Source organism: Clostridium sp. FS41, from assembly GCF_000954015.1.
Lineage (GTDB): Bacteria > Bacillota > Clostridia > Lachnospirales > Lachnospiraceae > Enterocloster > Enterocloster citroniae.
In genome coordinates this window covers 1-57,671 of sequence record NZ_JYHN01000006.1, presented here as the reverse complement: position 1 = coordinate 57,671, position 57,671 = coordinate 1, and the positions used below count along the sequence as shown (strand labels likewise).

General features: G+C 50.2%; 55 protein-coding genes, 8 tRNA genes and 1 pseudogene (1 of these 64 running past the window's edge). 20 read left to right on the top strand and 44 right to left on the bottom strand.

Features of this window, described 5'->3' with window-relative positions; translation table 11 throughout:
* Positions 1-1,749 carry the 3' portion of a 1,4-alpha-glucan branching protein GlgB gene (gene glgB / locus CLFS41_RS00600; protein WP_045091126.1) on the top strand. 216 nt of this gene lie to the left of the window's left edge, so only the last 1,749 of its 1,965 coding nucleotides appear in the window; the start codon falls outside the window, past its left edge; the stop codon is at positions 1,747-1,749.
* A 158-nt stretch (positions 1,750-1,907) separates the two neighbouring features.
* A complete protein-coding gene (locus CLFS41_RS00595; RefSeq protein WP_007871187.1) occupies positions 1,908-2,657 on the top strand; it encodes an aminoglycoside phosphotransferase family protein in 750 nt (249 codons plus the stop codon).
* A 143-nt stretch (positions 2,658-2,800) separates the two neighbouring features.
* Here the strand turns inward: CLFS41_RS00595 and CLFS41_RS00590 are convergent, their stop codons facing one another.
* From CLFS41_RS00590 to CLFS41_RS00560, 7 genes are all read right to left on the bottom strand, one after another.
* Positions 2,801-5,260 carry a HAMP domain-containing sensor histidine kinase gene (locus CLFS41_RS00590; protein WP_045091125.1) on the bottom strand — a complete coding sequence of 820 codons (2,460 nt, stop codon included), beginning with the start codon at positions 5,258-5,260 and terminating at the stop codon, positions 2,801-2,803.
* A gap of 8 nt (positions 5,261-5,268) precedes the next feature.
* The gene (locus CLFS41_RS00585) at positions 5,269-5,964 is read right to left on the bottom strand and encodes a response regulator transcription factor (RefSeq protein ID WP_007871169.1); all 696 of its coding nucleotides are present in this window, start codon (positions 5,962-5,964) and stop codon (positions 5,269-5,271) included.
* A gap of 27 nt (positions 5,965-5,991) precedes the next feature.
* Complete coding sequence (locus CLFS41_RS00580; protein ID WP_007871168.1) at positions 5,992-7,605, bottom strand: peptidoglycan-binding protein; 1,614 nt, start codon at positions 7,603-7,605, stop codon at positions 5,992-5,994.
* A gap of 264 nt (positions 7,606-7,869) precedes the next feature.
* Positions 7,870-8,538 (bottom strand): MerR family transcriptional regulator, encoded by a 669-nt coding sequence (locus CLFS41_RS00575; RefSeq protein WP_007871165.1) that lies wholly within the window; start codon positions 8,536-8,538, stop codon positions 7,870-7,872.
* 96 nt (positions 8,539-8,634) lie between these two features.
* Positions 8,635-9,993 carry a replicative DNA helicase gene (dnaB, locus tag CLFS41_RS00570; protein WP_007871163.1) on the bottom strand — a complete coding sequence of 453 codons (1,359 nt, stop codon included), beginning with the start codon at positions 9,991-9,993 and terminating at the stop codon, positions 8,635-8,637.
* A gap of 110 nt (positions 9,994-10,103) precedes the next feature.
* Positions 10,104-10,550: a 50S ribosomal protein L9 gene (gene rplI / locus CLFS41_RS00565; RefSeq protein WP_007871160.1), complete on the bottom strand. Its 447-nt coding sequence runs from the start codon at positions 10,548-10,550 to the stop codon at positions 10,104-10,106.
* A 34-nt stretch (positions 10,551-10,584) separates the two neighbouring features.
* Positions 10,585-12,633 (bottom strand): DHH family phosphoesterase, encoded by a 2,049-nt coding sequence (locus tag CLFS41_RS00560; RefSeq protein WP_045091124.1) that lies wholly within the window; start codon positions 12,631-12,633, stop codon positions 10,585-10,587.
* 220 nt (positions 12,634-12,853) lie between these two features.
* Between CLFS41_RS00560 and CLFS41_RS00555 the strand changes: the two genes are divergently transcribed.
* The 3 genes from CLFS41_RS00555 (at position 12,854) to CLFS41_RS00545 (ending at position 14,844) form a co-directional block, all read left to right on the top strand.
* The gene (locus tag CLFS41_RS00555; protein WP_007871146.1) at positions 12,854-13,198 is read left to right on the top strand and encodes a DUF4234 domain-containing protein; all 345 of its coding nucleotides are present in this window, start codon (positions 12,854-12,856) and stop codon (positions 13,196-13,198) included.
* 4 nt (positions 13,199-13,202) lie between these two features.
* Complete coding sequence (locus CLFS41_RS00550) at positions 13,203-13,586, top strand: DUF2752 domain-containing protein (RefSeq protein ID WP_242856751.1); 384 nt, start codon at positions 13,203-13,205, stop codon at positions 13,584-13,586.
* A gap of 106 nt (positions 13,587-13,692) precedes the next feature.
* Positions 13,693-14,844, top strand: a complete 1,152-nt coding sequence (locus CLFS41_RS00545) for an ROK family transcriptional regulator (RefSeq protein ID WP_007871140.1) — start codon at positions 13,693-13,695, stop codon at positions 14,842-14,844.
* A gap of 110 nt (positions 14,845-14,954) precedes the next feature.
* Here CLFS41_RS00545 and CLFS41_RS00540 read toward each other — a convergent pair whose 3' ends face one another.
* From CLFS41_RS00540 to CLFS41_RS00510, 7 genes are read right to left on the bottom strand one after another with little or no spacing between them, the layout of a single operon-like run.
* The gene (locus CLFS41_RS00540; RefSeq protein WP_007871138.1) at positions 14,955-15,302 is read right to left on the bottom strand and encodes a phenylpyruvate tautomerase MIF-related protein; all 348 of its coding nucleotides are present in this window, start codon (positions 15,300-15,302) and stop codon (positions 14,955-14,957) included.
* A gap of 17 nt (positions 15,303-15,319) precedes the next feature.
* On the bottom strand, positions 15,320-16,273 hold the full coding sequence (locus tag CLFS41_RS00535) for a dihydrofolate reductase family protein (RefSeq protein WP_045091122.1): 954 nt from the start codon (positions 16,271-16,273) through the stop codon (positions 15,320-15,322).
* Positions 16,274-16,284: 11 nt separating this feature from the next.
* Positions 16,285-17,016: an SDR family oxidoreductase gene (locus tag CLFS41_RS00530; protein ID WP_007871135.1), complete on the bottom strand. Its 732-nt coding sequence runs from the start codon at positions 17,014-17,016 to the stop codon at positions 16,285-16,287.
* A gap of 21 nt (positions 17,017-17,037) precedes the next feature.
* A complete protein-coding gene (locus tag CLFS41_RS00525; RefSeq protein WP_007871133.1) occupies positions 17,038-17,418 on the bottom strand; it encodes a TIGR03792 family protein in 381 nt (126 codons plus the stop codon).
* Between the two features lie 48 nt (positions 17,419-17,466).
* On the bottom strand, positions 17,467-18,027 hold the full coding sequence (locus CLFS41_RS00520) for a flavodoxin family protein (RefSeq protein WP_007871131.1): 561 nt from the start codon (positions 18,025-18,027) through the stop codon (positions 17,467-17,469).
* Positions 18,028-18,044: 17 nt separating this feature from the next.
* Positions 18,045-19,508 carry a hypothetical protein gene (locus CLFS41_RS00515; protein WP_045091121.1) on the bottom strand — a complete coding sequence of 488 codons (1,464 nt, stop codon included), beginning with the start codon at positions 19,506-19,508 and terminating at the stop codon, positions 18,045-18,047.
* A gap of 24 nt (positions 19,509-19,532) precedes the next feature.
* Positions 19,533-21,098, bottom strand: a complete 1,566-nt coding sequence (locus CLFS41_RS00510; protein WP_007871127.1) for a hypothetical protein — start codon at positions 21,096-21,098, stop codon at positions 19,533-19,535.
* Positions 21,099-21,477: 379 nt separating this feature from the next.
* Between CLFS41_RS00510 and CLFS41_RS00505 the strand changes: the two genes are divergently transcribed.
* Together CLFS41_RS00505 and CLFS41_RS00500 are read left to right on the top strand one after the other, a co-directional pair.
* Positions 21,478-21,559 (top strand) — tRNA-Tyr (locus tag CLFS41_RS00505).
* A 96-nt stretch (positions 21,560-21,655) separates the two neighbouring features.
* Positions 21,656-21,739, top strand: a tRNA-Leu gene (locus CLFS41_RS00500).
* A gap of 191 nt (positions 21,740-21,930) precedes the next feature.
* On the opposite strand, the gene CLFS41_RS00495 is transcribed toward CLFS41_RS00500, so the two are convergent.
* The 21 genes from CLFS41_RS00495 to CLFS41_RS00395 all read right to left on the bottom strand — a co-directional run bounded on the left by CLFS41_RS00495 (position 21,931) and on the right by CLFS41_RS00395 (position 41,982).
* Positions 21,931-24,051 carry a glycoside hydrolase family 13 protein gene (locus CLFS41_RS00495; RefSeq protein ID WP_045091120.1) on the bottom strand — a complete coding sequence of 707 codons (2,121 nt, stop codon included), beginning with the start codon at positions 24,049-24,051 and terminating at the stop codon, positions 21,931-21,933.
* Between the two features lie 575 nt (positions 24,052-24,626).
* On the bottom strand, positions 24,627-26,396 hold the full coding sequence (gene ftsH, locus CLFS41_RS00490) for an ATP-dependent zinc metalloprotease FtsH (RefSeq protein WP_330412856.1): 1,770 nt from the start codon (positions 26,394-26,396) through the stop codon (positions 24,627-24,629).
* A 100-nt stretch (positions 26,397-26,496) separates the two neighbouring features.
* The gene (hpt, locus tag CLFS41_RS00485) at positions 26,497-27,024 is read right to left on the bottom strand and encodes a hypoxanthine phosphoribosyltransferase (RefSeq protein WP_007871119.1); all 528 of its coding nucleotides are present in this window, start codon (positions 27,022-27,024) and stop codon (positions 26,497-26,499) included.
* 54 nt (positions 27,025-27,078) lie between these two features.
* Complete coding sequence (tilS, locus tag CLFS41_RS00480; RefSeq protein WP_045091119.1) at positions 27,079-28,449, bottom strand: tRNA lysidine(34) synthetase TilS; 1,371 nt, start codon at positions 28,447-28,449, stop codon at positions 27,079-27,081.
* A gap of 174 nt (positions 28,450-28,623) precedes the next feature.
* Positions 28,624-30,045 (bottom strand): SpoIIE family protein phosphatase, encoded by a 1,422-nt coding sequence (locus CLFS41_RS00475; RefSeq protein ID WP_007871097.1) that lies wholly within the window; start codon positions 30,043-30,045, stop codon positions 28,624-28,626.
* Between the two features lie 104 nt (positions 30,046-30,149).
* Complete coding sequence (locus CLFS41_RS00470; RefSeq protein WP_007871095.1) at positions 30,150-30,467, bottom strand: hypothetical protein; 318 nt, start codon at positions 30,465-30,467, stop codon at positions 30,150-30,152.
* Positions 30,468-30,470: 3 nt separating this feature from the next.
* Entirely contained in the window at positions 30,471-30,851 is a 381-nt protein-coding gene (gene yabQ, locus CLFS41_RS00465) for a spore cortex biosynthesis protein YabQ (RefSeq protein WP_007871094.1), read from the bottom strand.
* A gap of 12 nt (positions 30,852-30,863) precedes the next feature.
* Positions 30,864-31,151: a sporulation protein YabP gene (yabP, locus tag CLFS41_RS00460; protein ID WP_007871092.1), complete on the bottom strand. Its 288-nt coding sequence runs from the start codon at positions 31,149-31,151 to the stop codon at positions 30,864-30,866.
* A 70-nt stretch (positions 31,152-31,221) separates the two neighbouring features.
* The gene (locus tag CLFS41_RS00455) at positions 31,222-31,461 is read right to left on the bottom strand and encodes an RNA-binding S4 domain-containing protein (RefSeq protein ID WP_007871090.1); all 240 of its coding nucleotides are present in this window, start codon (positions 31,459-31,461) and stop codon (positions 31,222-31,224) included.
* A gap of 3 nt (positions 31,462-31,464) precedes the next feature.
* Positions 31,465-31,740, bottom strand: coding sequence for an HU family DNA-binding protein (locus tag CLFS41_RS00450; RefSeq protein ID WP_007871088.1), 276 nt, complete (start codon positions 31,738-31,740; stop codon positions 31,465-31,467).
* A gap of 100 nt (positions 31,741-31,840) precedes the next feature.
* Positions 31,841-32,221 carry a MazG family protein gene (locus CLFS41_RS00445; protein WP_007871087.1) on the bottom strand — a complete coding sequence of 127 codons (381 nt, stop codon included), beginning with the start codon at positions 32,219-32,221 and terminating at the stop codon, positions 31,841-31,843.
* Positions 32,222-32,271: 50 nt separating this feature from the next.
* Positions 32,272-32,889, bottom strand: a complete 618-nt coding sequence (locus CLFS41_RS00440; RefSeq protein WP_007871086.1) for a V-type ATP synthase subunit D — start codon at positions 32,887-32,889, stop codon at positions 32,272-32,274.
* A gap of 5 nt (positions 32,890-32,894) precedes the next feature.
* Complete coding sequence (locus CLFS41_RS00435) at positions 32,895-34,286, bottom strand: V-type ATP synthase subunit B (protein ID WP_007871085.1); 1,392 nt, start codon at positions 34,284-34,286, stop codon at positions 32,895-32,897.
* Positions 34,287-34,300: 14 nt separating this feature from the next.
* Positions 34,301-36,067, bottom strand: coding sequence for a V-type ATP synthase subunit A (locus CLFS41_RS00430; RefSeq protein WP_045091118.1), 1,767 nt, complete (start codon positions 36,065-36,067; stop codon positions 34,301-34,303).
* A gap of 1 nt (position 36,068) precedes the next feature.
* Positions 36,069-36,650, bottom strand: coding sequence for a V-type ATP synthase subunit E (locus CLFS41_RS00425; protein ID WP_007871083.1), 582 nt, complete (start codon positions 36,648-36,650; stop codon positions 36,069-36,071).
* 31 nt (positions 36,651-36,681) lie between these two features.
* Entirely contained in the window at positions 36,682-36,990 is a 309-nt protein-coding gene (locus CLFS41_RS00420) for a V-type ATP synthase subunit F (protein ID WP_007871082.1), read from the bottom strand.
* Between the two features lie 4 nt (positions 36,991-36,994).
* On the bottom strand, positions 36,995-37,423 hold the full coding sequence (locus tag CLFS41_RS00415; RefSeq protein ID WP_007871081.1) for an ATP synthase subunit C: 429 nt from the start codon (positions 37,421-37,423) through the stop codon (positions 36,995-36,997).
* Between the two features lie 74 nt (positions 37,424-37,497).
* Positions 37,498-39,438 (bottom strand): V-type ATPase 116kDa subunit family protein, encoded by a 1,941-nt coding sequence (locus CLFS41_RS00410; RefSeq protein WP_007871080.1) that lies wholly within the window; start codon positions 39,436-39,438, stop codon positions 37,498-37,500.
* A gap of 17 nt (positions 39,439-39,455) precedes the next feature.
* Positions 39,456-40,475: a V-type ATPase subunit gene (locus tag CLFS41_RS00405; protein ID WP_045091117.1), complete on the bottom strand. Its 1,020-nt coding sequence runs from the start codon at positions 40,473-40,475 to the stop codon at positions 39,456-39,458.
* 4 nt (positions 40,476-40,479) lie between these two features.
* Positions 40,480-40,791, bottom strand: a complete 312-nt coding sequence (locus CLFS41_RS00400; protein WP_007871077.1) for a hypothetical protein — start codon at positions 40,789-40,791, stop codon at positions 40,480-40,482.
* A gap of 204 nt (positions 40,792-40,995) precedes the next feature.
* On the bottom strand, positions 40,996-41,982 hold the full coding sequence (locus tag CLFS41_RS00395; RefSeq protein WP_045091116.1) for an SH3 domain-containing protein: 987 nt from the start codon (positions 41,980-41,982) through the stop codon (positions 40,996-40,998).
* 221 nt (positions 41,983-42,203) lie between these two features.
* Between CLFS41_RS00395 and trmB the strand changes: the two genes are divergently transcribed.
* From trmB to CLFS41_RS00355, 9 genes are all read left to right on the top strand, one after another.
* The gene (gene trmB / locus CLFS41_RS00390; RefSeq protein ID WP_045091115.1) at positions 42,204-42,842 is read left to right on the top strand and encodes a tRNA (guanosine(46)-N7)-methyltransferase TrmB; all 639 of its coding nucleotides are present in this window, start codon (positions 42,204-42,206) and stop codon (positions 42,840-42,842) included.
* A gap of 86 nt (positions 42,843-42,928) precedes the next feature.
* Positions 42,929-43,084 (top strand): hypothetical protein, encoded by a 156-nt coding sequence (locus CLFS41_RS30320; RefSeq protein WP_007871068.1) that lies wholly within the window; start codon positions 42,929-42,931, stop codon positions 43,082-43,084.
* Between the two features lie 103 nt (positions 43,085-43,187).
* A tRNA-Lys gene (locus tag CLFS41_RS00385) sits at positions 43,188-43,260 on the top strand.
* A 204-nt stretch (positions 43,261-43,464) separates the two neighbouring features.
* Positions 43,465-43,537, top strand: a tRNA-Lys gene (locus tag CLFS41_RS00380).
* A 204-nt stretch (positions 43,538-43,741) separates the two neighbouring features.
* Positions 43,742-43,814 (top strand) — tRNA-Lys (locus tag CLFS41_RS00375).
* Between the two features lie 104 nt (positions 43,815-43,918).
* Entirely contained in the window at positions 43,919-44,614 is a 696-nt protein-coding gene (locus tag CLFS41_RS00370; protein WP_045091237.1) for a TIGR01906 family membrane protein, read from the top strand.
* Positions 44,615-44,692: 78 nt separating this feature from the next.
* Positions 44,693-46,333, top strand: coding sequence for a D-alanyl-D-alanine carboxypeptidase family protein (locus tag CLFS41_RS00365; protein WP_045091114.1), 1,641 nt, complete (start codon positions 44,693-44,695; stop codon positions 46,331-46,333).
* A gap of 86 nt (positions 46,334-46,419) precedes the next feature.
* Positions 46,420-47,529: a DUF4118 domain-containing protein gene (locus CLFS41_RS00360; protein WP_045091113.1), complete on the top strand. Its 1,110-nt coding sequence runs from the start codon at positions 46,420-46,422 to the stop codon at positions 47,527-47,529.
* A gap of 3 nt (positions 47,530-47,532) precedes the next feature.
* Positions 47,533-48,222, top strand: coding sequence for a response regulator transcription factor (locus CLFS41_RS00355; protein ID WP_045091112.1), 690 nt, complete (start codon positions 47,533-47,535; stop codon positions 48,220-48,222).
* Between the two features lie 82 nt (positions 48,223-48,304).
* Here the strand turns inward: CLFS41_RS00355 and CLFS41_RS00350 are convergent, their stop codons facing one another.
* Complete coding sequence (locus CLFS41_RS00350; RefSeq protein WP_007871678.1) at positions 48,305-49,276, bottom strand: 3'-5' exonuclease; 972 nt, start codon at positions 49,274-49,276, stop codon at positions 48,305-48,307.
* Positions 49,277-49,511: 235 nt separating this feature from the next.
* Here CLFS41_RS00350 and CLFS41_RS00345 point away from each other — a divergent pair, with 235 nt between their 5' ends.
* The 4 genes from CLFS41_RS00345 (at position 49,512) to CLFS41_RS00330 (ending at position 53,422) form a co-directional block, all read left to right on the top strand.
* Positions 49,512-50,183 carry a hypothetical protein gene (locus CLFS41_RS00345; RefSeq protein ID WP_045091111.1) on the top strand — a complete coding sequence of 224 codons (672 nt, stop codon included), beginning with the start codon at positions 49,512-49,514 and terminating at the stop codon, positions 50,181-50,183.
* 13 nt (positions 50,184-50,196) lie between these two features.
* Positions 50,197-50,754, top strand: coding sequence for a biotin transporter BioY (locus CLFS41_RS00340; RefSeq protein WP_007871676.1), 558 nt, complete (start codon positions 50,197-50,199; stop codon positions 50,752-50,754).
* Between the two features lie 181 nt (positions 50,755-50,935).
* The gene (locus CLFS41_RS00335) at positions 50,936-52,126 is read left to right on the top strand and encodes a thiolase family protein (RefSeq protein ID WP_007871674.1); all 1,191 of its coding nucleotides are present in this window, start codon (positions 50,936-50,938) and stop codon (positions 52,124-52,126) included.
* Positions 52,127-52,195: 69 nt separating this feature from the next.
* Positions 52,196-53,422, top strand: a complete 1,227-nt coding sequence (locus CLFS41_RS00330) for an AMP-binding protein (RefSeq protein WP_045091110.1) — start codon at positions 52,196-52,198, stop codon at positions 53,420-53,422.
* On the opposite strand, the gene CLFS41_RS00325 is transcribed toward CLFS41_RS00330, so the two are convergent.
* The 8 genes and pseudogenes from CLFS41_RS00325 to CLFS41_RS00290 form a co-directional block, all read right to left on the bottom strand.
* Positions 53,416-54,510 carry a C45 family peptidase gene (locus CLFS41_RS00325; RefSeq protein WP_045091109.1) on the bottom strand — a complete coding sequence of 365 codons (1,095 nt, stop codon included), beginning with the start codon at positions 54,508-54,510 and terminating at the stop codon, positions 53,416-53,418. The two genes, CLFS41_RS00330 and CLFS41_RS00325, sit on opposite strands and share 7 nt — an antisense overlap.
* Before the next feature lie 257 nt (positions 54,511-54,767).
* The gene (locus tag CLFS41_RS00320) at positions 54,768-55,640 is read right to left on the bottom strand and encodes a DUF362 domain-containing protein (protein WP_045091236.1); all 873 of its coding nucleotides are present in this window, start codon (positions 55,638-55,640) and stop codon (positions 54,768-54,770) included.
* A gap of 44 nt (positions 55,641-55,684) precedes the next feature.
* Positions 55,685-56,224 carry a flavodoxin family protein gene (locus CLFS41_RS00315; protein WP_045091108.1) on the bottom strand — a complete coding sequence of 180 codons (540 nt, stop codon included), beginning with the start codon at positions 56,222-56,224 and terminating at the stop codon, positions 55,685-55,687.
* Between the two features lie 209 nt (positions 56,225-56,433).
* Positions 56,434-56,904, bottom strand: a pseudogene (locus CLFS41_RS00310) (transposase); the annotation flags it as partial.
* A gap of 81 nt (positions 56,905-56,985) precedes the next feature.
* Positions 56,986-57,204, bottom strand: coding sequence for a hypothetical protein (locus tag CLFS41_RS00305; RefSeq protein ID WP_045091107.1), 219 nt, complete (start codon positions 57,202-57,204; stop codon positions 56,986-56,988).
* 213 nt (positions 57,205-57,417) lie between these two features.
* Positions 57,418-57,488 (bottom strand) — tRNA-Cys (locus tag CLFS41_RS00300).
* A 15-nt stretch (positions 57,489-57,503) separates the two neighbouring features.
* Positions 57,504-57,575 (bottom strand) — tRNA-Glu (locus CLFS41_RS00295).
* Between the two features lie 20 nt (positions 57,576-57,595).
* Positions 57,596-57,668, bottom strand: a tRNA-Asn gene (locus CLFS41_RS00290).
* Between the last annotated feature and the right edge of the window lie 3 nt (positions 57,669-57,671).

The window sequence follows — 57,671 nt, the reverse complement described above, 5'->3', positions numbered from 1 at the left end:
CATGCCAGGGAGGTTCATCTGGTTGGCGATTTTAATGGATGGAACCCCGAAGCCAATCCCATGACAAAGATACCGGACTCCGGCATCTGGGAATATTTTAATCCGGGAATGCAGATGGGAGAACTCTACAAGTTTGCCATCACCACGGAATCCGGCAAGATCCTTTATAAGGCCGATCCCTTTGCCTTCAGCGCGGAATACCGCCCCGGAACCGCCTCCGTCACCACGGATATACAGGGTTTTCACTGGACAGACAAGGACTGGATCGAAAAACGCGCTGCCCAGGATGTGCAGAAGATGCCCATAAGCATCTATGAGGTCCATCTGGGTTCCTGGCGCAAGAAGAACCGTGAGGAAAAGGATGGCTGCTATACATATACGGAAGCTGCCCATGAGCTGGCCGCTTATGTCAAGGAGATGGGCTATACCCATGTGGAGCTGATGGGGATCGCGGAACACCCCTTTGACGGTTCCTGGGGCTACCAGGTCACCGGATATTACGCCCCCACATCCCGGTACGGAATGCCCAAGGACTTTATGTATTTTATAAATTACCTGCACCGCAGCGGGATCGGGGTCATCCTGGACTGGGTGCCTGCCCACTTTCCAAAGGATGCCCATGGACTGGCTGATTTTGACGGTGAGCCCCTCTTTGAATATGCGGACCCGCGCAAGGGGGAACACCCGGACTGGGGCACTAAGGTGTTTGATTACGGAAAGAATGAGGTAAAGGATTTCCTGATCAGCAATGCGCTCTATTGGGTGGAACAATACCATGTGGACGGCCTGCGGGTGGATGCGGTGGCCTCCATGCTGTATCTGGATTATGGCCGCCAGGAGGGCCAGTGGGTTCCCAACAAGTACGGCGGCAACCAGAACCTGGAAGCCATTGAATTTTTTAAACACCTGAACACCGTGGTGCAGGGACGCAACCACGGAGCCCTGGTGATCGCTGAGGAATCCACGGCATGGCCCAAGGTCACCACCCATCCGGAGGAGGACGGGCTTGGTTTTACCTTTAAGTGGAACATGGGATGGATGCATGACTTCCTGGAATACATGAAGCTGGACCCCTATTTCCGCAAATATAACCACCACCGCATGACCTTTGGACTCACCTATTTTACCAGTGAAAATTATATCCTGGTACTATCCCATGACGAGGTGGTGCATTTAAAATGCTCCATGATCAACAAGATGCCCGGTCTGGACCAGGACAAATTCTCCAACTTAAAGGCCGGATATACCTTTATGATGGGACATCCCGGCAAGAAGCTGCTGTTCATGGGCCAGGACTTTGCCCAGGTTCATGAGTGGGATGAGAAGGTGTCCCTGGACTGGTATCTGGCTGACCAGGGTGATCACAAAGAGCTGCAGGATTACGTTAAGGACCTGCTGCATTTATACAAGAAATATCCCGCCCTCTACCGTTTGGACAATGATTGGAACGGGTTCCAGTGGATCAATGCCAATGACGGGGACCGCAGTATCTTCAGCTTCCTGCGCAGGGATGAGACAGGCAAAAAGAACCTGTTGTTTATCATCAGCTTCACACCGGTGGAACGGCCGGATTACAGGGTGGGCGTTCCCAAACGAGGCAAATACACCCTGCTGCTGGACAACATCCACGGCGCCTATAAGGCATCGGAAGCCCCCGGCTTCCAGTCCTCCAAAGGCGAGTGTGATGGGCAGCCATATTCATTTTCCTATCCTCTTCCCCCATACGGAACAGCTATTTTCCGTTTTTAGGAAATCATAAGGAAATATTGTCATATAAGGCCAAAAAGTACGTTAAATATTTATCAAATTGGGTATGTACTTTTTGACCTTGTTGTAGTAGAATAAAGGCAGTGCGATGGGTATTATGTCGCAGCACCGTTTATAATGTGTGGAAGGAGAGTGTAATTATGGCAAAACAATTAATTTCCAGTAGCGAAACAAAATCCGTTTACCGTGACGGAAACACTGCCATCAAGGAATTCTGTGAGGGCTTTCCAAAGGCTGAGGTATTGAATGAAGCACTGTGCAACGCGCGTGTGGAGTCCATCGAAGCCCTGAACATCCCGAAGGTTCTGGGGGTATCTGTTGTGGATGGCAAATGGTCCATTATCAAGGAGTTTGTTGAAGGCAAGACCCTTCAGCAGCTGATGGATGAGAATCCGGATAAGCTTGAGGAGTACATGGATAAGATGGTGGATCTGCACCTGCTGATCCATGCTCAGGCATGCCCACTCCTTAATAAGTTAAAGGAAAAGACCATCCGCGCCTTGAAATCAGAGGAGCAGCTGGATGATAACCTGCGCTACGAACTGATGACCAGACTGGACGGAATGCCAAAGCACACCAAGCTGTGCCACGGCGACTTTAACCCAACCAATATCATTGTGGGCGATGACGGCAAATGGTACGTGATCGACTGGGTACATGCTTCCCAGGGCAATGCAAGTGCCGATGTTGCCAGAACCTACCTCCTTCTCTCCTTAAAGGACAAAAAGAAAGCCGAGATGTACATGGATCTGTTCTGTGAAAAAACAGGCACAGAGAAACGTTATGTACAGGGATGGCTGCCCATCGTGGCCGCCGCCCAGCTGGTTTACAAACGTCCTGAGGAAAAGGAACTGTTAGAGAGTTGGATTAATGTATTTGAATACCAATAAAATCTGCTTACACATTATTTAGGGTTCAAAAAGGCCCCCGGGAAGGAATTTCCGGGGGCTTTTTTCGCTGTAATATTAACTAATTATATTTGTATATTTTTTACATTTTTGTGGTTTGTGTCATTTTCTTCGTGAAATATTTATCAGCTTTCTTCCTCATTTTGTAAATGATTGGAAGAATCTCCTACTTCTATCAGCTCCACATCCACTACCACATTGTCGTGCCTGACCTCTTCCTGCTCTGTCTCCTCAGCTGCGGCTGCTTCAACGGAAGCAGGATCAACACCGATCCTCTCCGTCTTATGCTCTGCGTGCATGATGGGGAAGGACACCATTGCCTTGAACAGATCCCCGTCAATGATAACCTGGAACTGGCCATTCTGCAGTTCAGTCAGGCTCTTTGCAATGGAGAGGCCCAGGCCGCTGCCTTCCGTTGTCCTGGCCACATCTCCCCTGACAAAGCGCTCTGTCAGTTCATCCGGCCTGATGTTCAGCGGATTCTCAGACACATTCTTAATGGTAAACACGGCTTTTCCGTCTTCCTCTGACACATCCACGTACACGCGGCTGTGCTCCATGGCATACTTTACCGCATTGGTGTAAAGGTTTTCCAATACACGCCACAGCCTGCGCCCGTCCGCCTGTATGATAAGCACCTCATCAGGCACATTGCACACCAGCTCCAGGCGGCGCATCACAAAACGCTCCTCAAATTCCCCGTTGGTCTGCTGGACCAGCTCCACCAGGTCGATATCGGATATATCCAGCTTCATATTGCCCGAGCTGGCCTTGGATGCCTCCACCAGATCCTCTGTCAGCGTCTTAAGGCGCTGGGATTTCTGGTCCAGAACTTCCAGATATGCCGCGATCTTGGGATCCTGTATCTTCTCCCTCTTAAGCAGATCCACATAGTTGATAATGGATGTAAGCGGTGTCTTGATATCGTGTGATACATTGGTGATAAGGTCGGCCTTCAGGCGCTCGCTTTTTACCTGCTGCTGAAGGGCTGAGTCAAGTCCGCTGCTGATGTTGTTGAGATGCTCGCCCATATCCCTTTCCTTGCCTGTGAGACTGCCCATCTCGATCTGATACCGCGTGTTGCCCTGGGAAATGCTGCTGATCGCCGCATCCAATATATCCCTCTGCACTGCCTTTTTAAACATCTGGTGGAATATATATCCATCCATTGCCAAAAGGACCACCGCCAACCCATAGAGCAGCACATGGAAGCCGAACCGTTCCCCTTCATAGCCGAAAAGGAACAGGATCCCCCACAGCATAACTGCATTGGCGCCTAAAAACAGGAAATAACAAAGTCCCATTCCAGCGGCAAATGTGATATGGCGCACATATTCCCTGAACGTGTCAATAACCTTCTTTAAAAGGCTGTTGCTCCACAGGGTCCTGGCCTTATACCGGCGCAGCATGTTAAAGAAAAACAGGACCAGACAGCCGTAAATGATCACGGCCTTGATCACCTTATTCCAGTAGGGCCACTGTCCTTCAGCCACAAACAGGCTGAACAGGCGTATGCCCACATATCTTCCTCCCAGCAGGAACAAGGCTGTAAGGGCGGCCCAGACGGCCACGCACAGTTCGGTATAGATCTCATCAATGGGGAACAGCCTTATCTCATCGCTTTCCGGCGTGAGATGGCCTGACATCAGGATCAGGGCTGCCAGTGTGGCAATACAGCCCAGCACTCCGGCAATGATCCCGCCGATCCCCAGGATAAAGTTCTGTCTTCCGCCGCTGTATTCCCATGCAGCCATGGAATACGCATCCGTGCACGGGTAAGTGGTATCCACGGAAATGACCATGTAATAATTATCATTTCCATTGGGGTTCCATATCTCCAGCAGGGTGGCTGCATTTTCCGGGATGGTGGGCATGTTTGTCTCCATCTTAATGCTGTTTCCCGGGATATAGAGATATTTTCCCGCGCCTTTCAGGTCCTCCAGGGACATGTTCTCCACGTTGGTGTACACGCTCTCCTTCCCGCTGTCATCCCTATACACAATGCGGAACCTCAAATTTGTCTCATTCTCTATGTAGTTATTATAAATGGTGTAGTATTCACCCAGATGGTCCAGGATATCCAGAGCCAGGTCCTCTTTGGTCATCCGTTCCCCGCTTGCGTCCGCATCCACGAAGTTGGGATTGGTGCTCTGGAAATCCACGGTGATCTCTTCATCATCCTCGTCATCCATGGAGATAGGGGATCCCTTTAACTCAAAATTCTCATCCAGATAATAGCCCCGCTTTTTGATGTACCTGACGATTTCATCCAGGGTCATCTCAGCTGTCTCACCGGGACCATTGGTATAGTTGACAATGACCTTGTTCATATCCAGCTCACCGTCAGTCTCAAACATATCCTTGTATCCTACGTAAGTAAAGATACGCTCCACATCCGATGCAAGCTGGGTGGTGAAATTAGGGGAGTCCTCATAAGCCTCCTCATAAATCCACTTAATCCCTTTACCGTAATTGGAGTTCAGATACATGGCGCTGATCCCAAACACAGCGATCATCACAAAGAATATGTGGACCAGGGTCAGGATCTGTTTCTTACGCCTGAATTTCAGTCTATCTTCTGTCATAAAGCCACCTACTGCTTTTCAATCTTATATCCTACACCCCATACCACCTTCAGATACTTCGGCTCCCTTGGATTGATCTCAATCTTTTCACGGATATGGCGGATATGCACCGCCACTGTGTTGTCCGCTCCAATGGCCTCCTCGTTCCATATCTGCTCATAGATCTCATCAATGGAAAATACCTTGCCCGCGTTCTTCACCAGAAGCAGAAGGATATTGTACTCAATGGGCGTCAGCTTGATGGGTTCCCCGTCCACTGTCACTTCTTTGTTGTCATCATTGATCTGAAGCCCGCCGCACTTAAAGATCTGGCCTTCTGCCTGCTGGTTCATATTGCCCAGCTGGGTGTAACGGCGCAGCTGGGACTTGACCCTGGCCACCAGCTCCAGTGGATTAAAGGGTTTGGTTATGTAGTCGTCCGCCCCGATATTCAGTCCCAGGATCTTATCCGCATCCTCTGATTTAGCGGAAAGTATAATGATGGGTATACTGCTGGTCTCCCGCACCTTAAGCGTGGTGCGGATCCCGTCCAGGCCGGGCATCATTACATCCACAATCAGCAGATCCACTTCCCCCTTTTCCAGGTATTCCAGTGCTTCATATCCGTCATAAGCCTTGATCACCTGAAATCCTTCTCCTGTCAGATATATGTCTATGGCCTCCACGATCTGCTTATCATCATCACATACCAGTATTGTCTGCATCCTTAGCCCTCCTTGTTATGAACAGTACTAGAAAATCCTCCAAGCACAGATGAAATTGTTTGCCCACCACTGGCTCAGGCTTCTGTGTACCACACGCCCGTTACTGGAGGACGCATCGATCACGGTTCCGCCTCCTGCCGCAATTCCCACATGGCCGTTTACAACCACAATATCACCTGCCTGTATATCATTAAAATTCGTGATCTTTGTATATCTTCCCGCATTTCTCCAACCGGAGGAAGTGAGGTAACTCTGGTTAACTCCCACCTGGTTCAGACACCAGTATACAAAGCCGGAACAGTCAAATGCATTGGGACCCTTTGCCCCCCACACATATGGACTTCCAAGCTTGGAGGAGGCAACTGAGATCAATGCTCCTGCGCCCTGCCCAACGGGCTTGCTCACTGCCGGCGGAGTATTGCCTGACGGCTTGCTTGTGCTGCCGCCCTGGCTGCCTGAACCGCCCTGACCGCCTGAACCGCCCTGGCTGCCTGAGCCGCCCTGGCTTCCTGAACCGCCTGTATTGGCTGCCGGCCGTCTTACATTATCACTGGTCAGCTTAGCCATTGTCTGAACGCCCACCAGGCCGTCAGCCGTAAGTCCGTTGCGGGACTGGAAGTTCTCCACCGCCCGCTCCGTGGCCTCGCCGTAATATCCGGTTATATTGCCTGAAACAAGGTATCCGTGTTTGTTCAGCAGCTGCTGCACCTTGGTCACAGCGTCCCCCCGCTCGCCCAGCATCAGGCCGTTGGCCCTTGCATCCGGACTGTTCAGGGCGATCCTTGTGGACGGCCCCAGATAACCGTCAACGATCTGGTCATTCCTGGCCTGGAACTGCTTAACCGCCACAACCGTGTCCTCACCATAGGCGCCATCGGGCGTGGTGGTGAGGTATCCCAGTTCCTTAAGGCGCTGCTGGCATGCCAGCACCACATCGCTCTTCTCCCCGTAAGCCAGGAAGTTGGGCCTGATCTCATCGCTGTATATCAGGTTGATGGTCTTTTGTCCAACCTTGCCGTCCTGCTCCAGACCATTGACCTCCTGGAGTTTCAGGACTGCCGCTTCCGTGGAATCTCCGAAATTCCCGGTCACCAGATCCGCGGTCGCCAGATATCCCAGCTCGTAGAGACGCTGCTGAATCCGCTCAATATCATCACCCTGGGCTCCCTTGGACACCGCGTAGTACTTGGCATCCGGGGACATGATCGCATCCCAGGTAACATTTCCCACAATGCCGTCCATGGGCAGTTCATTCTGCCTCTGGAAATGCTTCACTGCCATTTGGGTCATCTCACCAAAATAATCCGTTGGCTCATCGTTATCCATAAAGCCCAGGTCCATCAGGCGCTGCTGCAGCTTTTTTACGATCTCATGACGCACACCGATCCGCAGGTACTCCGGAGCCGGCTCCGCATCCGGCAGGTCAATGTCGTTAAGTCCGGGCAGGACCTGTCCCTGAAGCCCCAGCTGTGCAATAGTCTCAGGCACAGCCTGGATCTCAGTGGCCTCCGCCGGCGTGGCATTGCCCTCCGCGGAACCTGACGCGCCTTTTGTACAGCCGTTTAGTGTCATGGACAAAGCCAGGATTCCGGCCGTGCCCGTATATGTAATGTATTTTCTATATCTATTCCTCAAATTCATGTGAAGTGCGTATCCTTCCTGGAGCGTGCTTAAGAATTACTTTCTTCCTTGGTTAAAACGCTAAAATCACATTTATTCTAACACATTTCTTACGGAATAGCGATATCATTTTTGTGGTTGTAAGAAAATTGAAAGGGGATGGAACTACCAAAAAAGGAAGGAATTATAAACCATACAGGACAGAACCCTCACTGCCGCGGCAGCGTATGTCCTGTCCTGTATCATTTTATAATTCCTTCCTTCTCTTCCGGCATGAGATCCGGACTACTTTCCATCCCTCAGCTTCTTTCCGCTGCGGCCGAATTTGCGGCGTTTGAAAAATGGGACTTTGGCAGCCGCCGCCTCAGCTTGTCCGCCCTTCTGGTAAGCCCTCAGGGTTTCATCCAGCTGGCGGAAACGCTCCTCTTCCTTCTCATCTGATGCCTGGAGCAGGAATTCCAATTCCTTTCCCATCTTTTCGTTGACCAGGCAGCTGATGTCCTGGCTCAGCTTTTCATTGTTGACTTCAAGGGCTCGTCCGATTATCAGGTTCATAATCTGCTGGAACTGTTCCATCTTCTCTTCCATGGCTACCACGGATACACCGTCACTCTTCATAGTGCTTAATGATGTGTTCCCATCCTCTTCCTTGAATTCATTCAGGGCCGCGTTCATATCACGCTCTAAAATTTCATCGGACAGCTCTGTCTGAGCTTTTCCGTCTTTCTTAAGTACCTGGTTCAGCGCGTGCTTGATCGCCTTGAGCTGAAACCCTTTTTCTTTCAGGTTCTTGACCTGCTTAAACAGGCGGATATGTAAATCCGTATAGTACCGGTGCCCCATCTCGTTACGGGGAATATCAAGTTCCAGCTCCTCTTCCCAGTACCTTAATACATGGGCCTCCACATCGACCTTTTTGGACGCATCCGATATCAGATAATGTACTTCATCCATAGCCACTCTCTCCTTCACATCTTAACAGGCATGTCCTGCCTTACTATTAGTGTATGCGTTGAGAATGGATATTATGACATTCCCGGAAAATTTTTATTACTCCTGGGGTCCTCCGCCCTGAGGTCTTGCCGCATTGACAAACTTTGTGTACTCGGGCTTCCAGATCAATGTCACCGTACCAATGGGGCCGTTTCGCTGTTTGGCTATGATCACCTCAGCCTCATTGGGATGTTCCGTATCCTTATTATAGTAATCATCACGGTAAAGGAACATAACCACGTCCGCATCCTGCTCAATAGCTCCGGACTCTCGAAGGTCGGAAAGCATGGGGCGGTGGTCCTGCCTTGTCTCACAGGCACGGGACAGCTGGGACAGGGCAATCACCGGAGCATGAAGCTCCCTGGCCAGAGCCTTAAGGGATCGCGATATATCGGAAATCTCCTGCTGCCTGTTGTCTCCCCCGCCTTTTTTGCTACCGCTCATCAGCTGCAGGTAGTCAATGATAACAATACTCAAGCCGTATTCCAGCTTCATCTTCCTGCATTTGGAGCGCAGCTCCGAGATGGAGATACCGGGCGTGTCGTCAATGATCAGCTTGGAATTACCAATAACGCCGATGCCCTCCACCACCGCGTCCCAGTCCGAATCCGTCAGGGAGCCTGTACGCAGCTTCTGGGAGTCCACATTGGACTCCATGGAAAGCATACGGTTGACCAGCTGCTCCTTGGACATTTCCAAACTGAATACCATACAGGGCAGGCTTTTGCGCACCGCCACATAATCTACCACGTTAAGCACAAAGGCAGTCTTACCCATGGAAGGGCGGGCCGCGATCAGGATAAAGTCAGAGGGCTGGAAACCGGACAGCTTGTAGTCCAGGTCAATAAAACCGCAGGGAATACCCGTTACCGTACCCTGATTCTTATAGGCGTCCTCAATCTTTTCAAGGACATTAATGGCCACCTGCTTGATGGGAACAAACTCCTGGCCTCCCCTGTTCTGAAGCAGGTTAAAAACGGATTTCTCCGTGTCCGCCAGGATATTCTCCAAGGGTTCCTTTCCCGCATAGCAGGTATTGGCGATCTCCTCCGTTGTCTTGATCAGCCTGCGAAGGACTGCCTTCTCACTTACAATGGTGGCGTAGGACTTCACATTGGCTGATGTGGGCACCATGGTCACAATGTCGCGGACAAAGTCCAGGCTGCACACCTCCGGAGGCACATCCTTTTCCTTTAACCGGTCCTGAAGGGTAACCAGATCCACGGGCTTGCCCTCATTGAACAGCTCCACCATGGTATCAAACATGATACCATATTGCTGCTGGTAAAAATCACTTCCAGTTACAATTTCCGATGCAGCGATGACTGCCTCCCTGTCCATCAGCATGGATCCGATGACGGACTGTTCCGCTTCCAGGCTGTGGGGAAGCACCCGCTTGATCAGAGCTTCTTCCATTTTAATCGTCTCCTGTATTCAAACCGGTATGCAGATCCCATACCAGTCTATGAGACCCGCTCCTTTCGGGGCGGGTCATGTCATGTTTCATTATCAGCGGCAGCTTACCGTTAAGCTTCCACTACCTTTACCGCAAGTCTGGCCGTTACCTCCTTGTGAAGCTTAATGGGAACCTCAAAGCTTCCGATGGATTTGATGGGGTCGTTTAAAACGATCTTTTTCTTGTCAATATCCAGGTTCAGCTGGTCGGAAATGGCCTTGCTGATCTCCTTGTTGGACACGGAGCCAAACGCCCTTCCGCCCTCGCCCGCCTTAATGGACAAGGTCACGGTGGACTCATCCAGCTTTGCTCCCAGCTCCTTTGCTGCTGCCAGCTGCTCTGCGGCGATCCTGGCATCATTGGCTTTCTGAAGCTTTAAGTCATTTAAGTTCTTAGAGGTAGCTTCCAGGCCAAGCTTCTTGGGCAGGATGAAATTCCTGGCATAGCCGTCATTTACCTTTACGATCTGTCCTTTTTTTCCTAATGCTTTTACATCTTCCAGTAATACAATATCCATGTCTCTTACTTCCTTTCCAATTTATAATTCATTCTCAGGAAACTTCGCCTTCCTCCAGCATCTGGCGGATGACTTCCTTTAAACGGATCTTAGCATCTTCCACTGATACGCCCTCCATCTGGGCGCCTGCTATGGTGCGGTGTCCGCCGCCCCCCAGCTTCTCCATCATCACCTGCACATTGACCTCGTCAATGGAGCGGGCGCTGAAATAAATAGTACCGTTATAATCGGTCAGCACCACCGAAGCCTTAATGCCCCGGATCTCCAACAGCTCGTTGGCGGCCTGGGCGCCGATGATGGTGGGGCTGTCCAGCCCATCTGCCGAGCACTCGCTGATGGCAAAGGCGTCCATATATACTTCCGCCTTGCGCACAGCATCGGCCTTGGCCTGATAATCCCTCATGTTCTCCCTGAACAGCTTGCGCACCCTTGTGATATCCGCGCCGCTGCGCCGTAGGAATGCGGCCGCCTCAAAGGTCCTCACACCTGTCTGGTTGGTAAAATTCTGGGTGTCGATCACAATGCCTGCATACATGGCATCCGCCTCTGCCGGCTTCACCTTGATGCCGTCCGCTATATACTGCAGAACTTCCGCCACCATCTCACAGGTGGATGAAGCATATGGCTCCACATAGGAAAGCACCGCATTGTCAATAATCTCACTGCTGGTTCTGTGATGGTCAAGTACCACAACGGTCCTGACCTCCCGCAGCAATGCCGGTTCGTCCGTAATACTGGGGCGGTTCACATCCACGATGACCAGCATGGTTCCCTGGTCCGCCACCTCTGATGCCTTTGGCCCTGTGAGGAACATATCCTCCGGATATTCCGCGTTGCCTATAAACCGGTCCATCATGGGGCGCACCGAGGATGTCACCTCGTTGACCACAATGTTGGCCTTCTTATTCATGGACACGGCAATGCGGTATATACCCACAGCTGCTCCAAAGGAATCAATGTCAGCCAGCCGGTGTCCCATGATCAAAAGCCGGTCCTTGTTCTCCATCAGTTCCCTGAGGGCATGGGCTTTCACCCTTGCCTTGACACGGGTGGTCTTTTCCATCTGCTGCGCTTTGCCGCCGTAGTACTGGATCTTACCTGAATCCTTCACAACGGCCTGGTCGCCTCCCCGTCCAAGGGCCATATCAATAGAGGTCCTGGCGTAATCATAGTTCTGGCTGTAGCTGTCCCCGTTCATACCGATACCGATACTTAAGGTCACCGCCATATCATTGCCTATGTTCACTGTCTTTACATCCTCCAGGATGGAGAAACGCTCCTCCTGGATCCTGGCCATGTACTGCTGCTTGATGACAAAGAAATATTTGTCCTTCTCAAGCTTTTTTACAATGCCGTTCATACCGGATATATACTTGCTGATCTTCCGGTCAATGAGAGCTGTCAGCAGAGAACGCCTAACCTCCTCCACGCTTTCCAGCGCCTCATCATAATTATCCAGATAGATCAGTCCGGCCACCAGCTTCTGATCATTGATCTGCTGCATGTACAAAAGAGTCTGTGTCTCATCCACCAGGTAGATGGCTGTCACAAACGACCCCTGTCCCTCCAGCCCGTTGTCAGCCACCGCTGCCTCCAGCCGGTCCACCATGACCTGCTTTAGATCAATGCGGAACTTCCTGTCCCCCAGAAAGCTGTGCACGCTTACCAGTTCACCGCCGGTTGCCAGCATTTCCTTCGTAATATCAGGGAACATGGCTGTTATATTCTTATATGAAATTTTTTCCTCTGCCAGGATTGCCGCAAACTCCCGGTTCATCCAGAGCAAATGCCCGCTTCCGTCTGCCACTGCATAAGGCATAAGCATCTCTTCCATCAGGTTCTGCCTGCTCTGGTCATAGGCAGATGAAAATGCGATCAGCCCTGCAAGTATGCCTTTTCTCCGTGAAAAATACAGCCAAAGGGCAATCCCTATATAGACAATGGTAAATACCGATACAATAATGCCGGCCTTTGTGGACACCGCTCCAACAGCGGCAGTCAATATGACCATAAGGACCGACAAGAAGAGCGGCCACTGCAGGTAGACCTTAAATGTCCCCCGCGTCCTTCCTTTATCTTTCATAGTCTGCCTCCATTCGTATCCATAATCGGAATACGCCTATCTTAGTTAGTATACCATATCCAGCCCCATTCGTCCATAAAAATGAGTTTTTACCAGTAATGCACCATATGGCCGGTGTCTGAAAATGTCTTATTTTACATGCTTTTTGTTGATAATACGCAGAGCCTGTGATAGAATCTACCTGTATTGCATATCAAAACATACCAAGGAGGAAATACGTATGAAACAGCGCAATATTGTGGTCTGCATCCTGCTGAGCCTGATTACCTGCGGCTTATACGGCATCTACTGGATGATTGTGCTCAATGATGACACAAACAGCCTCTCCGGAAGACAGGGCACAAGCGGTGGAATGGTTTTCCTGTTCACACTGATCACCTGCGGTATCTACGGGCTTTTCTGGATGTACCAGATGGGAAATGCAGTGGAGATGCTTCACGACCAACACGGTGAACCAAGGGGAAGCGCACCTGTGGTCTATCTGCTTCTCAGCCTGTTCGGCCTGGGCATTGTGTCCTATGCCCTGCTGCAGAACGAGTTAAACAAATACCTTCCCAATGCATAAGCGTTTGATACGATTATGTATAAAAACAGGCGGGCTCCTGGGAGCCGGCCTGTTTTATGCATTACTCTGTATTCTGGCAGGCCATCCCCTTATCCCCTGCATGTTCCATACCATTACAGGACTGTACTGCCCCGGCTGCGGAGTGAGCCGCATGTGTCTGTCCCTGCTGTCCCTGGATTTTCAGTCGGCCTTTCAGGCTAATGCCGCCGTCATGCTGATCCTTCCACCCGGCCTTATAATCGCATTTCAAATGGCTTTCCGGTATATAAAAAGCGGCAAGCTGCAGCCCACAAGGGCCCAGAACCTGGTCCTTTACATCATGGCCGGTTTCCTCCTCCTATTCGGCATACTGCGCAATCTTCCTGCATTTGCATGGCTCAGTCCGTGAGCCGGGTCCCGGCTTTGACTTGCGGTCATTTCCTCTGTATGTTATGATATGACTAATTAAAATCATCTCCTGATATGGAATCATACTTTAACATCGAGGCATACCCATGAAAATATCACAGACCAAGGACATACGCTCAGCCAACCGGCTGACCATTATCAAACATATATTAAACAAAAAGCAGATTTCCCGCGCCCGTATTTCCGAGGAGACGGGGCTTAATAAGGCCACTGTTTCCACCATTGTAAAGGAATGGATGAGCCTGAAGCTGGTGGAGGAAACCACCATGGGTGATTCCAGCGGAGGACGGCCCCCCATCATCCTTACCCTGGCTGCCAAGGCGGGTTACTGCATTGCCGTTGATATCGGGGCGCGCCGTATCAGTCTCATCCTCACGGACCTGAACAACGATATTATCAGCCGCCGGTCCCTGTTCATTGAGAAAAAGGCGTTTTCCTACGTGTACCAGCAGATCTATGTGGCAATTGACAAAATGATCAGGGAAATACCTCCCTGCCCCTACGGGCTGATCGGCATCAGCCTGGCTGTGCGTGGGATCATTGATCTGGACGGGGTCATCCGCTTTATTCCCAAGCTCCAGTGGCACAACATCGATATTAAGTCCTTGCTGGAACAGCGCTACAATGTACCTGTGTACATTGACAATGACGGGAACCTGGCAGCTTCCATGGAATCCCGCCTTCATCCCCAGTATGAGGAGCTGACCGTACTGTGCATCTCCGATGTCATATCCTGCGGCATGATCTCCAACGGCCAGCTTATCCGCGGTTACCTGGGATTTGCCAATGCAGTTGGGCACCACACCATCAACATCCAGGAGACAAAGCAATGCTCCTGCGGCAAATACGGGTGCTGGGAACAGTACTGCTCAGACCAATACCTTCTGGACGAGATCAACCTCCATCTGGAGAAACCCCTGGAGGATATTGATGAGTTTATAGAGCTGGTTAAAAAGCAGCATCCCTCTGCGCTGGCCATCCTGGACACATACATCCGCAACCTGGCCATCGGATTGTCCAACATCATATTTTTTGTAAACTGCGAAATGATCATCCTTAACTCCCATCTCATCCAGTCCCTCCCTTACCTGTTGCCTGAGATCATGAAGGATATTGTCCTCCCCATCACCCATACCCAGGAGATCCTGATCTCCTCACTTGGAAATGAAGGGCCGATCCTTGGGGCCTCCCTCAAAGCCATTGAGGAATTTTTTGAGATTTTATCAGCCCATGGTTAAGGCGGATATGTAAACCGAAACATGACCATACAAAAAGAGGGGCACCTGGAAGATCCAGTCCCCTCTTTAACTGCCGGCAGATCCTGCATCACACCGTCTCTGCCAGCCTATTAAAAGTTCGTTCCATTCCATCCCCAGTCAGGAGATGCTTCATATTTAATGTACATGTTATCAGGCGATACCCCCAAAGTCCCGCCTAATACTCTGGTCATTTCCCCGGTCATGCGTTTGGCGCCTTCCTGATCCACGGCATTTCCCAGAATCTTTACCTCCACCATGGCGATGGGCCGGCTGCCCTTTCCTCCAAAGAACATCTGGCATCCGTCCTCAATGGACACCATAAGCCAATCCTCGCTTTTTCCCGGAAGACAGCTGATGGCCTGCCCCAATGCTTCCTTGATCTCCTCCGCAGCCTGACGGGAGGTCTTAACGTTTGTTTTTACCTGTATGCACGGCATTTTATTTGCCCCTTTCCCTAACCATAAATCAGCTTATGCCTGAAATAGAAGAAATGATCGCTGTGGGAATGGATGCTCAGCATCCTGGTATGGGGGTGGTCCTCAGAGCCAAACTCCTGCCCGAATTTGCCGATGGTCAGCGCCTGCCCGCCCACATAAATGCAGGAGTAATTAAAGAACAGCTCATCCATCATGCCCTGGGATACCAGGTAATGCATGTAGGAGGGAGTCTCCACCAGCACCTTGTTAAGGCCGAATTTCTTCATGATATAGAGGGCAACCTTGGAATCCGGCGCCTTGTCGCCTGTGGCGATCACCAGTACCTTGTTCCGGTTTGCCTTCATGGACTCGATCATTTCCCCGGTGACCTCAGAAATATCCTTAACAGGCCCTACCAGGTAGTAATCTTCCTTCATTTTTTCCCGGATAACAGGAACACCGGCAGCGCTGGTGCTGATCATCACGGGAACTTCCTTTGTTTTAAACAGTACATGGTCAAAAGGAATGTCTGTTGCATCCAGGGATGAGATGATATTCCATGGGACCGGCTCCATGCCGGCCGCCACCCTTGCATCCTCCAGCTGCTGCGAGAACACATGGGCCGTATAGTCACTCTCCGCATTCATGGTGCCCGCACCAATGATATCTCCGTCAGACACGGCCCTGAGCATGTTGAGGATCCACCAGTCGGCGCCGGCCCCATCCCCGTCATACTTGTTCAGCTTTGCAATGAGGGGCCCCTGGGGTGCGTCTGTAAATGCGATCCTGCCGTCAATGGATGTGACCAGGGACGTATATGTATAGGGACGGTCCTCGTGGAGAGCCTCAAACTTCAGGTCCCCGTAGATTTCCTTCATCTCCTCACATGTTATGGTTTCCACCTGCGCCTGGTCCAGGGAGCTGCTTCTGTAGATCTGCTTCACCCTGGTCTTTTCAATATCAAAAGGCATTTTAAATAAAGATGTTGCCATGTCATTCCTCCTTAAATCAGACTGCCGCCGCAGACCTGCATGATCTCTCCTGTGATAAACCCGCTTTCATCGCTGGACAGGAATGCAATGGCATTGGCCATATCCTCGATCTTCCCCATCTTGTGCAGGGGGTACAGGCTTGCGTATGACTCTTCCAGAGCCTTTGGATCCTCTGCCTCTGTAAACCTCTGCTCGATCATAGGTGTGCGCACCAGTCCCGGAAGGATGGCATTTACACGGATGGACGGAGCATACTCCAGGGCAATGCATTTAGTCAGCATGATAACGCCAGCCTTGGACGGGCAGTAGCCGATGCGCTCCGGAATGGGACGCACTCCCAGGTCGGATCCCACGTTCACAATGGTGGAACCTTCCTGCTTCTTAAGCTCGGAAATGGCTGCCTTGCACATATTGAACACGCCGCCCATGTTAATGGAAAGCTCCCTCATAAAGGTGTCATAATCCGTTGTCTCCAGGGAACCCACAAAGGTAACCCCTGCGCAGCACACCAGCTTATTCACCCTGCCGAATGCCTTCACTGCTTCCTCCACCACATGCTGCGCCTGGGCAAACTCAGTAAGGTTGGCCTGTACATAGATGGCCCTGCTGCTCTCAATATGCATCTCAGGCTCAATGCCGCATCCCACAACCAAAGCGCCCTCATCCAGGAATTTCCTGGCAACTCCCTCACCGATACCGGAGCTTGCGCCGGTAACGATCACTACTTTATCTTCAAATCTCATATTCTTTTCCTCGCTCCTTTACTAGATTCTCTCAAAACGGCTCACACGGTGAACGCCGAAGTTCTCCTCATTCTGCACGCAGCGGATGAACTCGTAAGGCCGGCCGAACTTCTCGTCAAACTCCTTGATCAGTTTAGCCTGGTATTCCTTGTCATCGATCTTTCTCCAGGACTCAATGCTCTCCCAGACAAAGATGAAGTGGATTTCGCCCGGCTTGTTGTCATTGACCCAAACCTCTTTGTAAAGGAAGGGGATATGGTCAAATCCAGGCGCATATGCCTCCTTTAAAGTCCAGATCTCATGGTCAACCGCCAGATAATGCTCCACGTCCTCCGGCGCTACCTTAAAAACCAAATGTTCTACCGGATAATGCTCTCCCTTTGTGTAAGTGTAACCCTGCATGATAATTCCTCCTTATATGTTTGTTTTATTGTAACTGTTCAGGACGGCTTATTTTACTGCCCGATTCATCTTTTCCGCCAAAGCAATAACCTGCGCCGCGATATCAGGCCTGGTTTCAAGACTGTCCCTGTCGCTGTTTGGCAGACAGACCTGGCCCAGACACTCTGTGCTCAGATCATTTAACAGGTTCTTAAGCACGATCTCCCCGCCCAGGAACTGGTTCTCAAAGGAGGGAGCGCCGCCCACCATCAGTATGGCGCCTTTGCGCAAAAATGTTTCCGGCATATCATTTCTCACATGACCTGCCCAATACACCTGGAAACGGTCGATCAGGGACTTCATCCTCCCTGTGATGGAGTGGAAATACATGGGGGAGGCCAGGATGATGTTGTCCGCTTCCTCCAGTTTCTGATAGATTTCCTGCATGCCGTCCTTGATGGCACATTCCTTCTTTTTCCAGCAGAACCGGCAGTCCACACAGGGCTTTACTTCCGTGCGGTAGGCATCGATGATCTCCTTTTCACCATCCAGGTGCTCCAGAAACAGATCCACCATCTGGCGCGTATGCCCGTTTTTTCTTGCCGCTCCTATAATTACAAGTGTCTTCACCTTTACTTCCTCCTGATTCAAGCTTTTTTCCTGTTAAAACCTGTGACATGCATTACTGCAAATACAATGATCAGCACAATGTACACCTGTATAAATCCCATATCCGGCGCATATCCTTCCGTGCCCAGTATCCCCGGGGAATGGATCATTCCAATTGCTGTCAGGGCCAGGGCCGCCCCATTGGTAATGGAGGCATTTTTCCAATTGTTGTCTATGATAAATACGAAAACACAGCCCACCAGAAGTCCCACAAATGCAGAGCCGGGGTCAAAGGCCGTAAATCCGGGAAGGGCGCCTTCCTTCATGTTGTCCACAATAAAGTCCATGACAACCGGCAGGGAAGCCATGATGACCGCCGGATAATACTTTTTATCCACCACCTCAAAAGCCTGGGAATAACTGGATATTCCTACAAATACCAGAATAGGCAGAACCACCGCTTCAGGGATAAAAGCATTGATGATGGCTGAAAGTCCGGTCAGTCCCACCAGAGCATACAGGGCAACGATTCCAAGATGATATCCCGTTCCGGATTCCATTTTCTTCCATCCTGGATATCCCCAGTACAGGCCCACGGCCAGAGGATTTCCAAAGCATGCCCCCACAATGCTGGCCACACCGCACAGCACAAGGGGTTTGGTTGTTGTAAAAAAGGTATCGCCGCATTCCTTGGCCTGCTCCACTGCCTGGATCCCTGTGATGACCTCATTCAGGGAAAACACAATGATAATGGGCAGGAATGGGATCATGGCGCTGATAACGTCAGGGTTAAAAATGTCCAGTACCGGGAGTGGTATGTAGAAACTCAGGTTACTCAGGGATTCCGTCACTGCGCCAAATCCCATGACACCGCTGATCCACGCCACAACAGAGCCGATCACAATGGCTATAAGGGCTGCGGGAAGCTTAACCTCCACCTTGCCCAGATAGATCACAAACAGTACCATCAGGGACAGCCATCCCACCAGAGGCATTTTCAGAACGCCGTTCATGGACTGCATGATCAGGAATGCCATGGCCCCTCCGGCCAGGGAGCCGAACAGTGCGCCGGCCGGCACGATCCTTAAGATGACCGGAACCACAAATGCGCCGATAATAAAGATGATCCCGCCCACCAGATGGGCCAGCACGCCTGTCTTAAACGCAAGGTCCGCGCTGCCTGTGCTTATGAATACCGGAAGCATGATGCTGTAAAGCCAGATAAACATACGGCCTGCCTGCAGACCGGCAGGGATCGCGGTCAGGTTCGGGTCGTTGCGGTCAGCCGCTATCTTCCTGTAATAGAGCCAAAGCCCTCCGTTTAGGATGACCACGGTGAGAAATACACCCGGCATCATGGTGCCGAAGATGGTCCTTCCATCCAGCCCAAATGTGCCTGCTAAAATGGCGATCGCCACGATTACCTTGGAAAATCCATCAAAGAACACGCCAATGGATGCATCCAGGTCTGCCTTTTTGAAAAAAGGTATTGCCTTTCCCATACTTATTTCCTCCTGTAATGAAAATTATATATGATCCTGCACCATGGGGTGCGGTCCTTTTTCCTCTGTCTGCTGCTCAAAATAATATCCCTTTGAAAACAGGAAAATGGCAACCGTAAGGTAAATGATCCCAAACACGATCCCCGGACCGGACAGCAGCGCGATCTCCGGACAATGGATCATTCCTATGGCCGCACAGCCCGCCATCACCAGGGCAAACCCGCCTGCCATCCGGTAGCGCCGGTCCACCACACAGGCCAGAAGACCTGCCAGCAAAAGGCTGGTGAGGAAACCACCGTTCCCAAGATACATGATGCCCTCAATGGGCACGGAATACTCGGCAAATGTTGCGGAGGATATGTTTTCCATGGCTGCCCCTGCCGCCTGCACGGACGAGCTGATGAGTGTCTGCATGTATTGGAACAGAATGGGCATCAGGGATAAAAATATCACCTGATAGTATTTCTTATCCATGGACCGGAACGTACTGTCGGTCACTGAAAAACCGATAAAGATGAGAAGCACCATCACAGCCTCTGTTGGAATAAGGGCCATCAGCACCCCGGTCATTCCCGTGGTGCAGATGACAAGGTAAAGGATACCGTTCACAAGGGAAAATCCCGCCCTTGCCCCCAGCTCCTTCCAGCCCGGATGACCGAAATACACCGTGGTGGGAAAGGGGTTGCCAAACAGGGAGCCGGTAATGGTGGACACCCCATCCATGATCATGGACCGGCGTTCCGGATATGCATCCCCCGCCATTCTGGCTGATTCCAGCCCCTGAAGAGTGGACAGGAAATTGTTGATCTGGAGCGGGATGATCACCGGAAGAAATGGCACGATCCCCTTAAATCCAGCCGTCACATCCCCCAGGCTGAGGGAAGGGGGATAAAACCCAAGACTGGAAAAGGATTGTTCAAACTGGCCCCAAGTCAGGTATCCTCCCGCCCAGGCAGCGGCTGTGCCGATCAGGATAGCCACCACTCCGGAGGGGATCTTGGCAAACCGCTTATCCGCCTTGCCCAGGTAATCGATGATGATAATGAACAGCGGCAAAAGCCCATACACCGGCTTGTCAAACACCATGGCCAGCCCAACAATGGACAGCCATACCATGGCCGATGAGGCCATATTTCCCATAAGCGCGCAGTTGGGCACATTATTGATGATCCATCTCCCTGCAAAACCGCCAGCCACCTCTACCATGCCGCCGATAAAAGCAGCAGCCAGTCCTACCTGGAATGCCAGCTGGGCATCCCTGGTCTGCCAGTACACCGGGCCGATGATCAGATACAGCCAGCCTGAAAGCTGGGATGCGCCGATCCCAAAGGGCTGGGATGTGACATCCTGCCTCTTTTCCTTGCCGGCCAGCTGTGAGGCTTCAAAAAAGTACCACAGATTTCCCAGGAATATGGCAAGTCCGATCCCCGGCACCACCTTGCCGATGACAATGGACGCCGGCATGCCGAACACCACTGTCATGATACCTGTGGCTGTCAGGATCTTTGAAAATCCATCAAAGAAGATCCCAAAGGAGGCATCAATATCGCCCTTGCCCCACCAGTGATATTTAAATCCTTCTCTTCCCATTGTTAAATGTTCTCCATTTATTTGTTTATGTATTAAACAAACTGGCCAACAAAAGTGTATAGCCGTTTGCAAGTGCACTTATTCTCATGTCTGCAATCTGCATCTGCCGGACTTTATTTAACTATTAAACAAACTATTTAATAAAAAATGGATACTGAATCCTTTTTTAATATATCACTTCGTTATTTATTTGTCAATACTCTTTTTTATTAAAAATTATAGTAACAGTTCAGGACGTTTCCCCACTGCCCCATCCAACCGGAATCGTGCTCTGTTCCAGCACCTAAAATGCACCCTGATACGTACAAAAATTGTGCAAACCTCTTGATTTTTCCCCCTGTCTGTGGTATTATAATCACTGCTTGTCAAAGCAATATTTGGGCGAATTCCCGAGTGGCCAAAGGGGACAGACTGTAAATCTGCTGCTTATAGCTTCGGTGGTTCGAATCCACCTTCGCCCACTAGCGTGTCAGTTATAGCTTAAGGACATCAGTGCATTGCGCGTAAAGGTCCTGGTTTTCAGCCGTGGCACGCACAGTAAGTACACCTGTGCTTATGCGGGTGTGGTGGAATAGGCAGACACAAGGGACTTAAAATCCCTCGGTAGCGATACCGTGCCGGTTCAAGTCCGGCCACCCGCATTAAAACAAATTCGATATTTTTAAGGTAATGAGAGAGGGACAGCCGGTTTCGGCTGTCCCTCTCTCATGTTTTGGATCTGTTTTTATTTTCATCGCAATTTATGCAAATCACCATACACAGGAAAAATCTCCGGAGATACCAGAAGGAAAAAGTACCCCTGACACTACCTGTCAGGAGTACTCTGTTCCTTCTACTTTTCTTCCCCAACCCCATCTGCAAACCGGGAATCCACCACCGGATAAAAATCTTCCGGCTTGGAGATAAACACCGCCGCGCTGTAAGGCGGCATATTCACCTTTAACACACCGTTTTTAACCCGGTACATCATGATTCCCGCATTATAACCGCTCTCCATGGTAAGTATGGGACGGCCCAGGATCATATCATCCGTGATACCCAGCTGCCACACGGGAATTTCCATCATCTGGATCTCAGGGCTGTTGGATACCACGGTCACTGCCTGGTATTCCCGGTACATGCGGCCGAATGCGATCTGCTGGTGCTTTGCCACAAGAGGCTTTACACTGCCCTTCTTGAACACGGGAAGCCGGTTGTGGATGCCTGTCATATAGCGGTGGAACTCAATCAATTCCAAGTCCTCACTGCCCCAGGGATAGGTCCTTCTGCTGTCCGGGTCTGTCCATCCGCACACACCAGCCTCATCGCCATAATATAAAGTGGGAGCGCCCGGCCATGTCATCTGGATCACCACCGCCTCCCGGAACACGGGAAGCTTTACATTCTCCGAAGCCTTCTCAGGCCCTAAGGTGCCGGTCCGCCCCACTACCTGATTGGTCCTTGTAAGGAATCTGGAATGGTCATGGTTGGACAGCTGGTTCATGGCAGTGAGCACTGTGTTGGTCTGCATACGGCTCATATGGTACTTCATGGCATTAAAGAACGCCTCTCCGTCTCCCCACACACTGCCGTTATAGCTGTCGCTGTGTTTTTCCATCCCTGTCAGGAACCATGTGACCGGCTCCATAAAGGCATCATAATTCATGATGGAATCCCACTGGTCTCCCTCCAGCCAGCTTGCCGGATCCCCATAGTGTTCCGCAAGTATAAGGGTCTGTGGATTCACTTCCTTGACCGCCTGTCTGAACCTGCGCCAGAAGGAGTGGTTGTATTCCGCCGTGTGGCCCAGGTCGGCCGCCACATCCAGCCGCCAGCCGTCAATGGAATAGGGCGGTGATACCCATTTCTTTGCAACGTTCAGTATATATTCCACCAGTTTTCCGGAATTCTCATAGTTCAGTTTAGGCAGGGTGTCATGGCCCCACCAGCCGTCATAGGTAGCGTTGCAGGGCCACGCCTGGTCCCTCTCGTCATGGAACTGGAAAAAGCTGTGGTAAGGACTGTCCTTGGTCTCATAAGCGCCCGGTTCATAGTCCCCTGAGTTCTTATAGATCTCCTCCGCATCCAGCCACTTGTTAAAAGAACCACAGTGGTTAAATACGCCGTCCAGCACGATCTTCATACCCCGTTTATGAATCTCCTGGACAAACTCTGCAAAAAATGCATCGCTGGCCTCCAGATTTTCCCAGCTCGCGCTGCGGATGATGTATTTCTCCGCTCCCTTGTTATCCGTGGCATTCTTATCCACCAGGCTTCCGCCGTCCTTGACGATCCTGCCAAAATGGGGATCGATGTGTTCGTAATCCTGGCAGTCATATTTGTGGTTGGAAGGAGATACAAAAATCGGGTTCAGGTAAATGACCTCCACCCCCAGACTCTTGATGTAATCCAGCTTATCCCATACTCCCTGAAGATCTCCTCCGTAAAAACATCCCACATCCATGGCGGAAGGATTCCTGCTCCAATCCTCAATCTTTTGTACCGGGCGTCCTATATAAACATATTCACATGACTCCACGTCATTATCCTTGTCGCCATTGCAAAAGCGGTCCACATAGATCTGGTACATAACCGCGCCCTTGGCCCAATCAGGAGTGTGGAATCCCGGTGTGATCTTAAAATCAAAACATGCCTGGCCATCATCCACGGGTCCCAGCCTGTTATAAAGGCAGACATCCTGTCCGGATACAACTTTAAAGTGATAAAGCACCTGATCGGTGCCTACTGTAATTTCATATTCATAATAGTCAAACAAATCATCGGACAGCACTTTGGCCATCTCAACTTCTGCTTTGTCCTCCACATAATATACATGATCTGCATTGCCCCTACCGGTCCGCATACGAAGTAATACGTCATCATCCGCGTCCGGCTCAGCCGGAAAACGGTAATCCTCTGTCTCTGAGGAAAAGAGGGCGTCTCTGTTGATAAGTCGGTTTATATTGTCTCCCACTGTTGATTTCCTTTTCCTTATTTGTTTAAATCCATTTTCCCATCATCTATTGTATATGAATTTTTTTATTTGCACAAGGCGAATAATAGTAGAAAAACCGCTTTAATGGTGACGTTTTTGCATAGATGCCACAAAGTGAAAAGCCTGGCGGGGTAGCCAGGCTTTTCAGGAGAAGGTATTTCGTTTCTTATGGGGTGTAGCAAAAACTATATAATGTATTGGGGGGGGTTACATTTATTATAATAGCACAGGGGGCGGAAAAAGTGTGCACAAAGATCAATTATTTTCCTGGATGTTTGTGGTAAAAATACACAAAGGAGGGGGGCTTATGAATTTCCCGCCCAGCGTTCCCAGTAAAGGTTCATTGCCAAGATGGCGGTTATTGCCATAAGCACAAAGGCCAGGAGAAGGATCCAGCCGTTTCCTCTGATCAGGAACACCTGTCCGCCTCTTGCCAGTACGTTTCCGAGGCCCCATAGATGCCCGCTCCCAACAAAGCTGACAGCGGATACAGAAGGCGGCTCCCATTTCCGGGAACCGCCCTGTCTCTCTTATGATTGATCACAATTAACTGATCACTGTGCAGGAGCGAACAATGCCTCAAATTCCTCCTGGTTGATCTTTTCCTTCTCAATCAGCAGGGCCGCACAGGAATGGAGTACATAATCGTACTGCTTGATGATATCCGTGGCCTTCTGGTAACAGTCATCGATGATCCGTTTCACCTCGCTGTCAATGGTGTCCGCAACGCCGTTGCCGTATGACTTTGTGTGGGCCAGGTCACGGCCGATAAATACTTCATTATCATCACCGCCGTACTGGATCATACCCACCTTATCAGACATACCGTACTGGGTTACCATGGCCCTGGCGATCTGGGTGGCCTGCTTGATGTCCTGGGATGCGCCGGTGGTGATATCGTCAAATATCAGTTCCTCTGCGATACGTCCGCCCAGGTCCACCATAATATTCTGAAGCATGCGCCCCCTGGTGTTAAACATCTCATCCTTTTCAGGAAGGGGCATGGTGTAGCCTGCTGCTCCGATTCCCGTAGGTATGATGGATACGGTGTGTACCGGACCCACATCGGGAAGCACATGGAACAGGATCGCATGGCCTGCTTCGTGGTAAGCGGTGATCTTCTTGTCTTTTTCAGAAATCACCTTGCTCTTTTTCTCAGCGCCGATCCCCACTTTCACAAATGCCCGGTCTATATCGCTCTGCTTGATGAACCTGCGGTTCTCCCTTGCAGACACAATGGCTGCCTCGTTCATCAGGTTCTCCAGGTCCGCGCCTGTGAATCCCGCAGTGGTCTGGGCCACGCGGTGAAGATCCACATCCTCGCTAAGGGGCTTATCCTTGGAATGTACCTTAAGGATCTCCTCACGGCCCTTTACGTCAGGACGGCCCACTGCAACCTTCCGGTCAAAACGGCCCGGACGGAGAATGGCCGGATCCAGTATATCCACACGGTTGGTGGCTGCCATCACAATGATGCCCTCATTAACGCCAAATCCATCCATCTCGACCAGCAGCTGATTTAAGGTCTGCTCCCTCTCATCATGGCCGCCGCCCATGCCCGTGCCTCTGCGGCGGGCAACCGCATCGATCTCATCTATAAATACAATACACGGGGAATTCTTCTTGGCTTCCTCAAACAGGTCACGGACACGGGAAGCTCCCACGCCTACAAACATTTCCACAAAATCAGAACCTGATATGGAAAAGAAGGGAACACCTGCTTCTCCGGCCACTGCCTTTGCCAGCAGCGTCTTACCTGTTCCCGGAGGTCCCACAAGCAGGAGTCCCTTGGGTATCCTGGCTCCCACGCTGGTGTATTTCTGGGGATTCTTGAGGAAATCCACAACCTCCTCCAACTCTTCCTTTTCCTCCACAAGTCCGGCCACATTGGAAAAATTCACCTTGCTGTCCCGGCTCATCCTTGCCCGGCTCTTGCCGAAATTCATCATCCTGGCATTGGCGCCGCCGCCTCCCGCGCTGCGGTTCATAACCATGATAATGATCACCACCACCACAATGGACAGCATAAAGGGCAGGATAATGGTCACCAGATAATTCTCCTGGGGCACATCCATTACCACATACTCCATCTTATGGTCATCCAGGATCTTCTGGGTGTCCTTCACATCTGTCACATACAGGCGCTTTACCTGTCCGTCCGCCATGGTGATCACCACTTCGCCGGTGGGCGTCTGTGGATTCTGATGGATGGCAACCTCTGATGCCTGCCCATCATCCAGTATCTGAATAAAATCCTGATTCGTAACCTTATCCGCCTGTCTTGCATATGGCAGCCGAACTGCCGTGGCGATTAAAATCAGCATCAGGAGTATAAATATAAAACCTCTAAATGTCTGCTGCTGTCTCAACGAATTGCCTCCTTAGACCTTCTTTCTGCGTTCCAGGGCATGGCTTTTAAATGCCCTAATCCAATTCCACGACTCCGATATAGGGCAGGTTACGATACTTCTGGTCATAATCCAGCCCATATCCCACTACAAATTCATCCGGTATTGTAAAACAGGTGTAATCCACCTTGACCTGCTTCTTCACACGGCGCTCCGGCTTATCAAGAAGGGTACACAGACGGACGCTCTTTGGCCCTCTCTGCTTCAGGACCTCGATCAGATATGCCAGCGTGCGTCCTGAGTCAATGATATCCTCCACGATCAGCACATCCTTTCCTGCCAGCGGCTCATCCAGGTCCTTAAGGATCCGCACAACACCGCTGGATTCAGTCCCAGCCCCATAGCTGGATACGGACATGAAATCCAGGGATACGGGTACCGTAAGCCTTTTTGCCAGTTCACAGGTAAAGAATACCCCGCCCTTTAAAATACAGATCAGGTGAATCTCCTTGCCAGCATATTCCTCGCTGATCTTTGCCGCCACCTCATTGATGCGTTTGTCAACCTCTTCTTCGGTCAGCAATACACGAATCTTATCCGCCATTACTTTATCCTCCGTTTCACTTATTGCGTACCCTGGGAGATTCCGAGCGTACACTTATTCTTTTCTCCTGCCTGCCTCTGCCTGCAGTATCCGTGTGGTATCCGGACCGATCTTATAAAACTCGCTGATCCTGTATCCGATAATCCACATCACATGACTGCCGTCTGCCAGAAGGGGGACCTGGTCCCGCAGTTGTCTCGGTATTTTCTCATCGATCATAAACCGTTTTAACGCCTTGTGGCTTCCGTCCGCCAGGGTCATGTAATCCCCCGGACGCCTTGTTCTCACCACGGGCGTACCCTTTATTCTATCACAGTCGAACCATTTCGTATACATGTTTTTGGGGAATTGTGTCCCTTTTTTATAGGAAAATATACTCATTTCCACCTTGGGCAGCGCCATTTCCCCTTCCTCTTCCTCATCCGGCGAAATGTTCCTGCCGATCAAAATACTCTCATATTCCCTTACGGCCACAAGGGAATACGGAAGATGGACTTCCTTTCCAACCGGACGCCCGGTCAGCCCAAGCACCTGCTGAACATGGATCCATCCCAGATCTTTGGCCGAACCGGCCAGGTCTTTTAATAGTTCCATCACCACATAGGACCGGATGATCTCCGGCTCAGCCGTGAGTGCCGCACAGGGCACCGCGGCCTGTGGACCCAGCTGTTTCACGTATTCCCTGATCCAGCATTTCCCCTTCATGGACAAATATTCATCCGCCTGGCCGGCCAGCCTTCCCATTCGCAGTATATTCCCCACCGCCCCCTGGTTTACATCCTCCTCGATCATAGGAAGAAGGCGGCGTATGCGGTTGCGTGTATAGTGGTCTGATGTATTGGTGGAATCCTGTACCCAGGAAAACCCGTTTTTCCTGAGCCAGTCTATGATCTCCCGGCGGTCCGCATCCAACAGCGGCCGGATGATCCGTCCCCTCACATGGGGGATTCCCTTCAGCCCGGCCAATCCGCTTCCCCTGAACATGTTATGCAGGATGGTCTCCGCCTGGTCATCACTGTGGTGGGCCACAGCGATCCTGGCCCGGCCCTTGTCCCCGGATTCCCACTCCTGCGCCTCCTGTTCCAGGGCCTCATATCTCAGATGACGTCCAGCCTCCTCCTCAGACATGCCGGACCCGGACGCAAACCGGCGTACATCTACCTTTATGATATGACAGGGGACATCAAGTTCTGCACACAACATCCTGACAAAATCCGCATCCCGGTCAGCCTCCTGTCCCCTGAGACCGTGATGGACATGGACGGCTCTCAGCTGCAGATCCCATTCTTCTTTCATGCCGTATAACAACGCTAAGAGGCAGACGGAATCTGCCCCTCCTGATACAGCTGCAATGACCCGGTCACCGGGTGACAGCATGTGATATTCTTCTATGGTCCTTCGGACCTTATGCTCCATCTCTTCCATTTATCCCACCTGTATCATGGACATCCCTTTGGCCGGACCCCGAAAGGCCGGGCCCGGCCGGATGTTCTCTCTATAATATACCCGTAAAACCTCAACCGTGCAAGCCCCATAATGCAGGTAATACAGCAATATCCGCCGGGAATATATACTGCGCGCACCCTTTACCCCATTCCGTCAGGAATGCCGCTTCCACAATCCGGCGGTCAGCACGGTCATATCGTCCCTGGGAGCGGGGATGAACGAAACAGCAAATTCCAGTATCTGATCTGCCAGTTCCTGAGGCCCCATCTCCTCCACACTTTCCAGATACTGCTTCATTACCTGTTCCTTGTCATCTCCGGGAAGGGCATCCAGCACCCCGTCACTGACCATAACGATCCGGTTGCCGTCCCACATTTTCCTGGACATGAGCACAGGCTCCACACCATTGATAATGCCCATGGGAACTTGTCCGGCCTCCAGGATCTCCACACCTTCATCCCCTATGATAAAGGTGGGTACCGCCCCCAGCTTCATCACCTCCAGCACCCCTGTATGCAGGTCAATACAGCTTACATCCAGCGTGGCCGGGTGCTGTTCCACCCCTGCCAGAAGCAGGACCGTATTGACCAGTTTAAGGGCCGCCCTGGCTGAGAATCCTGTCTCCAGAAGCTGCTCGGTAAGCTCTACCACCTGCTTGCTCTCCTTGGACGCAGTCTCCCCGCTGCCCATACCATCAGAAAGGCTCATGACCACCTGACTGCCCTGGCTCTCACAAAAAGTATAATTGTCTCCCGAATACCGCTCTCCCTGTCTCGGTATCCTGGAAGCCCCATAGATCAGATGGTATCCCCCATCCTCCAGCAGGCGTATGGTGGCATACTGCTTTGTTATGATGCTGCGGCTGTCCCCCGCAGGCCTCCAGCGGCTGTCATCCACCACGTCCCCCATAAGCTCCGCCGCCTCCTTGGAAGTCACACACCTGCCATTGGTTGTCCTGACAGTGAGAAATGCCTCCTTTTGGCCATTTTCATATTCCAGCAGCAGCAGATTTCCCACCGCCATATGATATTTCCTGAAATATTTCTTTATTATGTATTCGTACTCCTCCGTGATGTCTCTTGCCTGATCGATCTGGTGGGAAAATTCTTCCAGTATCACGGACATTTCCCTGAACTGGGACACCACCGCATCACGGCTTTCCAGAAACCGGTTTTTCCACGACAGGTTCATGGTAGCCCGTCCCAAACTCCGGTTTAACTGTGCCAGATAAGCGTCCTGCTTCCTGCACCCGGTCTGGAACATCTGGGGCATGTCGTCATGGTCAATATGCCCCTTTTGCTCAAATGCACGGAGCAGATAATACAGGTAATAGCTGTCCTCCTTCTCACTGTCCGCGTACAGGTTGCACTGGCTGCAGTTTTCACACACCAAAGTAGCGCTGGCCTGCATGGCAGCCAGTCCGTCTCCCCGGGACAGCTGCCCGTTCTTCTCTATCTCGTCATCAAACGCCTTGGCCAGCTGGTTTAAGGACTCAGCCATATCCCCCAGTCTCCTGGCCGTATAATGATTCACATCCAATCTGTTTTTTACATCCTTATTATTCCTCGAAAACACAAAAATCCCTCCTAATCCGCGTAACTTTCAGTATACGCATCATGGAGGGAAATAAATGTCTAATCATGCTTGGATTCTTAAAAATGTTTCGCCCCTTTTCGTCATCATTCCGTGGGCTTTAAAAGGATCTCGTCCGGATTCACCAGACCCAGCTTTTCCTTGGCAACCTCCTCGGCATATTGCTTGGTCTTTACATAAATCTTGTACTCCTTCAATTCCTCGGTCCGCTTTTCCTCAGCCTTGACCTGGGCGTCCAGATTCTCTTCTCTGACCTTGTAATCCAGGTCCGACTGCTTTAGATCAGCGCCCTTTATATTAATAGCCACCGCAAGACACATAACAACAAGGGTAATCCCCATGATAGCCATGCGGTTTGCCCATTTATCACGTCTTACACGTCTTGATCTGCCATAGGATTTCATCTGTTAATCACCAACTTCACTTTGTTCCCGGTTACAAACCTCGCCGGGTTTGTTTCTGTTAATTATCATTTTAAGACATTTACTTATCTTTTTCAAGCATTTAAAGAAAATTCTGCTGATGAATCTGTCATACAGTATCATCCCTATAAATACTCCGCCGATTACATACGCCCGGAACACTCCATCGTTCTGCTCATACAGAAGGATAAAGGTCACAAGCCCTGCATACAGCCAGTAAAGGAAATCTTCTATTCCTGTCCAGATAGGGCCGTGGTGGATAACCAGGCGGAACACTCTCAGGGTGTCATAGGCCAGCATCAGCCATGCTCCGGTCACCAGGCTCAGCACCATCAGCCAGGTTTCGTATTGAATCCTGCTGCTCACTGATGACACCTCCTATTTAAATAAACGGGTAAACAGGGATTCCCCTGATTTGCGCAGTGCCTCGTTGGAACTGTAGACCATACTGTCAATGGTCCCCTCTATATCCACCTCGCCCTTTTCCAGGGTCAGCCTGCTCACATGGAGTTCCTTGCCTTTGATGGTCAAAAGCCCCATATCCGTGTCCAGGACCACCGCGTTCTCATCAAAGGATACCACATCGCAGATTCCTGTGATATTACCCACTCCGCGGTTCTGCAATATAAGCTTGTGCTGGCGTGCGCCAACCATCTTTTCTTCCATACAAAAACCTCCCCACATATCTAACCTATGTTAAATATATGGGGAGGTTGGCCATTCTATGCCTTTTATCTCAGATATAACGGTAAAGCTCTTTGGCTTCATCTTTTTTAACGGTTTCCTGTACGTCCAGAACCTCCACCTTAACGGCTTTGGCACCAAACTGAATCTCAATCATATCCCCGGTCTTAACGCTCAGGGATGCTCTGGCTGGCTTGCCGTTCACCAGCACCCGGCCTGCATCACAGGCTTCATTTGCCACGGTTCTGCGCTTTATCAGACGGGAAACCTTGAGAAACTTGTCCAGTCTCATGAATTATTTGTTAACCTCATCCTTCAGAGCCTTGCCAGCTTTGAACTTAGGTGTCTTGGAAGCTTCGATGGTCATGGTCTTGCCTGTTTTAGGATTTCTGCCTTCTCTTGCAGCTCTCTCAGCAACTTCGAAGGTACCAAATCCAACTAACTGTACTTTGCCGCCCTTTACAAGTTCTTCTGCTACTGCATCAGTGAAAGCCTTAACAGCCTTCTCTGCATCCTTCTTGGAAAGTTCTGCCTTCTCAGCAACTGCTGCGATCAATTCTGTCTTGTTCATCAATTTTTCCTCCTAAATATAGTCCCGGGAAGCCCCCCGGATTCATTACTATTTAAAGTCTAGTATACCTAATCATTTATAGCCTTTTTGCTATGATTTGTCAAGGTTTTTTGGCTTTTTCCTGCATTTTTATCTGATTCCAAAGAGCGGTCCCTTCCTCCACAGAATTAATCTTTACATTTCCAAAGACGTGGGGGTGTCTTCGCACCATTTTTCTACAAATTCCGTCAATTACATCATCGATTGTAAAGCTTCCCTGCTCACTTGCGATCTCACTGTTAAGCACCACCTGAAGGAGCACATCCCCCAACTCCTCGCACAGGTTTTCCATGTCCTTATTGTCCACGGCCTCAAACACCTCTTCCGTCTCATCGGCCAGGCACTTCTTCAAACTCTCAAATGTCTGCTCCCTGTCCCAGGGGCATCCCTCCTCAGAGCGCAGCTTAGCGACAATTCCCCTCAGCTCATCAAACGTATGCACACCGCAGCCTCCTTCTCATTCCAACGTACTCAAGTTCACTCAAATTCACCTTACCTCCCCTTATTCCTCTTGATCACCTTCAGCCTTGTAAACTCTTCCCTCTCCTTTTCCTCCAATGCATCGGAAATGGATTTACTCAGCTCCTGGTAATGGGGAATGGTGATATTCTTAAGGGCATTGGCCCTTTTTTGTGTCTTCTTAATAGAGTTGGCCAGCCGGTAGGCGGAGTTCTCAACCATAGACAGCTTAATGGTCAGCTCCTTTACCTTTTCAAAATGATACCTGGCCTCATCCAATGACTCGGTTGTGTTATAAAAACCATAGGTCAGGGCCAGGGGCTTTACCTCGTGCTGCACCAGGGGAATCTCTGTTCCCATGATACTTCTGGCCTTGATCTTCACACGGTCGTCCACGGGCACCGATGCGCCGATCTCCTGCACATAATTGATGCCCAGCTCAATATTGGCCTTTTGCAGCGCCTCATATGCGGCCCTGAAGGTAGTGTCGATCTCAGACTGGATTCCCTTTGCCTCATCGATCAGCCCCATGAGCTCACGGATCAGGATATTCCTCTTCTTATCCATCAGCCCATAGCCCATATTGGCCAGGTTCAGGGAATTCTTGGCCGCGATCAGGTTACCTTTTGTGGGAAATGTATTTGGATCCATTTACATCACCTCGTCTCTTCGGCTGCCGGCTGATAGTACTGATCCAGTATCTTTGTATCAATACGGTCAAGCTCCTCCCTTGGAAGCATTGCCAGAAGTTTCCATCCAATGTCCAGTGTCTCCAGGATGGTCCTGTTCTCATGGCGTGCCTGCCCTATGAACTTCTCCTCAAATTCCCGTCCGAACACAAGGTATTTCTTATCCGTGGGCGATAACTCATCCTCACCGATAACCGATGCCAGGGCCCTGGCATCCCCCACCTTTGCATAGCAGGAGAACAGCTGGTTAGCCACATCCTGGTGGTCAGCCCTTGTGTATCCCTCGCCGATGCCGTCCTTCATCAGACGTGACAGGGAGGGCAGAACATTGATGGGCGGATAGATGGACTGTCCGTTTAACTGGCGGTCCAGAACGATCTGCCCTTCTGTGATATACCCCGTCAGGTCGGGTATGGGATGGGTAATGTCATCATTGGGCATGGTAAGGATGGGGATCTGGGTAACGGATCCTTGCCGTCCCGCCACAATGCCCGCTCTCTCATAAAGGGACGCCAGGTCACTGTACAAGTACCCGGGGAAGCCCTTTCTGGAAGGGATCTCACCCTTGGATGAGGACACCTCACGCAGGGCCTCGGCATAGCTTGTCATGTCGGTCAGGATGACCAGGATATGCATCCCCTTTTCAAATGCCAGATACTCCGCCAGGGTAAGGGCGATCTTTGGTGTGATCAGACGCTCCACCACCGGGTCATTGGCCAGGTTGATGAACATGGCCACATGCTCTGACACGCCGCTCTCCTCAAAGGTGCGGCGGAAGAAATCAGCCACATCATATTTAACGCCCATGGCGCCAAACACAATGGCGAACTTTTCATCTGAATTGTCACCCAGGGAGGCCTGCTGTACAATCTGGGCAGCCAGCTGGTCATGGGGAAGGCCGTTTCCTGAGAAAATAGGAAGTTTCTGCCCCCTGATCAGGGTGGTCAGCCCGTCTATGGCGGAAATACCGGTACGGATATAGTTCCTTGGATATTCACGGGTCACCGGGTTTAACGGCTTTCCGTTGATATCCAGCTTCACATCAGATATGATGTCTCCCAATCCGTCTATGGGCTGGCCGATACCGTTAAAGGTACGGCCCAGCATTTCCTCGGACACCCGTATTTCCATGGGATGGCCTGTAAGGCGGGTGTGGGTGTTGCGCAGCGCCATGCCCTCGGTGCCCTCAAACACCTGGATAATGGCCTTATCCCCGTAAATCTCTATGATACGGCCGATTTTGTGGGTATTGCCTCCCACAGTCATCTCCACTATCTCATCAAACGCCGCATTCTGAACGCCCTCAAGGACAACCAGAGGGCCATTGATCTCACTTAAACCTAAATATTCAATTGCCATATGTCCGTCCTCCTCTACGCGTTCTTTTCCATTACCCTGTCATAAAACGCATCAATCTGTTTCTTGTAATCATCAAACATATCCAGGCGGTCGTTGGGTACATCATACTTAATGGATATGATCTTATCAAAAATATTCTCTTCCTTAAGAACCGAAACCGGCATGCCCATATTCACCAGGGCACGGGACTTCTTGTACAGATACAGGATGATGTCCATCATCTTAAACTGCTTGATCAAAGGCACGGATGTGTCCTCTTTGTGGAACGCGTTCTGCTGCAGGAAGCCCAAACGGATCACCTTGGCGATCTCCAGCACCAGCTTCTGGTCATCGGGGAGCACATCTGAGCCGATCAGCTTTACGATCTCCATCAAACTGCTCTCCTGGGTCAGGATGCCCATGAGCCGGTTGCGGTAGTCCACGAATTTTTTATCCACGTTATCCATGTACCAGGAGGACAGGTCATTGATATACTCAGAATAACTGGTCAGCCAGTGGATGGCCGGGAAATGCCTGGCATAGGCCAGGGATTTGTCCAGTCCCCAGAAGCAGCGCACAAAACGCTTGGTATTCATGGTCACAGGCTCTGAGAAATCGCCGCCCTGAGGCGACACGGCTCCAATAATGGTCACGGACCCTTCCGTGCCGTTTAAATTCTGCATCATGCCCGCCCTCTCATAAAATGCCGACAGACGGGATGCAAGGTAGGCAGGGAATCCTTCCTCCGCGGGCATCTCCTCCAGACGTCCCGACAGTTCCCTGAGCGCCTCCGCCCAGCGGGAGGTGGAGTCAGCCATAATAGCCACATGATAGCCCATATCCCTGTAATACTCAGCCAGGGTCAGACCGGAATAAAGGCTTGCCTCACGGGCAGCCACAGGCATGTTGGACGTATTGGCGATCAGGGTGGTCCTGTCCATCAGGGGGTTGCCTGACTTAGGATCGATCAGCTCTGAGAATTCTTCCAGAACCTGGGTCATCTCATTGCCTCTCTCACCGCAGCCAATGTAGATGATCACATCCGCGTCCGACCATTTTGCCACCTGGTGCTGGGTCATGGTCTTTCCGGTTCCAAACCCTCCCGGGATCGCTGCCGTACCGCCCTTTGCAAGGGGGAACATGGTGTCCAGGATACGCTGTCCCGTGATCAGCGGTTTTACAGCCGGGAAACGCTTGGCTGACGGCCTGGGTATACGGATGGGCCACTTCTGGGTCATGGTCAGCTTCCGCTCAGTTCCGTCCATCATCTGTACCGTGACCAGGGGGTCCTGGATGGTGTACTGTCCGTCTTCCGCCACATCCAGTACATACCCCTCCACATCAGGGGGCACCATCACCTTGTGAATGATGGCTCTTGTCTCCGGAACCTCTGCGATAATGGCCCCGGGCATCAGCCGGTCCCCCGGCTTTACCACCATATGTGTATCCCATTTCCTGGAAGTATCCAGACTGTCCACAGAAATACCGCGGCTGATGTAATATCCGCTCCCCTTTGCGATCTCGCTTAAGGGCCGCTCGATCCCATCGAAAATATTACTCAGGATCCCGGGCGCCAGGGTTACGGACACAGGCGCCCCTGTACCGGTCACCTCTTCCCCCGGCTTGATCCCGCTGGTCTCCTCGTACACCTGAATGGTGGTTTTCTCTGAAGTAAGTCCAATGACTTCACCTACCAGGTTCTCCTTTCCCACATAAACCATCTCGTTCATCTGGAATCCCGGGTCACCCAGCAAGGAAACGACAGGACCATTAATGCCGTGAATCACACCTGTCTTTGCCACTTTACTTACCTCCTAAATCGAATTTGAACTCATGCCGCGCTTCACTGAGTTTGGTCTCAAATGAGTTGTCTATCAGTATATGTTTGCCTGGAATCACCGCCCTGATGCCTCCGGTAAAGGAATATTCGCTCAGTTTAATGCTGGCATTGTGATGCATTGCAATCCTCTGCAGCTTATCCCCATCGGAGGGATCCATATAGATGATCAGTTCCTCATCCCCTGCAAATGCTTTGGCTTCCTTGACCTGGCGGTCCAGAAGCTGCTGGTATTCCTGGGTTTCCATAAAATTAGCCAGCTTATCCTTAAGTTCCACAAACAGCTTATCCTTAAGCTCCTCCTGCCTGTGGCTGAATTCCCTCTTAAGGTCCAGCTGCCCGATGGAGAGACGTTTATTGATCTCACGCTCCAGCTTTTCCGTCTCTGCCTCCACCTGCATGTCAGCCCGCCGTCTGGCATCAGCGGTATGTTCCTCGTAGGCTTTTTCCAGGGCGTTCATATAATCGTCCAGCATCTTTGCGCTGCGCTCCCTGGCATCCTCCATGCATATATCCTGGAAATGTTTCAGCTTTTCCTCTGTTGTCAAGCTGCCTCACCTGCTTTCTTATCCCATATTTTTACAGTTTTAGTCCGATCGCCTCGTTTACATAAGAGGTGATAAAATCCGGCTTGCGGCCGGTGCCATGGCGGTCCGGGATCTCAACGATCAGAGGGAGCTTCCGCTCCAGCTTTACATCATCTATGATCTCCGGAAATTCCCTGCCGAATTTCTCAGTCAGCAGGATGATGCCAATGGATTTATCGGCCAGGACCTTATCCAGCTCATTCTTAAGTTCTTCCCTCTCATGGACCACGGCGCCCTCCACACCTGCCAGGCGCATCCCTGTCAGGGTGTCCACATTGTCACTGATCAGGTACATCTTCATAGGCTTACAGCTTTCCTAAGATCATAAAGGAAATGATCAGTCCATACAGACACACACCTTCGGCAAGACCTACGAAGATTAATGATTTGCCAAGAATGGAGCTGTCCTCACTGATCGCTCCCAGAGCAGCGCTTGCAGCGGCAGAAACAGCGATACCGCCGCCCAGGCAGGAAAGCCCGGTTGCCAGGGCAGCCGACAGATATCCCATGCCGGCTGCGGAAACCGCCTCAGACCCGGCCTCAGCTGCCTGCGCATTGCCGGAGAACATGACAACGGCGGCAAACATCATGGTGCCAAAGAACAGGAACAGGTTGGCAGCCAATGCTGTCTTATAACGTCCCTTGGATTTCTCACCCATTGCAAATGCGCCAAACGGTACTGCGATACTTAAAATCAATGCTACGCTCAGTGTGATCTTAACTAATAAACTCATATCTCTTATCTCCTTTTTTACCCGGCCCGGTCTTAAAATGGCCTGTTTCCCGGCTATTTTAGTTTTATATTGTATTACTGCTCTCCGGCAGCCTTTCCATATGGTTCAAACGCACGTCCGCTTCCCCGGTAAAACCGGCTGAACAGCTCATAGTATTCCAGACGCAGTACCTGGATGCCCACGATCAGGCCCTCCATACCGCACACGAACAGGTTTCCTCCTATCACCACGGCCCAGTTGGTACTTCCTCCCGCCTCTGCCCCTGCAAGCATCAGGACCACCTGCATCATGGCCGCATGGCTGACCGCAAAGGCTCCTACCCTGACAAAGGAAAGGGTATTGGAAAAGTAGCTCAGCAGAACTTCAAACAGTTCAAAGATCCCCTGGGTGATGAACATACCCATCCCGCCTTCGATCTTCTCTGATTTTTTCTCCACCACTGCTGTAAGCGGCTCTTTAAAGAACATGATCAGAAGGGGGATCAGGAACATGACCACCAGTATGGCCGTGGCAGGCAGCGTGTTGCCTGTCATATAAAGAATGATGACACAGGACAATGCAAAATAAAATACAAATCCGGCCACTCCATTGGTATCAAAATAAATCTTTTCCGTGTCATGGACACGGGCGCTGTTGATAATGTTCAGCACCATGCACATGAGTATGATTCCCATACCTATGGCCACCGCCACCACAAACACAGTGTTCAGCTTCCCGATAAAAGGAAGGTTTACCATGGCCTCCTGCGGCCTGAGCCAAACTGCGTCTATGATATCCTCAAATCCGAACACACTGCCGAACAGGAATCCGAATATGGTGGAAAATACACCGCAGCAGGAAATAATGCCGGCCAGGCGCACTTTCTTAAACCGGTACAGAAGAAATCCTCCTGTGAGCAGGCACAATCCCTGCCCCGCGTCCCCGAACATGAAACCAAACAGGATGGAGTAAGTGATCCCGATCAGGATAGTGGGGTCCAGCTCATTGTAAGAGGGAAGTCCGTACATCTCCACATACATTTCAAAGGGCTTAAACAGCCCCGGGTTCTTCATCTTGGTAGGCGGCTTGCTCATTATATTGTTATGGTCGTCTTCTATGATACAGAACGTATCGCTGTCGCGCTCAATCTCCTTTTGGAAGTCGGCTGCATCCTTCTGTGTCATCCACCCGCACAGGATATAAAAATTGTGCAGGTCATGCTTGGTGACGGCTGCCATCTTCCTCACATCAAAGTTAGTGGAAAATGTCCGGATCACATGATAGGCCGCCACCAGGTCGTCCTTGCGGTTGCTGATGGATTCCACAATGGCCTGGTCCGCTTCATCAATCTGTTTCTGGAACGCACTGATCCGGTCATCCAGCACATGGCCGGCCTCCACCGGGGTCCCTTCATATTCATCCGGAAGGAAACTCCGCTCAAAATGCATGGATGCATAGATGGCATCGATCTTGTCTGCCAGCTTTTCCGGCACAAAGTAGACCACCCACACATAGTCCCCGTCCTCTTCGCATTTGAACATGACCGTATCAATGGTATCGTACACATAGGTGGAAAACTTTTCATAGTACTCTTTGGAAATGCGCCCGAACCTGAACTTGATAAACCGGAATCCAAGTATCTCCTTCACACTGTAGTTCAGCCCTGCAAAGGGCACCACCTTGTCCTTGGACGCCTGCAGCTCGTTCCTCTGGTTTACCAGAACGCTTTTTTTGTCCGTAAGTTCCTTTAAATCTTTATCCAGGCTGCGGATCAGCTGCACCGCATCCCCCAGCTTAAGCCTCCTGTCCGTATGTTCAGGCAAAAGCTCATGATAGCTCTCCATCAGCTCCCCTGCTTTTAAAAGTTCCTCTTTATATGGATTGGTTTCAATATAGGGCCGGAGGTCCTTTACTGTCTTGAGCTCCGACAGGGCATTTTCCAGGTGTATCTCGTATCTGGACAGATACGTGTCCACTACCCGGTCAATATCATCCTTGGGACCGGTAATACTCAAGAATTTCATCTTTTCAATCACGTCTTAACCCCCTTTAGTCAATTTGCAGCCAAGCCATACCGTATGCGCTCAATGGTGTTGATAATGCGCGCAATCTCCCGTTCCTTAAAATACAGGTAGGAGTTAAGGATGGCGATGGAATACGGGTCTTTTCTTCTGGTCATCTGATAGATCCTGTCAATGATCTCATAGGTCAGGCGGTCCAGATCCGGTTCCTCTGAGTGGCTTATTAAGTCCAGCTTTCCATACCAGCTTGAACGGATCAGTCCATAGAGCTGGTCCAGGGTTTCGGCTTCAGCCATCTTATTGATCTCGCTCTTGGTGAGATGAAGCTGGACCGGAATCATCATTGCATAGATCTCTCCGGGAGACAGCTTATAAAATTTCTTGGAACGGCAGAGCCATTCCAGGTTCAGCATATCCATCCTGGTGCCGAAACACTGGGCCAGGATCTTACGCTCTTCCTTGGACAGATATTTGTCCTTGATCTTCCACATAGTCTTAAAATACAGCATATCCAGCGCCGTCTCAAAGGCGGGCAGGCTTACGGTCCCGTTCTGCAGCATCATGTTTAAGGGCTCATAATAAGGCGACCCCTTAAGATTGCCCACGAACTCCGTTATGGATGGGGACTGGGATAAAACGATCAGGTCAATGCTGGAATGGCGCTCAAAAAAATCCTGGAACATGGACAGGTCCTGGCGCTGTTCCCTGTGTCCCGCCGCATTTCTCAGACATGTCTTTATGATCGTTATCTCATAATGCATAAAATACAGGTCCAGGAAACGTCTCTGCCTGATATTGGCAAATTTATAAAGCTTTGCAAAATCCCTGTACTGCGAAAGGTTGAGACGCTGTTCAATATTGCCCCTGTGCAGGTCCTTGTCCTCCGCCTCCTGGAAAATCTCCCGGTAAGGCAGAAAACGCCGCAGATATTCCACTGCTTCAGGCACTGTCTCCAGGGAAGCCATTTCCTTAAACTGCTCATCCTTGATCCGCCACCGCTCCATGGCCTTGACCTTGGTGGCAATGCCGCTGTAAGTTATCAGGCTGCCCATATCCTCACCCCTTTATCATGTTCTGGAACAGAGCCTCTGCATACGCTGCATGATGTTGATTGTAATTACCTTCCAGCTGTTTTAAAAGCGCCTCAAAATCCGCCTTCTGGCGGGCAAGCATGTCTTCCATGTCCGCCTCCATCTTATGCTGGATCTCGGCTATCCTGCGGGCTGTTTCCTGTTCAAGATCCGTATCAAAAGAGGCTGTCTTGTCTTCCATCTCTTTGGCAAACGCTTTTTTACGCACATTCGCCTCATCTGCAATGGCACCGGCTGCTTCTTCTATTTCCGATAATCTGTTGATCACAGTATCCATAGAGCTCCTCCTTATATATAATTTTATATCACTTCATGATACTCCTTTTTTTTAAAAATACCAGGGTTTTTTAATAATTAAAATAAAAAATTAACAAATTACCTGTGGCAGAATGCCAAAAAAAGGAAGAACATTTTTCGTCCTTCCTCTTTTTACCAACGTATGTGACAAATTTATCTATGCAGTTTTTACAAACATGTTTTATCAGTTATTCTGACCGCTCCCGCTGGTTGCCGGAACCTCTGTCTCAGCCACGGGTTCCACCTTTTCCAGGAACCGGCTGGATACATATGCTTCCTGTCCATCGTAATTGATCACATCCCAGTCATTGCTGTAGCGCTTCACATAATCCACCTCGGTGCCGTTGGTCAGCTGCACAATGATACGGCTGTCCGTGGACGGCTCCGTGCGTACATTCACGCTGCTGCCCTTAATCCTGTATACCGCCACCGGAGGTTCTGTCTCAGGAACCATCTCCGGCTCAGGGGGCAGTGTGGGCGCCGGCTCAGTGGCCGCCGTGGTAACTGTGGGTGCCGTGGTTGAATTTCCCTTATCCTTGTCCCCGGAAGGAACCATGGTACGAATCACAACAATGAGAAGAACCACGATCAGTACAGGGATCAAAAGTCTCCAGATATAAGATACGGGTGATACCCGCCTGCGTTTCTTTTTTCTCGGACCTCCCTGGCGCTGGCCTCCTGACTGGACAGGACGGCGGTTGCCGCTCTGGGGGCTTCGGGCGCCTGACCGGGATGATGATCCCTGGCGCTGGGACGTCTGTCTGGACGATGCAGTTCTTCCTGTCTGCGGCGCCCTGGCTGATGAGCGTCCTCCGGAGAACTCGTTGGCAAACACATAGACCTCCTGGGTCAGGAGCTGATACGCCTGATTGGCATCATATGCAGTGTCATCCCCTTCATGGACAGCCTTGTTGCCAAGTATGCGGATGGTATGGTAGTTATCCTTGGTCGCCTTGTTGATCCAGCGCCCCTCATAGAGCTGGTCAATGGTGTCCGACAGATCCCCCTCCACCAGGCATGCGCGCTCAGCCATGCACCTTACCATATATTCCAGAACCTGCCTTGCTTTAACCATCACAAGATTATATTCTTTTCGTACGATCAACCGTTCCGCGTCCTTAACGCCCAACTGGATCTGCTGCCAGCTGGTCGTCCGCTCCACATTCGACATAAGCCTTCCTCCTTAGTATCCGCAGATATCCGTCTATTATGTATAGTATAATCGATTTTTGCCAATTTTGCACTACTAATTGTAATAAATCAGAAAAATAAGAAAAAAGTAAATTTTGTTGCAAATAGGCACTTCGGATGATAAAATAAGGCCTGCACCAACAAAAAAATCACTGCCGGGGGCATATTGTGAACGCCTCTCCGGAAGAAAGGAAAAAAGACATGCGATTACGTCATATCCCCGGGGCGGAAGAAACCATTGCCACAAGCCCCTATGTGGTCCAGGAACCAGAGACAAAACGCGGAAGCTGGCATCAGGTATTTGGAAACCTCCACCCGTTGGAGATTGAAGTGGGAATGGGTAAAGGACGCTTTATCATGGAGCTTGCAGAGGCCCATCCGGATATTAATTATATAGGGATCGAACGCTATTCCAGCGTACTTTTAAGAGGGTTGGAGAAACGCTCACAGCTGGATCTTAACAATATATACTTCATGTGCGTTGATGCAAAAACCATGCCCGAACTATTTGCCCCGGGAGAGGTCAGCCGTATTTACCTCAATTTCTCAGACCCCTGGCCCAAGGACAGGCATGCCAAGCGGCGCCTCACCTCGCCTGACTTTATGGCAGTGTACGACAAAATACTGGCCCGTGACGGAGTGGTGGAGTTTAAGACCGACAACCGGGAATTGTTTGAATATTCTCTGGAATCCATCCCATCCGCGGGCTGGAAGATCCTGTCCCACACATTTGACCTCCATAACAGCCCCATGGCCGAAGGCAATATTATGACCGAATATGAGACAAAGTTTGCCGCCGAGGGAAAACCCATCTGTAAACTGGTGGCCGCCAGGGCGTAAGCAGGTCTTAATGCGGATACCTGCACAAAATGACAGATCACGCCATATACTGTTACTAAGTAAATTACCTGCCGGAGGCAGATCCTATGGCATTATCTCCTGGAATCACCAAAAAACTAATGCAGGCAACCAGCGACAAAACCGACCTGAACAAGCAGGCCCTCCGCCTGAGCCGCTCCTTCAAGGAAGTGAACAAAGTTCTGGGCACAGGTTCCAAGGCAAAGGATAAAAAAGGAAAATAAAATCATTTAAATAATTTTTTCCGAAAAACCGTTGACATTTGTCTATGAAAGAGATATAATGTCGTTCGTGTCGCCCGGACGGGTTATAACAAAACACGGGCATGCGCCTTTAGCTCAGTTGGTAGAGCAGTAGACTCTTAATCTATTTGTCCAGGGTTCGAGTCCCTGAAGGCGCACTTAAGAGGTCTGATTTTGCAGATATTGGAAGCTGCGGGGTCGGACTTTTTTGTGCCTTAATAGAACAAACACATCTGGGACAAAGCTAAATTTAAAAAGGTATATTTTAAAAAATAAATTTTTTCTTAAAATATTATTGACATTTCCTTCTCCAAGCTATATAATAGTGGACGTGTCACTCAAAAGAATTAAATTAAACATATGCGCCTTTAGCTCAGTTGGTAGAGCAGTAGACTCTTAATCTATTTGTCCAGGGTTCGAGTCCCTGAAGGCGCACTTAAGAGGTCTGATTTTGCAGATATTGGAAGCTGCGGGGTCGGACTTTTTTGTGCCTTAATAGAACAAACACATCTGGGACAAAGCTAAATTTAAAAAGGTATATTTTAAAAAATAAATTTTTTCTTAAAATATTATTGACATTTCCTTCTCCAAGCTATATAATAGTGGACGTGTCACTCAAAAGAATTAAATTAAACATATGCGCCTTTAGCTCAGTTGGTAGAGCAGTAGACTCTTAATCTATTTGTCCAGGGTTCGAGTCCCTGAAGGCGCACTAAAAGGTCTGACTTTGCAGATACAGGAAGCTGCGGGGTCGGGCTTTTCTTTGTTACAGACAACTTTTTACAGATTATATTCTATTCTGAGTCAGGAGGAACTATGAAACACTTACACAGATTTGCCGGGATCGCGGCCGCATTCTGCATTATGATCATTTTGTTCATCACTTCGGTGGAAGCCGTGGTGTACTGGACCCCTGGATATTTTGAAAAAGAGTATACCAAATACAATGTGCTGGAAAGCCTTCCAGCCATGACCATGGACGACCTGCTGGAAGTAACGGACCAGATGATGGATTACTTAAAAGGCGACCGTGAGGATCTCCACGTGACCACCACCATGGGAGGCCAGCAGCGGGAATTTTTTAATGAGCGGGAAATCGCCCATATGGAGGACGTGCAGGTGCTGTTCTTAAAAGCCATGTCCATACGCCGTATCTGTCTGGCAGCGGCAGCCTTATTACTTATCTTTATGGCTGCCGCCAAAGGACGGATGAGACAGACCCTTCCCTCATCCCTGTGTATTGGATGCGGCCTGTTCTTTGGGCTGGTCACCGCCCTGGCCCTGATCATTTCCACTGATTTCTCCAAATATTTTGTCATGTTCCACCATATATTCTTTACCAATGACCTGTGGATCCTGGACCCTGCCACGGATATGCTCATCAACATTGTGCCTGAAGGATTTTTTATGGATACAGCCGCCCGCATTGCCGGTCTTTTCGGCGCTTTATCCCTGATCCTGTTTGGATTCTGCCTGTTCCTGACCATAAAAAACCGTAAAAAAGCCGCTTAAATCCTAACCGGGCTTTACTTAAAGCCGGAAATATTTTATACTGTACCATAGGCTATTATATGATTGGAGATTGTTTGGATGAAGCGATTTTTCACGCTGTTCCTGTGTCTCTGTCTCTCCATGGGCATAGTTACCATGAAGAGCCTGGCAGCGCCCCAGTGGCCCGACCATGTTTCCATACAGGCGGACGGCGGCATTGTCATGGATGCGGATACAGGAACTATATTATACGGGAAGAATATGGACCAGCAGTATTACCCGGCCAGTATCACCAAGATACTGACCGCTTTGATCGTGCTGGAACACTGCGGTCTGGATGAAATGGTATCATTTTCCCATGATGACGTCTATAATGTGGAAGCGGGAAGCAGCAGCGCCGGCATTGATGAGGGCGATGTGCTCACGGTCCGCGACTGTCTCTATGCCCTGCTGCTGGCCTCTGCCAACGAGAGCGCCAACGCCCTGGCATGTCATGTAAGCGGCTCCCGGGAGGCATTTGCCAAACTGATGAATGAAAAGGCCGCCAGCCTGGGCTGTACAGGAAGCAATTTTACAAACCCCAGCGGCTTAAATGATGAGAACCATTACACCACGGCCCATGACATGGCTCTCATTACCAGGGAAGCCATTAAAAATCCTGAATTTCTTACCATCAACATAACCCGCAGCTACAGACTGGCTCCTACCAAGCGTTCACCTGAGGGCGGATATGTGGCCAATCACCACAAGATGTTTAATAAGAACGAATCCGTCTACTATCCGGGCGCCTTTGCAGGAAAGACAGGATACACATCCCTTGCGGGCAATACCCTTGTAACCTGTGCAAAAAAAGATGGCATGACCCTGATTGCCGTTGTGCTGAACGGACACCAGTCCCACTACGCAGACACAAAGGCCTTGTTCGATTTCGGTTTCCGCAATTTCCAGTCCCTGAAAGCGGTGGATTATGAGACGCGGTACAAATCCCTGGAAAATGACATGACCATTGCCGGCATGACGGCCCGGGACAGCATTTCCCTGGAGCTTGACCGGAACGGACGTGTGGTCATACCAAAGGATGCCGACTTTACGGACACGGAATCCACCCTGACCTATGACCTGGACAGCAGCAGTCCCAGGAACGGGGTTGCCTGTATCCGCTACACCTACAACGGGCGCCAGGTGGGCTTTGTATACCTTTGTTCATCAGGCATGGAAAGTTCCGCCGATCCCATGGCTGCGGCCGCCACACCTCCACAGGCAGCGGCAGGCAATGGAAACCAGCCTGTTCCGGGCCAGAACCCAGGGCGGAATTCAAGTCAGAATCCAGGGCAGGATTCAGGTCAGAACCTGGGCCATGAGCCGGGCCAGGGAAATCTCCAGGATCAGGGAAACGGCCTCTCAACAGATGGGAACCTGACACCTCCTGCCACACGGCCGGACATCACCACAAAGGAAGGCACTGCTTCCAGTATCCGGATTCCCGCCAATACCCTGACCATTCTGGGGATCGCGCTGTCCCTGTGTGTTATTGTGGCAATTGTGGCCGCCGTAAAAATACATGTTAAAAAGAAGGAGGAGGCCGATCTGACGCTCCGCCGCCAGCGCAGGCTTGAACGCCTGGAGGATATCGGCTACTCCTCTGCCGACTTTGACAAACTGGTGGCCGAGCGCAGGGTCCCCTCTCCCTCCAAACGGAGAAACAGGAGAGGCCGGCGTAAAAAGACCTTTTTCCGTTGAACTTCCCATATCCATGGGTTATAATGTAGGGGGGCTATTCATGAGATCAATCATGTATGTAACCACAATTTACAGGGGAGAGAGAAATGAAACTTTTCCAAACGGATAAGGAGGATTTGAAAGCAGCTGTCATGAACCTGGTAAGGAACCTTCCTATAACCATCGAATATATGGCTGCCGCCACCTTAGTTTCCACCATATTTTTTCATTTCAGCAACAATGTCACCAACATTTCCATCATATTTACTCTGGCCATTATCCTGATCGCCCGCGCCACCAGCTGCTACGGTTCCGGAATACTTGCCTCTTTATTTGCGGTCTTCTGGGTAAACTTTGCATACACATATCCCTACATGACGCTGAACTTTACCATGTCAGGATACCCGATCACGTTTGTGGGCATGATGCTGATCTCCTGTATTACCAGCAGCATTTGCATCATGATCACAAAGCAGAATGCCCAGATCCAGGAAAAGGACCGGATGCTGCTTAATGCAGAGAAGGAAACCATGAAAGCCAACCTGATGAGGGCCATGTCCCATGATCTGCGCACGCCTCTTACCACAATCATCGGTTCCAGTTCCACCTATCTTGAACAGGAGGAGACCATGTCACCCGATGAAAAGCACAAACTGGTCCAGAACATTGAGGAGGATGCGCAGTGGCTTTTGACCATGGTGGAAAATCTCCTCACCGTTACCAGGATCCAGGATGAGCGGGGTGTGGCCAATGTGATCAAGGCGGACGAGTCGCTGGAGGAGATCGTCTCTTCCGCAGTGAGAAGGTTCAGAAAACGCTTTATGGATGTTCCTGTCCATGTTTCCATACCGGATATCTTTATCATGGTTCCCATGGACGCCACGCTCATCGAACAGGTCATTAACAATCTTCTGGAAAACGCATTCTTTCACTCCGGAAGCCACGGTCCCATTGATCTGATCGTAACCACAGACGGACCTTACGTATCCATAACCATAAAGGATTATGGAAAGGGTATCCGTCCGGATCTGCTGGACACCCTGTTTGACGGAGGAGGGGTTTATGCCAACCAGATGGGAGACAGCCATAAGGGAATGGGGATCGGCCTGTCTCTCTGTAAAACCATCATAAACGCACATGGCGGCCAGATCCGGGCCGGCAATCATCAGAATGGCGCCCAATTTACTTTTACCTTACCAGATTGGAGGGAATACTGATTTATGAACGCAAAAGCCAGTATTATCATCATTGAAGACGAAAAAAATATATGTAATTTTATAGAAACGGTCCTGACACCTCAGAACTACCATGTGGTCTGTGCATATACAGGAGCCGATGGGTTAAAGCAGATCAATACCCACAAACCGGATGTTGTTTTACTGGACCTGGGCCTTCCTGATATGGATGGACTTGAGATCATTGAGGAGGTTCGGACATACAGCTCCGTGCCCATCATTGTTATCTCTGCCAGAACCCTGGAACGCAGCAAGGTAGCTGCCCTGGATATGGGAGCCGATGACTATCTCACAAAACCCTTTGGCACAGCGGAGCTGCTGGCGCGCATCCGCACCGCACTGCGCCACAGCCAGAAGACAGCCAATGAGAATACCCGCTATGAGGTCGGGGACCTGATGATCGATTTTGAACGCCGTTTGGTAAAGGTAAAGGATCAGGACGTACATCTGACCCAGATCGAATACAAACTGGTCTCCCTGCTGGCTCAGAACGCGGGAAGGGTGCTGACCTACGAAACTATCATATCCAAAATCTGGGGCCCCTATGCTGACAGCGACAATCAGATCCTGCGTGTGAACATGGCCCATATCCGAAGAAAGCTGGAGGAAAATCCCGCAGAGCCCCAATATATATTCACAGAGATCGGCGTGGGTTACCGTATGAGGGAAGAATAGAGGGAATAACAGAAGGAATAGCAGAAGGAATAACAAAAAATAAAACCTGCAGGATCGCTGGTCAGCCGTCCTGCAGGTTTTGCTAATTGTTGTCATATTTTTTAGTGTGGCTCTTGGCACTGCGCTTTCTGCGCCCGTCTTCCTTTCTTTGGGTCAGCAGTTCCACATCCTCGTCCCCCGCCATCTTGGTGGTCTTGACAATATAATATCTGTCTTTCTCGGACTTTTTAACCCTGATCTTTCCTTTCACATAGCCATGCTCCGGGCAGTATGCCAGACAGAAATAGAACCTCTGTCCATAGGGAAACCAGCGTATCTTCTTGCGCAGCATCCTCCGGCACTTAAGGCACACCATGTCCGTAATATTCTTATCCTTCATGATCTCTTCCCTGGAGTCAAACTCCCTGGATACAAATTTGGTGTATTCGGGAAAGTACAGGTAAAATTCCTTGTCCTTTTCATCCGGAAGGCCGTAATAATCAACGGAAACATACACCCCATATAAGTCCATATCCAGGGCGGACAACACCCTTCCCGTGTAGTAAGCGTCATCCAGGGCGCGGTGAAACGGCCGTTCCTCCTCCATGGCCATCTGCTGCACTGCCTGGTCCAGGGACACCTTATTCTTTCCGTCCCCATACTGGAAGCAGAACAGCTTCTGTATGTCGTAGTACAAAAGAGGGCGGGGAAAAGGTATATCCAGGCCATAGTAAGCCATATTCCTCTGGAGCTCTGTCAGGTCCATGGACCCCCATGTGCAAAAGCAGTATTCCTCTTCCCCGCACCACTCCACAAATTCCCTTATAACATCCTCAAAACGCTGCCCCTCCTGGCACAGCTTCCTCATATCCATGTGCGTTACTTCCGATATCTTAAAATGCAGCTTCTTATATACCTGAGGCCTGATCAGCTTATGGAATTCCCCTACCTGGCAAAATCCCTCATCCAATTTTACAGCGCCTATCTCAATAATCTCAAATGGAAGGTGGTCCACTGAATCTTCCTTTCCATTTGGGCTCTGGTTCCATTCAAGGTCAAAAACAATGTAGTTCATTTTTTCATCCTGTCACTCTATAATCTTAATTTACTTACCTATCTTATCATAATGCACAGAATATGGAAAGGGGCATTCTATTTTACCTTTTTCTCCCATTCACTGTACAAAATCGGCCCAAACATTTGTTAACCAATTATCTTATTTTGGTTGACATTTTCAACTTGAGACCCTATAATAATCAATGAATTGTAAACCTGTTTCTACCTATTAGATAACATTTGGGGTATGATAAATGAGACAATTGATATATGAAACGTGTTTATGGGGCCGTCACCGCTTTGACGGCTGGGTCATGGCCCGGGCTGTTTACCGCAAATACAGCAATGAAGCCGCTGTCTGTTTTCATACACAGCGGAAAAAGAGCCACAGATATGCCGCAGTACTGGAAACAACGGGATACACACAAGCCGCGGCACCAGCCGGAAGCCTGGAAGTGCTTCTGATGGACGTATCTAAGGATAAAAACCAGCAGGGTGATGCCCCGCAGCTACATTTCCAAATATCAGCTACATCAAAACCATCTTCCTTAGAATCATCTTCCACAGATCCGCCTTTCACAGATCCGTCTTCCACAGATCCGCCTTCCATGTGCTTTCTTAAGACGGACCTGAGACAGTTTCTGAAAGCATCCGGCGACACCAACCCCATTCACCGGGGTGATCCGGCCCTGGTGCCAGGATTATGGATATTCACGCGCCTGTATGAACCCTTTTCCCATATGGCATGCAGCCCTCTTCCTGTTCTTCCTATAGAATACGGAATCCATCTGCCCATAGAATACAGTATCCGCCTGATCCGTCCAACCTATACGGGCCAACCCATTTACCTGAAATGTGAAAACAACACTGTCACAGGAAGCTGCGATGGCCTTGTACATTTTCACCTTCAAATAAAAAACCTATGACATGGAGGCAACTATGAATACAAAACAAAACTTCAGCACCCTGGAACTGACAAAAATGGCTCTTCTCACTGCACTGATCTGCGTATCAGCATACATTGTGATACCCCTGCCATTTTCCCCTGCAAGCCTGACCGCCCAGACACTGGTGGTCAACCTTATTGCGCTTTTGTTAACTCCCCGTCAGGCTGCCTTCACCATTGTGGTCTACATGCTGCTGGGCCTTTCCGGCCTCCCCGTATTCTCCGGCGGAGTGGGAGGACCCGGAAAACTTTTTGGCCCTACCGGCGGGTACATTATGGCCTGGCTGATAGCCGTTGTACTGATGTCCTGGCTGAAGGGAAAACGTTACAGCTTCAGGCGCTATTGTCTTGTGACCATGCTGGTGGGGATGCCTGTGACTTTGATACTTGGAAGCATTTATATGAAGTTTGTAACAGGCATGGACTGGGTATCCGTGTTTACGGTTGCCGTACTCCCATTTATCCCTCTGGACCTGTTTAAATGCGCTGCCGCTGCCGCTATCGCAAAGCCGGTGCAGATCAGCCTGTTGAAGGCTGGAACTTCTATTTGAATCTGCGTACTCTCGGATGTTAATCAGATCTGCGTAATGAATTTTTGCCTGTTGTGCACCAATCTATGAGGCATATACGGTGTATCGTTGATTCGCTCTGTGTGTGACCGGCGAAAAATCAACCGCAAAAATGGGGACCAGAAGGCTCTGAGAGTACACATCTAATGCGGGGAGGTATGATATGGACCATGTCTTTGTACTAGGCGGACTCAGAAGTTATATCGGTATCAGGAACAGCGCTTACCGCCATATCCCGGCCGAATGTCTGGGTGCGGCCGTATTAAAGGGGCTGATCAGACAATGCGGCTGTGATGGCTACGCTCCCGGGGCTGTTGATCCCGGGGTAATCTCTCCCGGTACAATCTCTCCCGGGGATATTGATATGGTCATCTGCGGCAACAGCGCGGGCAGCGGCGGCAACATCACCCGGCTTATGGCTCTGGAGGCGGGGCTTGATCAGTCCGTTCCCGCTTTTACAGTGGACCAGCAGTGCGCCTCCTCCCTGGAGGCCATAACCACTGCCGCCGCCATGATCGAAAGCGGACTCTGCCACCTGGTAATTGCCGGCGGATTTGAGAGTACATCCACGCAGCCCCTTCGCTCCTATCACCCCAATCATCCTGACTACAGGGATACCACTCCTTATACCACCGCAAAATTTGTACCCGGTCCCCACAGGGAGGATGTAATGCTCCAGGGTGCTGAACGGACTGCAGCCCATTACCGCGTGGACAAACAGGATTTGGACCGCTGGGTACTGGAGAGCCACCGCCGGGCCCTTATGGCCCGTCAGTCCCGGATACTCAGCGATATAATATTTCCCGTGTTCGGCCTGGAGCGCGATGAAGGCATACGTCCCAGAATGAGCCAGAAGCTGCTGGACAAGCTTCCCCCCGTATTACAGGACGGACGATCCCTCAATGCCGCCAACGCCTGCACAATGAACGATGGAGCGGCCTTTGTGGTACTCTGTTCAGACCAGTATCTGGCCCGCCATGGCCTGACAGCCCGCTGCCGGATCCTGGATGCCTGCAGCATTGGGACCAATCCGCTTATGAGCCCGGTGTCCGCTGTCTCATCCATAGAAAACCTGCTGAAGCGTACCGGCATTTCCATGGACGAAATCGGATGCATTGAATGCAACGAGGCGTTTGCTGTCATTGACGTCCTTTTTGAGAGAGCCTATCCGGGTACATTCAGCCGTTATAACCAGTTTGGCGGGGCCCTTGCTTATGGACATCCCTACGGCGCCTCAGGGGCTATTATCTTCCTCCACCTGGTAAAAGCCATGGAGCGTACCGGCAGCCAAAAGGGGATTTGTTCCGTGGCAGCCGCCGGAGGCATCGGGACCGCCCTGATGCTGGAGCGGTAGGGACCCTACCGGAGCAACAGAGAGCAATCATTAAGATAGTGAAGAACCATAAAACCTAAGGAGAACATCATGGATTACCTTGAAATGATAAGGGCTGTACCTGCTCACAGGACAGCCCTTATTGAAGATTCCAACTGTTATACATATGGAAGTATCGTCAGGGACGCGGATGAGATCAGGCATCAGTCCGACCTTCTTGACCCTGGGCTGGAATGGATAGACGAAGCCTCTGTGTACGGACAGCTGATCCGATTCCTTGCTTACAGCGGCACAAACAAAGTCCCCGTGATTATATCCAGGGAAACAACACGCAGGCCGATTCCCGGCTCTCCTGTCCCATCCACAGCCTGCATGGGTGTCCTCACGTCAGGTACCACGGGGGTCCCCAAAATATGGTTTCGCACCTTTGAAAGCTGGCACAGCTTTTTTCCCACACAGAACCATATATTTGGCATAAACAGCTCCAGCCGCATGCTGGTCCACGGCAGTCTGGCCTTTACAGGAAACCTGAATATGTACCTGTCTTTGATGTCAGAGGGGGCATCCGCCATTACCTGCTCACCGGTCTATCCACCTGCATGGAATCAGGCCATGGTTGATTATCAGGCCAATGGGGTATATTTGATCCCCTCCAAACTGCGCCTGCTGGCCAGAACAGCCTCCGGATGCAACCCATATATAAAGACCATTGTATCCGGCTCTCAAAGCCTGGGACTGGGGGATATCCGTCTGTTAAGGACAGCATACCCAAACAATCAATGCACCCTTTACTACGGAGCCAGCGAACTGAGCTTTGTTTCATTCATCCGGGACTCCCAGATGAATGACGACCCCGCATGCGTGGGACTCCCATTTCCCGGTATAAATATAATGATCAAAAACAATGAGATCTCAGTGGATACGCCATACAGGGCCCTGGGCCTTCCCACCCCCTGCAGCGTTGGGGATATGGGATATACGGGTGCGGACGGATACCTGTACCTGCTGGGGCGCAAAAACAATGTATATAATATCCACGGGCGCAAGATTTCTGCTTCACTGATCGAACACGCACTGATGGCACTGGATGAGGTGGATGAAGCCGCAGTGACGCTGGAGCATGGCGCCCTGACCGCCTATGTGGTACTGAATCCGCAGTCCGAAGGCACTCCTGCTTATTGTCTTCTGATGGAGCAGCTTAAACAGCGCCTGAATCCCTATGAACTGCCCCGCAGGATCATTTACACAAAAGAGCTTCCAAAAAACAGCAGCGGAAAGCCTGTTCCATCACTGCTTTCCGCTGCTGATCCTCATTGATCAAGACTGAATTCATGCGCCGGCTTGTCATATTGACGGCCGGTTATTATTTTTGCTGTCAGGTCCGTACAGTTAAAAACAACAGACCACTGGGTGGCGTTCATCCTTCCCGATGACTCAGACACGTGCCAATCCTTGGACGCTGCCTGTAGCAGATCCATGCCGGCCTGCTCATCCTCTACCACACCATTGCAGCTGTCCAGGGATGTCTCTAATATCTCATACCTGTCCTGGCCGTTTCCAAAATTATATTTCTTATCCGACAAGAGGAAATTCGTTGCCATCTGATAGTCCTGCTCCGCCTTCAGCACAACCAACTCATTGTCCACGTACTCCACCACCGCGCTGTTCCCTCCGGCATCGGCAATCTGGAAATGATAGCAGCTTCCCGCGGAGGAATGCATGTCATACTGTTCCAGCAATTCCACTGCCTCATCCACCGTGGCCGCTTTATCTAACATCAACCGGATAGCAGTAGTGGTGGTTATATCCGTCTTTCCCGTATCCTGATTCGTGGGCTCATCTGCAATGCGCAGCACTGCCGCCGCAAGGCCCTTTTCATTGATACCGTCCAAAGGAGCGTAGGGAGCTGCCAGGGCGATCAGCTTTTCCTTCAGTGAATCCGGCAGCTTATCTTCCCCAAAGCCTAGAAATGCCAGATTTACAGTTGACAGGGACCTGTATCCATGATCAGGTGCTGTCTCCACTATCAGAGCCGGGGAGTAGGTCAGATCAAAATTACGTCCGAATATATAGTCCCCTTCTTTGGTCCATGCGCTAAATGTGGAACAGCCAAGATCCGGTATGGAGAACTCAAAGGGCAGCCCCTTTAAAAGCCGTTCCGTCACGAACCTGACCAGTTCTCCGTCCGTGCTGGCTCCAATTTCCAGAAAATCATCAAATCCGTAGTCCCCGTCATACCTCATGGAATAAAGTACATTGTCATCTATCTTTTCCAGCGTACCCAATGTCTTGATTTCATGCCTGAACATAAAGGCTCCTCCCAATACTATAATGATCACCAGTCCAGCCAGGCAGCCCAAAAGGCCCAGCAGCCGCTTTTTCCATTTCTTATTGTTATGATCCATGTTTCCCCTTCTGACTTCTTATCTATCTGTTTGTGGCAAACAATCTGTGATAGACTATTTTAATATCAAAATATCTTTATCATCATATCATTTGACCTGTAAAAAGTCAAATAACCAAGGGATTGGCTTCGGCCCGGTATCTGGGACGATTCCTGATTTGGTTTCTGGGCCGGTATCTGGACTGGTTTCTGGGCCGGTTTCTGGGCCGAATCAGGTGATTCAGACCTGTTTTGAATATCCGGATTCGCCAAGCAATTTTAATCTATACACACCAGCTCATACTTACGGTTTCCAAGGCCATGGGCCTGGGCGGCCTCCACTGTATGGATTCCATGACGGGATTCCATACGTTCGATCAGGGCACGTTTGCCTGCATCCTCAGAGCCATACACCGCATCCACGGATGCCTGGTCCAAAGCAACGGGATCTGCAGATGCAAATATACCGATATCCGCCATTTCCGGGTCATGGGGATGTGCATCGCAGTCATAATCCACCGACAGTCTGTTGGCCACATTAATATAAACAATTTTTTCACGTCCCATAAAATCCATTACAGACCGGTCCGCATCTGCCATGGACTCCAGGAATGAGTCATGATCTGCCGTAAACGCGTCCTCAAAAACATTACTGGTACCGGATGTATGAATCCATATCTTACCCCTGGACGATGCAAGGCCGATGGACATATTCTTCAGCGCACCTCCAAATCCACCCATGGCATGCCCCTTAAAGTGGGACAGCATTACCATGGAATCATAATTCTTTAAATGGGTGCCTACATAGTTCTCCTGTAAATGAAAACCACTCTCAACAGGAATTGCCATGTCACCCTCTTCGTCCAATATATCGCAGGGGGCAATGGCCAAAAACCCATGGTCCCGGATCGTCTCCCAATGAGCCTGTGTCGTATTACGTCTGCCCGGATAAGCGGTATTACATTCTACAATGGTCCCACTCAACCTATTCACCAGGTCCTTGATCAATCCCGGCTGGAGAAAGTTATGGCCTCCCGGTTCACCTGTGGAGATCTTTATTGCTATATTACCTTTCAGGGACACGCCTAACGCCTCGTAAACGCGGACTAAGCCCTCTGGTGTAATTTCCTTTGTCTTATATACAATTGACATATTATTTTCCTCCTGGTCGGTTTTAATGGCTATATCCCATGTATTCATACTCCACGTCCCATTTCATAAGCCTGTACCATATCCGGACTGTTGTTTATATCTCCCTTCTGCCAGGCACCTGTGCCATATATGATTCCTCTTTCCCTGGCATTAGGCAGACAATCCTCCGTAAATCCCCTAAATCCCTCTACGGTACGCTCCATCATATTGTTATCCGTGTCCGCAGCCGCTACAATAAAATAAAAGTCCTTATCCCGTATTTCTGCGTAACGCGGTACTGTCCGGTCGATCAACGTCTTCATCTGTGCATCCATGGAATAAAAGTATACTGGCGTAGACATGACGATCACATCACTGTCCACCATTTTATCCAATATCTTTGCCATATCATCCTTTTGCACGCATTGATGGGTCCCGTTACAGACACCGCACCCAGTACAATAGTTGATTTTATAATCTCCTAAAAAAACTTTTACCACAGTATTTCCAGTGTCCTCTGCCCCACGCATAAACTCATCACATAGCGTATCGGAATTTCCTCCCCTTCTGGGGCTGCCGGATAGAATCAGAACCTTTTTACTCATTATAAACTCCTTTCCATATTCATCCATGTACTAATTTTACAAGCTACTACTATAGACTACTACCTGGAGTTAAGTCCAGGTCAAGTGGTTTTTTAAATTTTTGCGGATTTATCGCGGATTTATTGCAGATTTGTGGATTTCTTCGTAAGCGTGAAATAACAGAGTGTATAGAAAAACCGCCAGCCTTCTGATATGCTCAAGGTTGGCGGTTATCTACATATTTTCTGTATGACAGCATCCCATGGCAGATAGTCTTCCAGAAATTCCGGATACTGCAGGAATGCTGTCCCGGGGATATCACTTAAAATATACTGGATGTATTTTCTGGGGTTTAGGCCATTGGCTTTTGCTGTTTCTACCAGCGTATAGATCCCTGCGCTGGCTTCGGCTCCTTTGGGGCCTCCGGAAAACAGCCAGTTCTTCCGGCCTATCGTAAATGGGCGGATGCTGTTCTCGGCAAGGTTGTTTGAGACAGCGCAGTTCCCGTCCAGCAGATAATTCATCAGTCCGTTCGGCTGATTGAAAGCATAGGTAAATGCCTCTCCTAGTTTGGATTTTGGAAGGATTCCGGCAGCTGCATCTTCCGCCCACGACCAAAAGGCCTCTAATACAGGCATTTCCTGTATCAGACGCTGTTCCTTCCTGCCCTGGGGCGACAGGACTTCCAGTTTTTTCTCAATCTCAAGCAAGGCCATCTATGGATTTCCTCATATCGGTATATCCACAGGCAAGGTAAATCGTTTCTGCCCGTGAAAGATCCCCTAACATCTGGATGCAGCCAGAAGGACTGACTGGATCAGGGAAGCTGGCGTATCCGCAGCGATCTCTATCACTGCACTGCCGGCACGTATGATAACAGGTGCGGGATTGGAAGAGCAATGGCTGATAACCGGAATGGATGCAAACACGGTAGTCTCCGGTACTTCAGTGGAAACAGATCCTGCTGATTTGTGTCTTTGCTGATAATTCTTCCATGACATACCTCCGTATTTTAGAGTTTTAAGAGCAGACTCTCAAAACTCTAAAACTAATTATCACGGATTATGGCAGAAAAAGAAATACACTCTGTTATTTGACGCTTACCTTACATTTCTTCAATTTTGTGATGATCCTGGATGTACAGATAATACATGGAACGTATTTTTAAGAATTAATAAAAAACCCTGAAGATTTAATCCTTCAAGGTTCATGAGAGGCGACGACCGGATTCGGACCGGTGGTGAGGGTGTTGCAGACCCGTGCCTTACCACTTGGCTACGTCGCCATATTTAATTATAAATGACCCCAAGGGGATTCGGACCCCTGTTACCGCCGTGAAAGGGCGATGTCTTAACCGCTTGACCATGGGGCCTTGCAAAAATATAAATAAAACTCCCCGAGTAGGACTTGAACCTACGACAGCGCGGTTAACAGCCGCGTGCTCTACCGACTGAGCTATCGAGGAATA

Excerpts from the sequence above, each read along its gene's own strand:
- CLFS41_RS00510 (WP_007871127.1), bottom strand. The coding sequence starts at position 21,098 with ATGGGAAGAGAAGGATTTAAATATCACTGGTGGGGCAAGGGCGATATT.
- rplI (WP_007871160.1), bottom strand. The coding sequence starts at position 10,550 with ATGGATATTGTATTACTGGAAGATGTAAAAGCATTAGGAAAAAAAGGA.
- CLFS41_RS00320 (WP_045091236.1), bottom strand. The coding sequence starts at position 55,640 with ATGTCAATTGTATATAAGACAAAGGAAATTACACCAGAGGGCTTAGTC.
- CLFS41_RS00370 (WP_045091237.1), top strand. The coding sequence starts at position 43,919 with ATGAAACACTTACACAGATTTGCCGGGATCGCGGCCGCATTCTGCATT.
- CLFS41_RS00360 (WP_045091113.1), top strand. The coding sequence starts at position 46,420 with ATGAAACTTTTCCAAACGGATAAGGAGGATTTGAAAGCAGCTGTCATG.
- CLFS41_RS00435 (WP_007871085.1), bottom strand. The coding sequence starts at position 34,286 with ATGGCAATTGAATATTTAGGTTTAAGTGAGATCAATGGCCCTCTGGTT.
- CLFS41_RS00560 (WP_045091124.1), bottom strand. The coding sequence starts at position 12,633 with ATGAAAGATAAAGGAAGGACGCGGGGGACATTTAAGGTCTACCTGCAG.
- CLFS41_RS30320 (WP_007871068.1), top strand. The coding sequence starts at position 42,929 with ATGGCATTATCTCCTGGAATCACCAAAAAACTAATGCAGGCAACCAGC.
- CLFS41_RS00335 (WP_007871674.1), top strand. The coding sequence starts at position 50,936 with ATGGACCATGTCTTTGTACTAGGCGGACTCAGAAGTTATATCGGTATC.
- ftsH (WP_330412856.1), bottom strand. The coding sequence starts at position 26,396 with ATGCTGATTTTAATCGCCACGGCAGTTCGGCTGCCATATGCAAGACAG.
- CLFS41_RS00355 (WP_045091112.1), top strand. The coding sequence starts at position 47,533 with ATGAACGCAAAAGCCAGTATTATCATCATTGAAGACGAAAAAAATATA.
- CLFS41_RS00545 (WP_007871140.1), top strand. The coding sequence starts at position 13,693 with ATGAAAATATCACAGACCAAGGACATACGCTCAGCCAACCGGCTGACC.
- CLFS41_RS00590 (WP_045091125.1), bottom strand. The coding sequence starts at position 5,260 with ATGACAGAAGATAGACTGAAATTCAGGCGTAAGAAACAGATCCTGACC.
- CLFS41_RS00455 (WP_007871090.1), bottom strand. The coding sequence starts at position 31,461 with ATGAGACTGGACAAGTTTCTCAAGGTTTCCCGTCTGATAAAGCGCAGA.
- CLFS41_RS00395 (WP_045091116.1), bottom strand. The coding sequence starts at position 41,982 with ATGTCGAATGTGGAGCGGACGACCAGCTGGCAGCAGATCCAGTTGGGC.
- CLFS41_RS00555 (WP_007871146.1), top strand. The coding sequence starts at position 12,854 with ATGAAACAGCGCAATATTGTGGTCTGCATCCTGCTGAGCCTGATTACC.
- yabP (WP_007871092.1), bottom strand. The coding sequence starts at position 31,151 with ATGGAAGAAAAGATGGTTGGCGCACGCCAGCACAAGCTTATATTGCAG.
- CLFS41_RS00540 (WP_007871138.1), bottom strand. The coding sequence starts at position 15,302 with ATGCCGTGCATACAGGTAAAAACAAACGTTAAGACCTCCCGTCAGGCT.
- CLFS41_RS00535 (WP_045091122.1), bottom strand. The coding sequence starts at position 16,273 with ATGGCAACATCTTTATTTAAAATGCCTTTTGATATTGAAAAGACCAGG.
- CLFS41_RS00330 (WP_045091110.1), top strand. The coding sequence starts at position 52,196 with ATGGATTACCTTGAAATGATAAGGGCTGTACCTGCTCACAGGACAGCC.
- CLFS41_RS00400 (WP_007871077.1), bottom strand. The coding sequence starts at position 40,791 with ATGGATACTGTGATCAACAGATTATCGGAAATAGAAGAAGCAGCCGGT.
- CLFS41_RS00525 (WP_007871133.1), bottom strand. The coding sequence starts at position 17,418 with ATGCAGGGTTACACTTACACAAAGGGAGAGCATTATCCGGTAGAACAT.
- hpt (WP_007871119.1), bottom strand. The coding sequence starts at position 27,024 with ATGGCGGATAAGATTCGTGTATTGCTGACCGAAGAAGAGGTTGACAAA.
- CLFS41_RS00440 (WP_007871086.1), bottom strand. The coding sequence starts at position 32,889 with ATGGATCCAAATACATTTCCCACAAAAGGTAACCTGATCGCGGCCAAG.
- CLFS41_RS00450 (WP_007871088.1), bottom strand. The coding sequence starts at position 31,740 with ATGAACAAGACAGAATTGATCGCAGCAGTTGCTGAGAAGGCAGAACTT.
- CLFS41_RS00575 (WP_007871165.1), bottom strand. The coding sequence starts at position 8,538 with ATGGATGAAGTACATTATCTGATATCGGATGCGTCCAAAAAGGTCGAT.
- CLFS41_RS00345 (WP_045091111.1), top strand. The coding sequence starts at position 49,512 with ATGAGACAATTGATATATGAAACGTGTTTATGGGGCCGTCACCGCTTT.
- CLFS41_RS00470 (WP_007871095.1), bottom strand. The coding sequence starts at position 30,467 with ATGAAATCCTATGGCAGATCAAGACGTGTAAGACGTGATAAATGGGCA.
- CLFS41_RS00315 (WP_045091108.1), bottom strand. The coding sequence starts at position 56,224 with ATGAGTAAAAAGGTTCTGATTCTATCCGGCAGCCCCAGAAGGGGAGGA.
- CLFS41_RS00530 (WP_007871135.1), bottom strand. The coding sequence starts at position 17,016 with ATGAGATTTGAAGATAAAGTAGTGATCGTTACCGGCGCAAGCTCCGGT.
- CLFS41_RS00595 (WP_007871187.1), top strand. The coding sequence starts at position 1,908 with ATGGCAAAACAATTAATTTCCAGTAGCGAAACAAAATCCGTTTACCGT.
- trmB (WP_045091115.1), top strand. The coding sequence starts at position 42,204 with ATGCGATTACGTCATATCCCCGGGGCGGAAGAAACCATTGCCACAAGC.
- CLFS41_RS00350 (WP_007871678.1), bottom strand. The coding sequence starts at position 49,276 with ATGAACTACATTGTTTTTGACCTTGAATGGAACCAGAGCCCAAATGGA.
- CLFS41_RS00305 (WP_045091107.1), bottom strand. The coding sequence starts at position 57,204 with ATGTCATGGAAGAATTATCAGCAAAGACACAAATCAGCAGGATCTGTT.
- CLFS41_RS00405 (WP_045091117.1), bottom strand. The coding sequence starts at position 40,475 with ATGGGCAGCCTGATAACTTACAGCGGCATTGCCACCAAGGTCAAGGCC.
- CLFS41_RS00365 (WP_045091114.1), top strand. The coding sequence starts at position 44,693 with ATGAAGCGATTTTTCACGCTGTTCCTGTGTCTCTGTCTCTCCATGGGC.
- CLFS41_RS00585 (WP_007871169.1), bottom strand. The coding sequence starts at position 5,964 with ATGCAGACAATACTGGTATGTGATGATGATAAGCAGATCGTGGAGGCC.
- dnaB (WP_007871163.1), bottom strand. The coding sequence starts at position 9,993 with ATGGAAGAAGCTCTGATCAAGCGGGTGCTTCCCCACAGCCTGGAAGCG.
- CLFS41_RS00415 (WP_007871081.1), bottom strand. The coding sequence starts at position 37,423 with ATGAGTTTATTAGTTAAGATCACACTGAGCGTAGCATTGATTTTAAGT.
- CLFS41_RS00580 (WP_007871168.1), bottom strand. The coding sequence starts at position 7,605 with ATGAATTTGAGGAATAGATATAGAAAATACATTACATATACGGGCACG.
- CLFS41_RS00325 (WP_045091109.1), bottom strand. The coding sequence starts at position 54,510 with ATGGATCATAACAATAAGAAATGGAAAAAGCGGCTGCTGGGCCTTTTG.
- CLFS41_RS00515 (WP_045091121.1), bottom strand. The coding sequence starts at position 19,508 with ATGGGAAAGGCAATACCTTTTTTCAAAAAGGCAGACCTGGATGCATCC.
- CLFS41_RS00340 (WP_007871676.1), top strand. The coding sequence starts at position 50,197 with ATGAATACAAAACAAAACTTCAGCACCCTGGAACTGACAAAAATGGCT.
- CLFS41_RS00420 (WP_007871082.1), bottom strand. The coding sequence starts at position 36,990 with ATGAAGATGTACCTGATCAGTGACAATGTGGACACCCTGACAGGGATG.
- tilS (WP_045091119.1), bottom strand. The coding sequence starts at position 28,449 with ATGGAAGAGATGGAGCATAAGGTCCGAAGGACCATAGAAGAATATCAC.